Source organism: Clostridioides sp. ZZV14-6387 (assembly GCF_020657835.1).
In the GTDB taxonomy this organism is placed as follows: domain Bacteria; phylum Bacillota; class Clostridia; order Peptostreptococcales; family Peptostreptococcaceae; genus Clostridioides; species Clostridioides difficile_A.
The window spans coordinates 1-47,437 of record NZ_JAGWCW010000035.1 but is presented as its reverse complement, the minus strand read 5'-3'; the positions used below and the strand labels follow the sequence as shown (position 1 = coordinate 47,437).

The 47,437-nt window shown below is 27.6% G+C and carries 42 protein-coding genes and 1 other annotated feature; of the genes, 30 read left to right on the top strand and 12 right to left on the bottom strand.

Features of this window, described 5'->3' with window-relative positions:
- Nucleotides 1-330 precede the first annotated feature (330 nt).
- Nucleotides 331-2,433, top strand: coding sequence for a bifunctional diguanylate cyclase/phosphodiesterase (locus KGF38_RS17735; RefSeq protein ID WP_054270006.1), 2,103 nt, complete (start codon nucleotides 331-333; stop codon nucleotides 2,431-2,433).
- Between the two features lie 199 nt (nucleotides 2,434-2,632).
- Nucleotides 2,633-3,451, top strand: a complete 819-nt coding sequence (locus KGF38_RS17730) for a MerR family transcriptional regulator (RefSeq protein WP_074179003.1) — start codon at nucleotides 2,633-2,635, stop codon at nucleotides 3,449-3,451.
- Nucleotides 3,452-3,580: 129 nt separating this feature from the next.
- Here the strand turns inward: KGF38_RS17730 and feoB are convergent, their stop codons facing one another.
- The 3 genes from feoB to KGF38_RS17715 form a co-directional block, all read right to left on the bottom strand.
- Complete coding sequence (gene feoB, locus KGF38_RS17725; RefSeq protein WP_227832610.1) at nucleotides 3,581-5,701, bottom strand: ferrous iron transport protein B; 2,121 nt, start codon at nucleotides 5,699-5,701, stop codon at nucleotides 3,581-3,583.
- 25 nt (nucleotides 5,702-5,726) lie between these two features.
- On the bottom strand, nucleotides 5,727-5,954 hold the full coding sequence (locus KGF38_RS17720; RefSeq protein WP_003420037.1) for a FeoA family protein: 228 nt from the start codon (nucleotides 5,952-5,954) through the stop codon (nucleotides 5,727-5,729).
- Between the two features lie 320 nt (nucleotides 5,955-6,274).
- Nucleotides 6,275-6,721, bottom strand: a complete 447-nt coding sequence (locus KGF38_RS17715; protein WP_054270011.1) for a GNAT family N-acetyltransferase — start codon at nucleotides 6,719-6,721, stop codon at nucleotides 6,275-6,277.
- Between the two features lie 172 nt (nucleotides 6,722-6,893).
- On the opposite strand from KGF38_RS17715, the gene KGF38_RS17710 reads away from it, so the two are divergent.
- The gene (locus tag KGF38_RS17710) at nucleotides 6,894-7,868 is read left to right on the top strand and encodes a DUF2232 domain-containing protein (RefSeq protein ID WP_227832609.1); all 975 of its coding nucleotides are present in this window, start codon (nucleotides 6,894-6,896) and stop codon (nucleotides 7,866-7,868) included.
- Between the two features lie 144 nt (nucleotides 7,869-8,012).
- Nucleotides 8,013-8,265, top strand: a binding site (T-box leader).
- Between the two features lie 72 nt (nucleotides 8,266-8,337).
- Nucleotides 8,338-9,546 (top strand): tyrosine--tRNA ligase, encoded by a 1,209-nt coding sequence (gene tyrS / locus KGF38_RS17705; RefSeq protein ID WP_054276514.1) that lies wholly within the window; start codon nucleotides 8,338-8,340, stop codon nucleotides 9,544-9,546.
- Nucleotides 9,547-9,592: 46 nt separating this feature from the next.
- Here the strand turns inward: tyrS and KGF38_RS17700 are convergent, their stop codons facing one another.
- Nucleotides 9,593-10,474: a polysaccharide deacetylase family protein gene (locus KGF38_RS17700; protein ID WP_227832608.1), complete on the bottom strand. Its 882-nt coding sequence runs from the start codon at nucleotides 10,472-10,474 to the stop codon at nucleotides 9,593-9,595.
- Nucleotides 10,475-10,845: 371 nt separating this feature from the next.
- Here KGF38_RS17700 and KGF38_RS17695 point away from each other — a divergent pair, with 371 nt between their 5' ends.
- The 5 genes from KGF38_RS17695 to KGF38_RS17675 all read left to right on the top strand — a co-directional run bounded on the left by KGF38_RS17695 (nucleotide 10,846) and on the right by KGF38_RS17675 (nucleotide 16,144).
- Nucleotides 10,846-11,790 carry a DMT family transporter gene (locus KGF38_RS17695; protein ID WP_167640859.1) on the top strand — a complete coding sequence of 315 codons (945 nt, stop codon included), beginning with the start codon at nucleotides 10,846-10,848 and terminating at the stop codon, nucleotides 11,788-11,790.
- A 222-nt stretch (nucleotides 11,791-12,012) separates the two neighbouring features.
- Nucleotides 12,013-12,558, top strand: a complete 546-nt coding sequence (locus tag KGF38_RS17690; RefSeq protein ID WP_009889371.1) for an NADH peroxidase — start codon at nucleotides 12,013-12,015, stop codon at nucleotides 12,556-12,558.
- Nucleotides 12,559-12,649: 91 nt separating this feature from the next.
- Entirely contained in the window at nucleotides 12,650-13,798 is a 1,149-nt protein-coding gene (locus KGF38_RS17685; RefSeq protein ID WP_054270017.1) for a DUF362 domain-containing protein, read from the top strand.
- 52 nt (nucleotides 13,799-13,850) lie between these two features.
- Nucleotides 13,851-15,116, top strand: a complete 1,266-nt coding sequence (locus KGF38_RS17680) for a dihydroorotase (RefSeq protein ID WP_227832607.1) — start codon at nucleotides 13,851-13,853, stop codon at nucleotides 15,114-15,116.
- A gap of 32 nt (nucleotides 15,117-15,148) precedes the next feature.
- Nucleotides 15,149-16,144 carry a GNAT family N-acetyltransferase gene (locus KGF38_RS17675; protein WP_227832606.1) on the top strand — a complete coding sequence of 332 codons (996 nt, stop codon included), beginning with the start codon at nucleotides 15,149-15,151 and terminating at the stop codon, nucleotides 16,142-16,144.
- A gap of 125 nt (nucleotides 16,145-16,269) precedes the next feature.
- Here the strand turns inward: KGF38_RS17675 and KGF38_RS17670 are convergent, their stop codons facing one another.
- The 5 genes from KGF38_RS17670 to KGF38_RS17650 all read right to left on the bottom strand — a co-directional run bounded on the left by KGF38_RS17670 (nucleotide 16,270) and on the right by KGF38_RS17650 (nucleotide 21,235).
- Nucleotides 16,270-17,502, bottom strand: a complete 1,233-nt coding sequence (locus KGF38_RS17670; RefSeq protein ID WP_054270019.1) for an ABC transporter permease — start codon at nucleotides 17,500-17,502, stop codon at nucleotides 16,270-16,272.
- 2 nt (nucleotides 17,503-17,504) lie between these two features.
- A complete protein-coding gene (locus KGF38_RS17665; protein WP_054270020.1) occupies nucleotides 17,505-18,179 on the bottom strand; it encodes an ABC transporter ATP-binding protein in 675 nt (224 codons plus the stop codon).
- Between the two features lie 7 nt (nucleotides 18,180-18,186).
- Nucleotides 18,187-19,416 carry an efflux RND transporter periplasmic adaptor subunit gene (locus KGF38_RS17660; protein ID WP_054270021.1) on the bottom strand — a complete coding sequence of 410 codons (1,230 nt, stop codon included), beginning with the start codon at nucleotides 19,414-19,416 and terminating at the stop codon, nucleotides 18,187-18,189.
- A 116-nt stretch (nucleotides 19,417-19,532) separates the two neighbouring features.
- The gene (locus KGF38_RS17655) at nucleotides 19,533-20,537 is read right to left on the bottom strand and encodes a HAMP domain-containing histidine kinase (RefSeq protein WP_227832605.1); all 1,005 of its coding nucleotides are present in this window, start codon (nucleotides 20,535-20,537) and stop codon (nucleotides 19,533-19,535) included.
- Nucleotides 20,538-20,560: 23 nt separating this feature from the next.
- A complete protein-coding gene (locus KGF38_RS17650) occupies nucleotides 20,561-21,235 on the bottom strand; it encodes a response regulator transcription factor (RefSeq protein ID WP_054270023.1) in 675 nt (224 codons plus the stop codon).
- A gap of 288 nt (nucleotides 21,236-21,523) precedes the next feature.
- Between KGF38_RS17650 and KGF38_RS17645 the strand changes: the two genes are divergently transcribed.
- From KGF38_RS17645 to ggt, 3 genes are all read left to right on the top strand, one after another.
- Nucleotides 21,524-22,291 (top strand): ABC transporter ATP-binding protein, encoded by a 768-nt coding sequence (locus KGF38_RS17645; protein WP_054270024.1) that lies wholly within the window; start codon nucleotides 21,524-21,526, stop codon nucleotides 22,289-22,291.
- Nucleotides 22,278-24,215: an ABC transporter permease gene (locus tag KGF38_RS17640; RefSeq protein WP_054270025.1), complete on the top strand. Its 1,938-nt coding sequence runs from the start codon at nucleotides 22,278-22,280 to the stop codon at nucleotides 24,213-24,215. The genes KGF38_RS17645 and KGF38_RS17640 overlap by 14 nt, the downstream gene beginning before the upstream one ends.
- A gap of 162 nt (nucleotides 24,216-24,377) precedes the next feature.
- Complete coding sequence (gene ggt / locus KGF38_RS17635) at nucleotides 24,378-25,991, top strand: gamma-glutamyltransferase (protein WP_054270026.1); 1,614 nt, start codon at nucleotides 24,378-24,380, stop codon at nucleotides 25,989-25,991.
- A gap of 138 nt (nucleotides 25,992-26,129) precedes the next feature.
- Here the strand turns inward: ggt and KGF38_RS17630 are convergent, their stop codons facing one another.
- The gene (locus tag KGF38_RS17630) at nucleotides 26,130-26,981 is read right to left on the bottom strand and encodes a sulfurtransferase (RefSeq protein WP_054270027.1); all 852 of its coding nucleotides are present in this window, start codon (nucleotides 26,979-26,981) and stop codon (nucleotides 26,130-26,132) included.
- Between the two features lie 627 nt (nucleotides 26,982-27,608).
- Here KGF38_RS17630 and KGF38_RS17625 point away from each other — a divergent pair.
- The 9 genes from KGF38_RS17625 to KGF38_RS17585 all read left to right on the top strand — a co-directional run bounded on the left by KGF38_RS17625 (nucleotide 27,609) and on the right by KGF38_RS17585 (nucleotide 38,990).
- Nucleotides 27,609-28,502 (top strand): sulfide/dihydroorotate dehydrogenase-like FAD/NAD-binding protein, encoded by an 894-nt coding sequence (locus tag KGF38_RS17625; RefSeq protein ID WP_054270028.1) that lies wholly within the window; start codon nucleotides 27,609-27,611, stop codon nucleotides 28,500-28,502.
- Entirely contained in the window at nucleotides 28,502-29,896 is a 1,395-nt protein-coding gene (gene gltA / locus KGF38_RS17620) for an NADPH-dependent glutamate synthase (RefSeq protein ID WP_054270029.1), read from the top strand. Before KGF38_RS17625 ends, gltA begins: the two co-directional genes overlap by 1 nt.
- A gap of 246 nt (nucleotides 29,897-30,142) precedes the next feature.
- Complete coding sequence (locus KGF38_RS17615) at nucleotides 30,143-32,371, top strand: EAL domain-containing protein (RefSeq protein ID WP_054270030.1); 2,229 nt, start codon at nucleotides 30,143-30,145, stop codon at nucleotides 32,369-32,371.
- A gap of 140 nt (nucleotides 32,372-32,511) precedes the next feature.
- A complete protein-coding gene (locus KGF38_RS17610) occupies nucleotides 32,512-33,258 on the top strand; it encodes an ABC transporter ATP-binding protein (protein ID WP_054270031.1) in 747 nt (248 codons plus the stop codon).
- Nucleotides 33,258-35,132 carry an FtsX-like permease family protein gene (locus tag KGF38_RS17605; RefSeq protein WP_074179007.1) on the top strand — a complete coding sequence of 625 codons (1,875 nt, stop codon included), beginning with the start codon at nucleotides 33,258-33,260 and terminating at the stop codon, nucleotides 35,130-35,132. Before KGF38_RS17610 ends, KGF38_RS17605 begins: the two co-directional genes overlap by 1 nt.
- Before the next feature lie 119 nt (nucleotides 35,133-35,251).
- On the top strand, nucleotides 35,252-36,643 hold the full coding sequence (locus tag KGF38_RS17600) for an MATE family efflux transporter (protein ID WP_074179008.1): 1,392 nt from the start codon (nucleotides 35,252-35,254) through the stop codon (nucleotides 36,641-36,643).
- 107 nt (nucleotides 36,644-36,750) lie between these two features.
- The gene (locus KGF38_RS17595; protein ID WP_054270034.1) at nucleotides 36,751-37,791 is read left to right on the top strand and encodes a Fic family protein; all 1,041 of its coding nucleotides are present in this window, start codon (nucleotides 36,751-36,753) and stop codon (nucleotides 37,789-37,791) included.
- 260 nt (nucleotides 37,792-38,051) lie between these two features.
- Nucleotides 38,052-38,705, top strand: coding sequence for an FMN-dependent NADH-azoreductase (locus tag KGF38_RS17590; protein WP_054270035.1), 654 nt, complete (start codon nucleotides 38,052-38,054; stop codon nucleotides 38,703-38,705).
- 75 nt (nucleotides 38,706-38,780) lie between these two features.
- On the top strand, nucleotides 38,781-38,990 hold the full coding sequence (locus KGF38_RS17585) for a hypothetical protein (RefSeq protein ID WP_074179009.1): 210 nt from the start codon (nucleotides 38,781-38,783) through the stop codon (nucleotides 38,988-38,990).
- 140 nt (nucleotides 38,991-39,130) lie between these two features.
- Here the strand turns inward: KGF38_RS17585 and KGF38_RS17580 are convergent, their stop codons facing one another.
- Nucleotides 39,131-39,697, bottom strand: coding sequence for a DUF1836 domain-containing protein (locus KGF38_RS17580; protein WP_065388383.1), 567 nt, complete (start codon nucleotides 39,695-39,697; stop codon nucleotides 39,131-39,133).
- A gap of 160 nt (nucleotides 39,698-39,857) precedes the next feature.
- Between KGF38_RS17580 and trhA the strand changes: the two genes are divergently transcribed.
- Nucleotides 39,858-40,511, top strand: coding sequence for a PAQR family membrane homeostasis protein TrhA (trhA, locus tag KGF38_RS17575; RefSeq protein WP_054270036.1), 654 nt, complete (start codon nucleotides 39,858-39,860; stop codon nucleotides 40,509-40,511).
- A gap of 149 nt (nucleotides 40,512-40,660) precedes the next feature.
- Here the strand turns inward: trhA and KGF38_RS17570 are convergent, their stop codons facing one another.
- A complete protein-coding gene (locus KGF38_RS17570) occupies nucleotides 40,661-40,837 on the bottom strand; it encodes a hypothetical protein (RefSeq protein ID WP_003420092.1) in 177 nt (58 codons plus the stop codon).
- Between the two features lie 526 nt (nucleotides 40,838-41,363).
- On the opposite strand from KGF38_RS17570, the gene KGF38_RS17565 reads away from it, so the two are divergent.
- From KGF38_RS17565 to hisIE, 8 genes are read left to right on the top strand one after another with little or no spacing between them, the layout of a single operon-like run.
- Nucleotides 41,364-42,308 (top strand): ATP phosphoribosyltransferase regulatory subunit, encoded by a 945-nt coding sequence (locus tag KGF38_RS17565; protein WP_054270037.1) that lies wholly within the window; start codon nucleotides 41,364-41,366, stop codon nucleotides 42,306-42,308.
- A 21-nt stretch (nucleotides 42,309-42,329) separates the two neighbouring features.
- Entirely contained in the window at nucleotides 42,330-42,956 is a 627-nt protein-coding gene (gene hisG / locus KGF38_RS17560; RefSeq protein ID WP_021384322.1) for an ATP phosphoribosyltransferase, read from the top strand.
- A 27-nt stretch (nucleotides 42,957-42,983) separates the two neighbouring features.
- On the top strand, nucleotides 42,984-44,033 hold the full coding sequence (hisC, locus tag KGF38_RS17555) for a histidinol-phosphate transaminase (RefSeq protein WP_074179010.1): 1,050 nt from the start codon (nucleotides 42,984-42,986) through the stop codon (nucleotides 44,031-44,033).
- Entirely contained in the window at nucleotides 44,030-44,614 is a 585-nt protein-coding gene (hisB, locus tag KGF38_RS17550) for an imidazoleglycerol-phosphate dehydratase HisB (RefSeq protein ID WP_407815054.1), read from the top strand. The genes hisC and hisB overlap by 4 nt, the downstream gene beginning before the upstream one ends.
- A 1-nt stretch (nucleotide 44,615) precedes the next feature.
- A complete protein-coding gene (hisH, locus tag KGF38_RS17545) occupies nucleotides 44,616-45,218 on the top strand; it encodes an imidazole glycerol phosphate synthase subunit HisH (protein WP_054276528.1) in 603 nt (200 codons plus the stop codon).
- Nucleotides 45,215-45,937, top strand: coding sequence for a 1-(5-phosphoribosyl)-5-[(5-phosphoribosylamino)methylideneamino]imidazole-4-carboxamide isomerase (gene hisA / locus KGF38_RS17540; RefSeq protein ID WP_054276529.1), 723 nt, complete (start codon nucleotides 45,215-45,217; stop codon nucleotides 45,935-45,937). Before hisH ends, hisA begins: the two co-directional genes overlap by 4 nt.
- On the top strand, nucleotides 45,919-46,677 hold the full coding sequence (hisF, locus tag KGF38_RS17535) for an imidazole glycerol phosphate synthase subunit HisF (RefSeq protein WP_054270042.1): 759 nt from the start codon (nucleotides 45,919-45,921) through the stop codon (nucleotides 46,675-46,677). Before hisA ends, hisF begins: the two co-directional genes overlap by 19 nt.
- Before the next feature lie 28 nt (nucleotides 46,678-46,705).
- On the top strand, nucleotides 46,706-47,374 hold the full coding sequence (gene hisIE / locus KGF38_RS17530) for a bifunctional phosphoribosyl-AMP cyclohydrolase/phosphoribosyl-ATP diphosphatase HisIE (RefSeq protein ID WP_074179011.1): 669 nt from the start codon (nucleotides 46,706-46,708) through the stop codon (nucleotides 47,372-47,374).
- Nucleotides 47,375-47,437: the final 63 nt, after the last annotated feature.

Below are 47,437 nucleotides of genomic sequence, written 5' to 3'. Positions count from 1 at the left end.
TTATATTATTAATATTATTTTTTATTATCTTAAATTTTAAAGTAATAAAAAATATACAGTTTATTTCTTATATCTAATTTTATAAAGATAAATACAGCAGTAAAATTTAATATAAGGCTGATAAGCATTATATACAATAATCTTGTTCAAATTGATAATATGATATTGATGTATTTTTTTTTATCAACTATAATCTAAAATATGAAGTAATAAGTTTTTTTATTAAATTGTATATTTAATGTATATATAAATGACAAATAAATCCTCTGTAATAAAAATAATTCTAGGAATGTGGTTATAAATAATAGCAATGATGAAGGAGGTAAGTATATGAACAAACATAATCTTGAGGTTATATTAAATCAGCTACAGATTAATATATATATTACAGATATTCATACTGATAAAATTATTTTCATGAATGAAAATATGAAAAAAGAATATAATATTTCAGCTCCAGAAGGAAAAGTTTGTTGGGAGGTATTATATACTGAAAAAAATGCCCCATGTAGTTTTTGTAAAGTCTTAGAGCTGTTAAAGAATAATAAAAAAGGAACATTAATAAAGTGGTATGAAAAATGTAATAAGTTAAATCAAGTTTTTGAAAATTATGATAGTCTAATTTCATGGCAAGATGGTACAGTTGTTCATATACACCAATCTATAGATATTACAAATTCCAAAAGCTTAAATGAGCAAGGTAAAGTTGAAGAATTTTATCAAATATCAAATAATAAAGAAGAAAGAGATTATCTTGAAGATTTTAATGCCTTAAGAAGTAAATTTGATTATGATTCTACATTACTTTATGATGCTTTGATTAGAGGTACAGATGAATATATATATATTTGTAATATGAAAACAGGAGTATTTCGATATTCACCATCACAAGTTGAATTATTTGATTTGCCAGGAGAAATTGTAGAAAGTCCAATTATTTACTGGAAGAGCATTGTACATCCAGAAGACTGGGACCGTTTTTATAAGTCAAATATGGAAATAGGTAAAAATAATATGGATTATCATTCAGTGGAATTCCGGGCTAAAAATCGCAGTGGAGAATATATTTGGTTAAGATGTAGAGGACAATTAATGCGTGATGAGTTTGGAGAACCAAGTATTTTTGCAGGAATAATGACACAGTTAGGGAAACAAAATAAGATTGACCCATTAACACAACTGTTGAATTACTATGAATTTATGAGTGTGTTTGAAGATAAACTTTCAAATCCGATGATTGAAAAATTATGTATAGTATTATTGAATATCGATGATTTTAAAAATGTTAATGAGATGTATGATAGAGATTTTGGAGATAATATAATAAAAACTTTAGCACAATCTATACAATCTATTTTACCAGGTAATGCTGAACTTTATAAACTTGATGGTGATGAACTGGGAATTCTCGTTGATAATGTTGAGGAAAAAGAGATTCAACTTTTATATGAGCAAATACAAAATTTAATTATACATCTTCACCTATGGAGAAAATATGGATTAAATATAACAATTTCTGCTGGGTGTGTTATATATCCAAAACATGGGGATACAGTAAAAGAACTTAGTAAATATGCTAGCTATTCTTTACAGTATGCTAAAGATCATGGTAAGAATAGAATTGTTTTTTTCTCTGAAAAAATATTAAAAAATAAAATGTACTCTGTAGCAATGATGTGGGAGTTGAAAGCATCAATTAATGATAATTTTAGGGGATTTAGTCTTAGATTTCAGCCACAAGTAGATACACAAAGCCATAATATAATAGGTGTAGAAGTACTTTTAAGATGGACTAATAGTGAAGGTAAAGCAATTTCTCCTTTAGAATTTATTCCAATTTTAGAAGAAAATGATATGATAAATACTGTAGGAGCATGGGTACTTCGGATGGCATTACGTACTTGTGGAGAATGGATTGCTGGTTATCCATTTTTTACAGTGAGTGTAAATATTTCAGCTGTTCAAATATTAGAGGATACATTTATTGAAGATATAATAAAAATTATAGATGAAGAAAATTTTCCTTATAAAAATCTTGTTTTAGAATTAACTGAAAGCCATACAGTGCAGAATATGAGTATTTTACAATATAAGTTTAAAGTTTTACAAGAATTAGGTATTCGTATTGCTATGGATGATTTTGGTACAGGATATTCATCATTAGAAGTTTTAAAATTTGCACCAATAGATATAGTGAAGATTGATAGAGTCTTTGTTAAAGACATATTAAAAAGTAAGTTTGATGCCACATTTATACATTTTATTGTTGCAATTTGTCACGATGTAGAAATAAAAGTTTGTTTAGAGGGAGTGGAAACAAGAGAAGAGTATGATTTAGTTAAACAAATGCAACCAGATTACATACAAGGATATTTTTTTGGAAAGCCACAAACAGCAAGTGAGATTTTAGATATTTTAAAAATAGACAATTGATACTAATCAAAAAGGTAGAATCTATAAATAGTTGCTACCTTTTTTAGTGAGCAATAAAGTGTATAATTAAAAATTTAGTAAAGTGTTTGATAATTCATCATTTAAGATGATAAAAAATAAATAAGAATTGCTTGATTTAGCCAATAATAAAGAATATAGTAACTATATAGACAACAAAACGAAAAGGAGTGTATAACCCTTGGAAAAACAGTATTTTACCACAGGAGAATTTGCAAAGTTGTGTGGAATATCTAAACAGACATTAATTTTTTACGATAAAATGGGGATTTTTTCTCCAGAATATAAAGACAAAAATAATTATAGATATTATTCGATTTATCAATATGATACATTAGACATATTACAATCATTAAGGGAAATAGGAATGAGTCTAGAGGAAATAAAAGAATATATACAAAATAGAAGTCCTCAACTTTGCGTGAAAATGCTTAAAGAAGAAGAAAAAAATATAAGAGAAAAAATAAAAAAATTAAGAAAAATAAGTTCAAAGATACAAAACAGAATAAATACAACAGTTGAAGGAATTTCTAAAATGAATAGTGAAGAAATTTATATGTCTAAAAGATTTGAGGAATACTTAGTCTTATCAAGTGACTTGACTAGTATAAGTAATGGCGATTTCATGATGGAATTAATAGATTTCACTAATTACTGTAAATCAAAAAATTTGTATCAAGGATATGAGTTAGGAGCAATGGTAAGTAATGAGAATATAAAAAATGGAGACTACTTAAGCATAGCAAGTTTCTATTTGAAAATAGATAAAAAAATAAAAGAAAAAAAGTTATATATAAAACCAGAGGGAATATATGCATGTATAAAGCATATTGGAAAATATGAAGACTCATATAAATCTTATGAGAAGTTGAAAAAATATATATATGAGAATGAATATAAAATTGTTGGAAATTCATATGAGGAGAGTATACTCGATTTCTTTTGTGAAAGTAATGAAGATAATTATATGACTGAGATTTCAATCCAAGTATCTAGATAAGAATCAAAAAGAGATATATTCAAACATTAAGTAATTATACTTAGTATTGAGTATATCTCTATATTTTATAATAGTATATAAAGGTTTAAACAGTATCTATAAGGTACATTTAATGTCAGTAAATACTAATTATATGAATAAATTGTAAATTGTAGTTGTTAAAAAACAAACAACAAAAGCAAGTACAGTAGGCATTAAGAATCCTAAGGCAGTCCATTTTAGACTTCCAGTTTCTCTTTTTATTGTTAAAAGTGTTGTTGCACAAGGCCAGTGTAGTAAACTGAACAGCATAACATTTAAAGCTGTCAAATAAGTCCATCCATGCTCTCTAAGAACTTGACCTAAAGCACTAAAGCTATCTAATTCTATCATAGAACCAGTTGCTAGGTAAGCCATCAGAAGTATAGGTATAACTATCTCATTTGCTGGGAAACCAAGAATAAAAGCCATCAATATAAAACCATCAAGACCAATTACTTTAGCTAAAGGGTCCAAAAAATTTGCAACATGTGATAATATACTTAAATCTCCTATATAGATATTTGCAAATATCCAAGTTATTACACCAGCAGGTATGGCTACCATTACAGCTCTTCCTAAAACAAATATTGTTCTATCTATTATGGAAGTATATAAAGTTCTTCCTATTTGAGGAACTCTATAAGGGGGAAGTTCCAATGTAAAAGTTGAAGGAACTCCTTTTAATAATGTCTTAGAAAGAGTATAAGAAACTAACAATGTTATTAAAACACCTAAAATTATCAATAAAGTTATACAAAATGCAGTTGCTATACTTGATACAAAAGAGCTAGTTATAACTGAGCTAAAAAATATTGTAGATATAGCTATCAGAGTAGGAAAACGACCATTACAAGGTACAAAGTTATTCGTAAGTATAGCTATAAGTCTTTCCCTTGGAGAGTCAATTATTCTACAACCAATGACTCCAGCTGCATTACATCCAAATCCCATACACATAGTCAAACACTGTTTACCATGTGCACAAGCTTTTTTAAATAGGTGATCTAAGTTGAATGCAACTCTTGGCAAATATCCAAAATCCTCAAGCAAGGTAAATAATGGGAAGAATATTGCCATAGGAGGTAACATTACAGAAATTACCCATGCTAAGGTTCTGTACAATCCTAAAACCAACATATCATTTAACCATGATGGACAGTTAATACTATTTAACACGCTTGAAATACTTGGCTCAAATCCAAGTAGCAAATTAGACAGTAAAGTGGATGGATAGTTAGCACCTTCTATAGTAATCCACAATATAGTACCTAATAATAAAAGCATTATTGGAAGCCCAAATACTTTGGATGTTAATATTTTATCTACTTTTTCTTCTCTATCAGTTGATTTTTTAGGAATGTTAGAAGAACATTCTTCACTTAATTTTTTAGCATAATCATAGTTAATCTTAGTAAATTCATCTCTGATTTTCTGTTTATTTATATCATTTGGAATTTTTTTCCTTACTTCATTAATAGCATCTATTGAATCTTTATCTATATAGTTGCTCATAGATTCAAAAATACTTTCATCACCATCAATAAGTCTAAGACCTAACCATCTAGAATTTATATTTGGCATGATGTTATCCAATTCTGGCTGAATTGATTTTACCATATCTTCTATATTTTCACTATATTTTACAGGTTTATTATTGAACTTATATTTATCAAAAGATACATCATTTAAAGTATCTAATAGTTCATCCATACCAGAACCACTTCTTGCAGCAGTTAAAACAACTGGAATGCCAAGAGATTCCTCTAGGAGTTCTGTATTTATAGTAATTCCTTTTTTCCTAGCTTCATCTATTAAATTTATACATAAAATAACTTTATCTGTAAGTTCCATCACTTGAAACACCAAATTTAAATTTCTTTCAAGACATGTAGCATCACATACTACTATTACTGCATCTGGATTACCAAAACATATAAAATCGCGAGCCACAATTTCTTCTTGTGACAAGGCAAATAGAGAATATGTTCCTGGCAAATCGATTAATGCATACTCAGCATTTTTATATTTAAAATTACCTCGAGCTGTAGCTACAGTCTTTCCTGGCCAATTTCCAGTATGTTGTCTAAGCCCTGTAAGATGATTAAATACAGTACTTTTACCTGTATTTGGATTACCAGCCAATGCAATTACAAACTGGTCTTCTTTGTTATCTATATCAAACATGTCTTTTAAAGAACTCATTTTGGTTGAGTTGTGTGTCAAACCCATATTAATATCCTCCCGCTAGAAAATTTTAAATGTCAGAAACTAATATTAAGCTACTTTCTTCTTGTCGTAGAGCTATCTTACTACCTCTGATTTTGTAGACAGTTAAATTGTTTTTTGGACCTTTTCTAACTACATCTATAACAGCTCCTCTAGTAAGACCAAGCGCTAACATTCTTTCTCTTAAATTACCACTGGACAATATATCTTCAACTTTAACAGTTTTTTTCACTTGAATGTCGTTAAGGTTTTTCATAGTAGCACCTCCATGCATGAAATTTAGCCTGAGCTAATCTTCTTATTTTAAACTATGCATTATATTATTACCTTGTTACTTTCACAAAAAAAAGATAGGCAAGATGCCTATCACAAAGTTGGGTATAATTCTTACTTTTGGGGAAAGTAGAATATAGAATAAAAATTAACATTTTGAATCTATATAATTATTGAATCTTAGTAATAAAAAAAGCCAGAAAGCAAAAAGCCTTCTGACTCCATATAAGGTATTTTCAAATACCTAAATATCAATTCAATATATTATTTATACTTAAATTATATATTAACAATATTAGCTTGTCAACACTGTAATCTCATTTTAATGTGTTCAATGCCAGCTTCGTCATACACTTCTGATATTTCTTTAAAACCACAAGATAAATAAAGATTCTTTACATAAGCTTGTGCTGATAAAGTTATATTGTTTTCATGTAAATTAATCTTTATAAAGTCTATAGCACAATCCATCATTTGTTTTGCTAACCCATTTTTTCTATGACTAGAGAGAACCAAAACTCTACCAATAGAAACATCATCATAAGAGCTATATTCTCTAGGTATTATTCTAGCATAAGCGCAAATCAATCCATCTTCTTTTAAAAATATGTGATAAGAGTTTTTATCTATATCATCATAATCGTTTAATGAAAATATTTTTTGCTCACAAGCAAATACTTCATATCTTGATTTTGCTATTTCATAAAACTCATCTAAATTTAAATCATTAAAGTGTTTAATTTTAAACATAGTAACTACCTCCTAGTGTCTTAAAAAACTGAATATTAAGATATATTATATCATTTCTAATATAGATACTTTCATTAAAATTTATATTTATTAAAAATATTTTAAAAAAGTGATATACTATATTAGAAATAAAGTTTTAATTAGAAAATTTATGATTTATGGAGGACTTGTTTTGAATACTACTAAAAAATTAACTGAAGCTGCTTTATTGTCATCTTTATTTATAGTAGTGACAATTATAGCTGTGGGTACTGGATTTGGATATGCTATTTATCTAGATTTTATAGTACCAATATTTTTTTGTATAATATGCTTAAAATGTGATTTAAAGTACACTGTTTTATCTGGAGTTACATCACTTTTAATAATTTCTCTAGTACTTGGAAATCTCGGAACTGCTATTTGGGCAAGTCAGAGTGTATTACTTGGTATAATGTGTGGTTATTTTATAAATAAACCTACAATGGTGATGGATGATTTAGTATATGGTTCAATATTTGGAATAATTGTAATGGTTTTTATTGATATATATGCTTCAGCATTAATAGGTTATAGTTTTATGAAAGAATTTCAGGGATATAGTAAATTAATTTATTTTAATGGATATGCAAATATTATTTATTATTTGATGATAGCATTGTTTCCATTTGGGATGGTCTTTTGTATATATTTTTTAAGTTTGATTTTAGGATATAAATTGCATATATTAGGTTCAAATTCTTTAAAAAAATATTTGATATTTAAAAACTTTAGAAGTCTAAATCAATTTTTATGTTCTTCTAAGAAAGTTTTTTACATATGTGTTTCTTATTTAGTGATTTTTAAAATTTTAAAGTTATTAAATATTAAAGTTGATTTTGTTTATTTAAAAACAATCTTAATATCAATTGCTTACTTATGTGTTTATTTTATAGTTAGAGATTCATGTATGTCGTTGCAAAATTTTATAATATCTAAATTTAGAAAATTATTATATGCTAGAATTTCTTTTTTAATAATAATTTTATTATTATTTTTTATGTTTAATGTGACTATGGTTGGTTTAATAATAGTAAATGCGTTTTTAAATAAGAAAATAAATATAAGATTGAATCAGACTAATATTGTCAATAAACAAATTAATATCTTGATTGAAAATAAATTTTAGATATTGGTAAAAAATATAAAAAGATAGTATAATGTAAAAAAACATGTATATAATAATAAAAAAGGTTGACAAAATGTAAAAATAATAATATATTATGAGTAAGTTAAGAAAAAATTCTTGTAATTGATGAAATAATCTGAATATATAAATGCTATGAAGAGAAGAAGTAGAGCTAAGTTTTATTTAACAGAGAGTTCCAGTTTGGTGAAATGGAATAAATTGATTTAGTTTGAATACATCTCAGAGCACTATCTCTGAAAGATAACAACCATTAAGAGATATCGGAGTAGTACACGTTATAGTACTTGGGTATATATAATTATACTCTAAGAGATTAATATCGTGAGATATTGATGAACTAAGGTGGTAACACGTAAGCAATGCTTTCGTCCTTTTAATAGGATGAAAGCTTTTTTTATTATAAAAATAAAAATTAAAGATTATATAAATATTTTAGGAGGAATGAAAAATGAAATCGATAGACGAGCAAATACGAATAATTATGAAAGGTGTAGACGATTTAATAGATGAAAAAGAGTTAAGAGAAAAGCTTATTAAATCAGAAAAAGAAGGAAAACCTATGATAGTAAAATTGGGTCTAGACCCAAGTGCTCCAGATATACATTTAGGGCATACAGTAGTTCTTAGAAAGATGAAGCAACTACAAGATTTAGGTCACCAAATAGTAATAATAATTGGAGACTTTACAGGTAAAATTGGAGACCCAACTGGAAAATCTAAGGCTAGAAAGGCTTTAACAACAGAACAAGTTCTTGCAAATGCGAAAACTTATGAAGAACAGATTTTCAAAGTTTTAGATAAAGAAAAAACTATTGTAAGATTTAATAGTGAGTGGTTAGCTAAATTAAATTTTGAAGATGTAATAAAATTAGCAGCAACTATTACTGTTGCAAGAATGTTAGAAAGAGAAGATTTCAAGAAGAGATATGAAGGGCAAATGCCAATATCAGTACATGAATTCTTCTATCCATTAATGCAAGCATATGATTCTATAGCGTTAGAAGCTGATATAGAGCTTGGTGGAACTGACCAAAGATTTAACTTATTGATGGGAAGATCATTACAAAGAGAGTTTGGTATGGAGTCTCAAATAGTAATAATGATGCCTTTAATAGAAGGATTAGATGGAAAAGAAAAAATGAGTAAGAGTTTAGGTAACTATATTGGGATAGATGAAGAAGCAGGAATAATGTACCAGAAATCTATGGAAATTCCTGATGAACTTATAATTAAATACTATAATTTAGTAACTGATGTTCATCCTGATGAAGTTAATAAAATAGAATCTCAGTTAAAAGACGGTTCAGTAAATCCAAGAGATATAAAAATGAACTTAGCGAGAGAAATAGTTACATTATATCATGGAGAAGAATCTGCTAAAGAAGCTGAAGAAAGATTTAAGTCTGTATTCCAAAAAGGTCAAATACCTGAAGATATACAAACAATTCAAGTTAAGGAAGAAGGATTTGATTTAATTGAAGTATTAGTTGCTAATGAGATTGTTAAGAGTAAGAGTGAAGTTAGAAGATTAGCTTCTCAAGGTGGAGTAAAGGTAAATAGTGAAAAAGTAGAGGACTTAAGTGATATTGTTAAAGAAAGTGAATTAGTTGTTCAAATAGGAAAGAAAAAATTTGTAAAAATTGAACTAGTAAAATAGATTAAAATAAAAGGGATGTCTCTATTTTGAGACAACCCCTTTTTTATTATATTAAAATCTTAAATTGATAACCATTGTCTTTAAAATATGTTATAATTTGGTCTAACGCATTTACTGTTTCTTGTTTTCCATAAGTATCATGCATTAAAAGAACAACCATTTCTTTACCTTCAGAAGATTTTTTTGCATGTTCAAATAACTCTTGAGCATTTTTCTTTTTACCTTCTGCATCAGCATTTAAAGCATTCCAATCAATTGATGCCATATTTTTCTCTTTTAAGTAGTTACCTAGAGGCTCCATATTCTTCCAAGACATATATCCACCTGGGCATCTAACTACATTTGATGAGAAATTCTTTCCTAAAACTTTTTTCATAGCTTCATCAGTTTTGTTAAGTTCATTTACGAATGTATCAAGATTTAGGATTCTGCCAGGATATAGTTTTTTATAGTCGTGAGTGTAAGAGTGATGAGCTATTGCATTTCCTTCATCAAATGTTCTTTTTAAAATTTCATTAGCACCATTTCTTTCAAGTGAATCACCTTTAATAAAGAAAGTTCCCCTAACACTATGTTTTTTTAAGATATCTAGGACTTGTGGAGTATTCGTAGTAGATGGTCCATCATCAAATGTAAGAAAGACTATCTTTTCTCCATTGTTTGAATAGTCGTATTTGCTAAGTTTATCCCAAACTAATTTTGCATCATATCCATATTCTTTTGTAGCTTCTTTTTTTGCACCAATAATAGGTTCGTTTTTTTCTTTTTCGATTCTTTCTTTTTCCAGCCTTTCAGCTTTAAGTCTTTCTTGAGTTTCTTTAATTTCTTTTTTTCTAGACATATCCGCCCATGCCATAGAAAAAATACCAATAACTATTACAACAATTATAGTAAGTGTAATAGTTTTCTTTTTTCTTCTTTTTACCATAAGTACAGCATTCCCCCTTTTGTCGAATTGTATCAAAAATATATTATAATTATATCGAAGAAAGTAGAAAAAGTAAACCGACAAAGTTGTAACTAAGATAACCAAAGTGTAACTTATTTGACATTATTTGCATAATATGAATATATAATATACTGAAGTTATCTATAAAAAAATTTAGTATAAGTAAAAAAAATAAAAATTTATTAAAAAGGTGTTTACAAAAAATGATTAATATATTACTGTTAAATAGTGGATATAAATCTGAGCTCATGATAGATATAAATCTGGATTTAAAATACTGAAAAAATTTACTATATTTTTATAGTAATGCTTATAGAAAAACTCTCTTGCTGTTTAGGGGGTTTATAATTTTGCAAAAAAATAAAAAGGAGGGAGCTTTATTGAAAAAATACTTTGGAGAAATAGGACTAATATTTATAGCAATTATATGGGGAAGTGGCTTTGTAGCAACCCAATTTGCATTAGACGGTGGGCTTACACCTCTACAAATCATAACTTTAAGATTCTTCTTAGCAGCCGTAATTATGAACTTACTGTTTTTTAAACAGATTCGTGCTAGTATGGGAAAAAAATTGTTAAAGGCAGGAGGACTTTTAGGAATATTTTTATTCTTGGCTTTCACAGTACAAACCATTGGACTTATGTACACTACACCATCTAAGAATGCTTTTATAACAGCAGCAAATGTTGTAATAGTTCCATTCATAGGATTTATAATTTATAAAAGAAAACTTGATAAGATAGGGATAATAAGTAGTTTAGTAGCTCTTGTAGGGATTGGAATACTTTCTTTAGAAGCAGATTTTTCTATTAATTTTGGAGATTTACTAACACTTATATGTTCATTTGGATTTGCATTTCACATATTCTTTACAAGTGAGTTTGCAAAAGATAATAACCCAATGGCATTAACAGCTGTTCAATTTACTGTAGCATTTTTAATGTCTTTAGTAGTTCAGACATTTGCAGGGCAATTGAAAATGGAAGCTGAATTATCTGGATATATGGGAACTATATATCTAGCTATATTTAGTACTACAATAGGATTTTTGTTCCAAACTATATGTCAAAAAAGAGTTGATGGAACTAGAACAGCTATAATATTATCTACAGAAGCTGTATTTGGTACTATATTTTCTATAATAATTCTAAAGGAACTTATTACAGCAAAATTGGTTATTGGTAGTATATTAATATTTGTTGCAATCATAACAGCAGAAACTAAATTATCTTTTTTAAAGAGCAAAAAAGTGAAACTTAAAGATTCAAAAGAGTCTTCATTAGAAAGTATTTAATAAGACAGTTATTTCCTAATTAATCAAATAAACTATGTATTATGTAGAAATTTGACATCAAAACTTGGTTGATACTGGTGTTTCAAAGTGATAAAATTAATTAGGAAATAAATTTTATTTTTAGTGTTTAAACTACAAAGCCGGGGGTATATATATTCTTGTAGCAAGTTATTAAACTTAAAAATAAAAATTTAATTATATAAAATTGGGAGGAAATTAATTATGAAAAAATTTGTTTGTACAGTATGTGGATATATACATGAAGGAGATGCTGCACCAGCACAATGTCCAGTATGTAAAGTTGGAGCTGATAAATTCGAAGAAATGAAAGGCGAAATGGTTTGGGCTGACGAACATAGAATAGGTGTAGCTCAAGGTGTAGATGCAGAAATAATCGAAGGATTAAGAGCTAACTTTACTGGTGAATGCACAGAGGTAGGAATGTACTTAGCAATGAGTAGACAAGCTGATAGAGAAGGTTATCCAGAAGTAGCAGAAGCTTATAAGAGAATAGCTTTTGAAGAAGCTGAGCATGCTGCTAAATTTGCAGAACTTCTTGGAGAAGTTGTAGTTGCAGATACAAAAGAAAACTTAAGAGTTAGAGTTGACGCTGAGTATGGTGCAACTGATGGAAAATTAAAATTAGCTAAGAGAGCTAAAGAATTAGGATTAGATGCTATACATGATACAGTACATGAAATGTGTAAAGATGAAGCTAGACATGGTAAAGCATTCTTAGGGTTATTAAACAGACATTTTGGAAAATAATAATTAAAAATATAGATTAAAAGGAGAAACTTTGGTTTCTCCTTTTTTAAATTATAAAAATAAACTGTTGTGATAAAAAGGTGGAAATAATATGAAATCAGTATCTGTTAGGAGTTGCAAAACTTACAATTATGAAGATGTGAGGTGTTCTATTGAAAAAAATTTAGATGATATTGGAGGAATTGATAAATTTGTTAAAAAAAGAAGTAAAGTACTCGTAAAACCAAATTTATTGATGAAGAAAAGACCTGAAGAAGCTACAACTACACATCCTATGGTTGTGAGAGTTGTATGTGAAAAGCTTTTAGAGTTAGATTGTGATATTACAATAGCAGATAGCCCAGGTGGTCCATATAATCAAAGTTCTCTTAAAAGTATATATAAGGCATCTGGAATTGAAGAGGTAGCAAATGATTTGGGTATTAAGTTAAATTATGATGTTTCAGATGTTAAGATACATAGTGAAAAAGCACATGTTTTAAAATATATGGATATTATTAAACCAATAGTAGATGCAGACTATGTAATAAATCTTTGCAAATTAAAGACACATATGATGGCAACTTTTACTGGTGGTACAAAAAATATGTATGGATGTATAGCTGGATTGAAAAAAGCAGAAATACATTATAGATTTCCTACAGAAGAATTATTTTGCGAAAATGTGCTTTTGGATATTTGTGATTATGTGAAACCGACATTGACAATTATGGATGGAATAGTAGGTATGGAAGGTGATGGTCCCTCAGCTGGAACCACTCGAGAAATAGGTGTATTATTAGCATCACAAAATCCATATGCTATAGATGTAGTTGCATGTAAGATTATAAGCTTACTTCCAAATAGAGTTGCTACAATTAGAGGTGCTATAAAAAGAGGTTATATAGAAGCAGATTTTTCAGATATTGAGATTGTAGGAGAAGATATAGATGATTTAATTATAAAAGACTATAAGGTTCCAAATGTAAGTAAAGACTTAAGATTATTTTCTGTAAAACTACCAAAATTTTTAAATGAGCCTATTTCAAAACTTATAACACCAAAACCTGTGGTTAGATTCCAAGATTGTATAAAATGTGGAAAATGTAAAGAAGCTTGCCCTGCAAGTACTATAGAAATGGGAACTAAGGGAGCCATTATAGACTTAAGTAAATGTATACGATGTTACTGTTGCCATGAACTTTGTCCTAAAAAGGCTATTGATGTCAAACGTAATTTTGTATTTAAGTATGTAAAATAATGTATAATATTATATGAGTCTATATAAATGAAAAGTATAAAGGAGAAATAAGATGATTTTAATTAAAAATGGTAGAGTGATAGACCCTAAGAGTCAAAAAGATGAGAAAATTGATTTAATTATAAAAGAAAATAAAATTTATAAAATAGGTAAATTTGATGAAAGTGATGAGTATGAAAAGGTAATAGATGCTAGTGGTAATATAATTGCGCCAGGTCTAGTAGATGTACATGTTCACTTTAGAGACCCAGGATTTACATATAAAGAAGATATAGAAAGTGGAGCTAAAGCTGCTGCTAGAGGAGGATTTACAACTGTTATATGCATGGCAAATACTAATCCTATTGTAGATAATGAAGATACTTTTAATTATATTAAGGAAAAGTCAAAAAGTGCATGTATAAATGTTTTACAAGCAGCTGCTATAACTAAAGGTTTTGAAGGTAAAGAATTGGTTGATATGGAAAATCTTAAAAAAGCTGGTGTACCTGGGTTTACTGATGATGGTTTACCTCTAATGGATAGCAATCTAATTATGGAAGCTATGATTAAAGCAAAAGAATTGGATGTACCACTTAGTTTTCATGAAGAAGACCCTTCTTTAGTTGGAAATCCAGGTGTGAATGCAGGAAAAATAGCTTCAGAGATAGGATTAAAGGGCGCATCAAGTGTGGCAGAAGATGTTATGGTAGCTAGGGATTGTATGCTGGCACTAAAAACTGGTGCGAAGATTGATATACAACATATAAGTTCTGGAGTATCTGTTGATATGGTTAGATTTGCAAAATACCTTGGTGCAAATGTAGTTGCAGAAGCTTCACCACACCACTTTACATTGACTGAAGAAGATGTATTAGAGTTTGGAACAAATGCAAAAATGAATCCACCTTTAAGAAGTAAGTGGGATAGAGATAAGATTATAGAGGGATTAAATGATGGTACTATTGAGATAATAGCAACAGACCATGCACCTCATAGTAAAGAAGAAAAAGACAGAGAATTCATAAAAGCTCCAAGTGGAATTATTGGGTTAGAGACTTCTTTATCTCTTGGAATAACAAACTTAGTTCATAAAAACCATCTTAGTATGATGCAATTAATCGAAAAAATGTCTACAAACCCTGCAAAATTATACAATTTAAATGCTGGTTTTATAGAAGAAGGTGCAATAGCAGATATTGTTATATTTAATCCTGAAGAAGAATGGACAGTTGAAAACTTTGTGTCTAAAGCTGATAACTCACCATTTAAAGGTAAGACTTTATATGGCAAGGTTAATTATACAATATGTAATGGAGAGATTGTATATAACGCTTAACTTAGCAGTATCTTTTAAAGGCGGTGAATACAATGATTGAAAGTAAAAGATTATATATTAGGAAGATGAATCATAATGACCTTGAGGAAATAAGTAAGATTTTACAAGATATAGAGGTAATGTATGCTTGGGAACATGCTTTCTCTGATGAAGAAGTTTTAGAATGGATTGATAGAAATATACAAAGATACGATAATGATGGATATGGATACTTTATTGCTATAGATAAGGAAAGAGAAGATGTAGTTGGACAGATAGGTCTTATAAATCAGGACATAGGATTAGGAATAGGATATATAATAAAAAAAGAATATTGGAACCAGGGATATGCTACTGAAGGTGCAATTGCTTGTATAGATTATGCTATTAAAAATCTAAGTGCAGATACTTTAGTAGCAGATATAAGACCTGAAAATACAGCATCTATAAATGTAGCAAAAAGACTAGGTATGAAAAAAACATCAGAGTATGATAAGATTTACAAAGGAAAAGTAATGAAACATGATATCTATCAACTAGAAGTAACTGGATTAACTACAAAGATTGTTGAAGTAGTAGAATATAATCCAAATTGGAAGTATGAGTTTGAAAAGTTAAAATCTACATTAGAAAAGGTATTAGGAGATTCAATTTTAAAAATAGAGCATGTTGGTAGTACTTCTGTTGAGGGGCTTTCTGCAAAGCCAAGATTGGATGTTGATATAGTAATTGAAAACTACAATTACTTAAATGATGTTATAAGTAAATTAAAGAAATTAGGGTATAGACATCTTGGGAATTTAGATATAGAAGGAAGAGAAGCTTTTTTATATGAGACAACTGATTTTATGGAACATAATTTATATGTATGTCCTAAAAATGGAAAAGGATATTTAGAACATATTAAATTTAGAGATTATTTAAGGTTAAATCCAGATAAGGTTAAAGAGTATTCTAACTTAAAGAAAAAACTAGCAAAACTTTATAGATATGATGTTAATGCTTACTGTGACAATAAAACAGATTTTATAATAAAAATAATAGACTAGAAACTAAAGAACGCACTACTATATTTGAAGAAGATTAAATTCTTAATCTATCATATATAATAGTGCGTTATATATTAAATCTGTTTTATATAAGTAAATCTAAAAATTATAAATTTAGACAGTGTCTACTTATAAATTGCCTTTATAGGGTCTAGTTTAGAGGCTTTAAAGGCTGGGATTAAACCAAACACAACCCCAGTTAATATAGTAGCTACAATAGCGTAAAATAAGCTATTTAAACTAGGAATTGCTTCAAATCCAATGTATTTAGAAACATAATTAGTAGCAATAAATCCAACTATAGTTCCTAAAATTCCACCACATACTGTTATAAATACAGCCTCAACTAAAAACTGAAATAATATAGACCTAGGTTTTGCACCAATAGCACGTCTTATACCAATTTCTCTTTGTCTTTCCATAACAGAAACATACATTATATTCATTACACCAATACCACCAACAAACATTGCAACTACAGTTATTATAGATACATATTTGTTTACATTAGAATTAATGCTTTCAAGATAAGCTGTCTGTTCAGTTGGGTCTGGTGTAGTATAAGAACCATTGATACCAGGATGCATCTCATATAGTTTAGCTATAACATTGTTTGCAACTTCATTCACATTATACCCATTAGAAGACACTAAGTCTAACTGATAGATTTCATTTGAATAAGAATTTTGACTCATTAAACTGTCAAAAGCCTTTTTAGGTATAAGAGAAGTAGTAAACTGCATATCTTGATAACCACCAAAGAGTCCCATATTTTGATTTTGCTGAGAATCATCTAGTACTCCAATTATTTCAAATATAGTTCCATTTATATTGATACCATTACCTAAAGCATCTTCTGGGTTTTCAAAAATTTCACTTGTACTTTGTAATGTAAGTAAAATTACTTTTCTTTTTTCATCATCTAAAGAAAAATCTCTACCACAAACTAAATTTATTTTAGAATCCTTTTTTACTGGTCCTACATCAACATAAGTACTCTTTTTATCAAAAAATGCTTGTGAAGAATAAGTTGAATCAAGATTAAACCCATCTCTTGATGGAGCTATTCTTTCTACACCCTCAACAAATGATAATTCTTCTAAGTCTTTTGCATTAAATGGTTTTAAAAATATACTCATATCATCAGTAAGGCCTGTGTTATCAGCAGATTCAAACGAAATAGTAGTTTTATTAGGGTTTACATTGTTTACAGATTTTTTAATTTCTTTCTGAAACCCATTACCTATAGAACTAACAAGTATTACTGAAGTTATTCCTATTATAATCCAAAGTAAAGCTACAAAGACACGAAGTTTGTGTCCTTTTAAGTTAGCCAAAGAATTTTTTAATAAGCTCATGATTACACCTCCGAAGTAAACACACCATCTTTAAGTCGTATGACCTTAGTTGCATACTTAGTTAAATCTTGATCATGTGTAACCATTATTATAGTCTTACCTTGTTCATTAAGTTTTGTCAAAAGTTCCATAATTTCTTTGCTGGTTTCGCTATCTAACGCTCCTGTTGGTTCATCAGCAAAGATTATTTGAGGGTCATTTGCTAGACAGCGTGCAATAGCTACACGCTGTTGCTGACCACCAGATAACTGAAGAGGCTTTTGTTTAAGTTTATCCAAAAGTCCAACAGATTTTAATTTATCTTCAACAATTTCTTCTCTTTCAGATTTTTTTAGCGCCTTATTGTAGATTAGAGGTAACTCTACATTTTGATATACATTTAAAGTTTCTATTAAATTAAATTGTTGAAAAACAAATCCAATATTAATATTTCTAAAAACAGAACGTTCATTTTCACTCAAATTAGTTACATCTGTTCCATCAAATATATATCTTCCTTCATCAAATACATCAAGAAAACCTAAGATATTAAGTAAAGTAGTTTTACCACTACCAGATTTACCCATTATCATTACAAATTCTCCAGAATCAATTTCTAAGTTTAAGGATTTTAAAACATGTAATTCATCTTTCCCTACTTTATAATACTTTTGAATATTTTCTAATTTTATTAACATATGTAAATTAATTCACATCCATAGTAACTTCTTTTACTTTTTTATTTGGAGTAGCATCTCCATTATTAGAACCTGCAGTTACGCCATCGCCTTGAACTGGGTTTCCTTCTTTCATTTCTTTAGTAGGGTGTTTTATTACTATATCGCCTTGCTCAAGACCGCCTCTAACTACAGCAAAATCATCATTTTGACTTGCTACATCTACAATTTGTTTTTTCAATATACCATCTAAATCCTTAAATACATATGAGTGTTTTTTGTCTTTAAGCACACAAGATGCTGGTATTTTAAAGCTTGAACTAGCTACTTCAAGTGATGCTTGAAGATGGAATCCGTTTACTAATCCTTCTTGATTATCAAATGCTATGTTTATATCATAATAAGATAGAGTATTCTGTTGAGCTCCCATCTCAGTATTTGGAGTAGATGGCTTATCAGATATAAAACTTATTCTACCAGTAAGTTTTTGGTCAGTTGAGAAAACTAATATATTAACCATCTGGTCAATTTTCATTTTAGGTAAATCTTGCTCACTTGCTTGTCCTTTCATATAAAACTCTAGACCTTGAATAGTCATAAATGAAGCTGGTTGTTCTGGATTTCCAGTTTGGTCATTTAAGTATACAGTGCCATCAAAAGGAGCAGTGACACTATCATATGCTTTCTTATCTAAAGAAGCTATTTGAGAGTTTAAAGCAGTTATCTGAGCATTTATAGAAGCTATAGCATCTCTATTTTCAGTAATATCAGAAAGTGATATTTTCTGTTTTTTGTATTGGCTAAGTTGTGATTTTAAACTATCTATTTCTGCTATTATAGTTGGATTTTTAGCAGTAAAAAGAAGGTCTCCTTGATTTACTTTTTGACCATTTGTAACATTAACAGCACTTAGTTCATAATCTCCAGAAATATTAAAGTCTTTAGTCTGTTTAGGAACAACCATACCATTTATAAATATTTTCTCATTTTCAGGAACAGTATATGTTTCTATAAAGTTTTCATTAGCTTGTAATTTAGTGTTTTTTGCATCATTGTAAGCAAGTACCCCTAAAATTAGAAGTATGATTATTACTATTCCTGCATAAATTTTGAATCTTTTATTTTTAAAGGGATTGTTTTTAAAACCTTTATTTTTAGCTTTGAAGCCACTACTTCCAAAACTACTACTTCTAAAGTTGTTACTTTTGAAGCTGCTATTTCTAAATTTTTTCTTTTTAAATTTTTTTAGAAAAGACATGTCTTCCTCCTTTTTATAAAAACTATTTATTATATACTGGGATGTACATATAGAATCATTATTAAGAAGCCTGTTGAATATAAGTTAAATAGAAATAAACTATCAATATTAAGATACTATAAATCGCATTTGAATGTAATAGTAAATTTTGTATATTGATTGTACTCTGAATCTACATCAATTTTATGGCCAAGTTTATCACAAAGTTCCTTTGCTAAATAAAGCCCAAGTCCTGTAGATTTAGCGTTATTCCTTCCATTATTACCTGTAAATCCCTTATTGAATATTCGATTTAAATCTTCCTTTTTTATACCACAACCAGTATCTTCCACTCTTAATTGTAAATAATTTTTGGTTGTTTTGCAATAGATAGATATATTATCTCCTAATGAGGAATATTTTAGGGAATTACTCAATAATTGCTCGAATATGAAGTAGAGCCATTTCTCGTCTGATAAAACTTTAAAATTCAAATTATTTAAGCCTAAAATTATTTTTTTTGAAATAAAATATTTTGAATATTTTCTTATAATATCTCTAATAATTTTTTCAATGTTCACTTCTTGAATCAAAAAATCTTTATGAAAATCTTCAAGTTTGGATAAATATAAAATTTTCTCAACAGAATTTTCAATTCTAAATATTTCATTATCTATATCATTAGAAATTTTTTCATCAATTAAATCCTCATTCTGCTCAAGCGTAAGTTTTATTATTGCGATAGGCATCTTTATATCGTGTACCCACATACTCATAATCTCTTTATTTTCTTCAAACTTCTTAACATTATTGTTTATTATTTTATTACACTTATATTGATAATTTTTAATGGTGTTCAAATATATTTTTTCTTCATTTTTACATTTAATTAATTCTATATCATGGCTATTAATCTGAGCTATATCATTTTTTATGTTATTTAAAAATTTATTCTTTTTTATGTAGCTAATTAGTAGATATAACAATAAAAATACGACATTTATAATTAATATATATAAAATAGTGTCAGATAAAAAAATCTCTACAGGGGAAAAAAGAATAACTGCTATTGTAAAAATTAAGAAAGTAAAATTGTATATCAAAAATCCAAGTTTGTCTTTGAGAAAATCTTTAAAGCTCATAAATTCACCTACTTAGAGTTGTTTTAATTGATTATATAACCTAATCCTCGTTTTGTATCTATAAAATCTTCCAACCCAATTTCATTTAATTTTACTCGTATTCGGTTTACATTTACAGTTAATGTATTATCATCTACAAACCAATCATTATCCCATAATTTTTTCATAAGTTTATTTCTGCTAACTATTTGCCCCTTATATTTCATAAGCTCATGAAGAATCTTAATTTCGTTTTTGGTTAATTCAACAATATTGTCTTCATATTTTATGGTCGCAGTTGATAAATCTAAGATAACACCATTATGAACAATTTGATTTGAATTATTCTCAACAAAATTATAAGTTCTTCTTAAGAGTGCATTAACTTTAGCTACTAAAACATCTATAGAAAATGGTTTTTGTATATAATCATCTGCTCCCAGATTTACACCCATTATTACATCCATGTTGGAGTTTCTTGAAGAAATAAAGATTATAGGAACTTTTGAAATTTTTCTTATTTCATTGCACCAATGAAAACCATCATAAAATGGAAGATTTATATCCAATAAAACTAATTGTGGTTCATAGTTTTTAAATTCTTCTATGATGTTTTCAAGATTTTCTATTTGATACACATCATGTCCCCATTTAGAAAGACATTCTGCTATGATATTCTTTAATGAAACATCATCTTCAATTACCATTATTTTAAACATTCTTACCTCCTAATTCAAAATAGTTATATTAACATAACCTTATTTTACTTGATAAATTAAAATATTTCTACCTTATAATCTAAAATAATTATATTAATATAACTATATTTTACTTGATAAATTATATTTTAAACATAATTACAATAAAAATGAAGAAATAGAATAAATACTTACATAAATGTAACTTTAAATTAATGTAATTAAATGTTTAAAAGCTATTTTAATATATATAATATATTTGTGAGAATTAATAAATAACTAATTATGAGGAGAGGTGATTATTTAACTATGGAAGAAGTATTATCTGTTGAAAATGTAAAAAAAGAATATGGGAGAAGAGGTTCAAAATTTGAAGCTCTAAGAGGAATAAGTTTTAAGGTTTATAAAGGAGAATTTGTTGGTATTATGGGTTCATCTGGTGCGGGTAAATCAACTCTTTTAAATATCATTTCTACGATAGATTTACCTTCATCAGGAGAGGTTTATATAAATAGAAAGAATATTGTTAAAATGAATCAAAATGAATTAGCAGATTTTAGACGTGATAATCTCGGATTTGTGTTTCAAGATTCTAATCTTCTAGAGACTCTTACAATAAAAGAAAACATAATTCTGCCCCTTTCTTTAAAAAATGAAAGCGTATCAAATATAGAAAATAGAATACAAGAAATATCAAAAGAATTAGATATAGAATCAATATTAGATAAATATCCTAGTGAAGTTTCAGGAGGGCAGAAACAAAGAGGAGCTGTCTGTAGGGCAATAGCAACAAAACCATCATTAATACTTGCAGATGAACCCACAGGAGCATTAGATTCCAAATCTGCTAGGGATTTATTGAATTGTCTACTGAACTTAAATAAAAATAACAATAGAACGATATTAATGGTAACTCACGATGCTACATGTGCAAGTTTTTGTGATAGGATACTCTTTATAAAGGATGGAATAATATTTACAGAAATTGTTAAAGGGGAAAGTACTAGAGAATTCTATAATAAAATAGTAAATACAGTTTCCTTAATTGGAGGAGTTAATAAAAATGAGTTTATTTAGAATTGCAATGCAAAATGTAAAAAATAGTTTTTTTAACTATTTAATGTATTTTATTTCAATTGTATTTAGCGTGTTTGTATTTTTTAGTTTTAAATCTATAGAGTATAATGAAGCTTTAAACTCACTTGGAAATAAAACCAGGATAAGTATTAACACAAGTTCGATTGTAATAATTATATTTGTTTTCTTATTTATATATTATTCGAACTCATTTTTTTTTAATAGACGTAGACGAGAGGTGGGGACTTATAGTTTACTTGGAATGAGGAAAAGTCAGATAGGAAGAGTATTTTTATATGAGACTTTTTTGATGGGGATACTTGCAATATTAATAGGAATATTTTTAGGTTTGTTATTTTCAAAGCTTATGACTATGGTACTTGTAAAGTTAATGAATGAAATGATAGTAGTAAAGATGAATTTAAGTGCAAAGGCTTTAGTTCAAACACTAGTTGTATTTTTAATAATATTCATAGTTATTGGAATAAGAAATACTATGATAATCAGAAATAAAAGGGTTGTAGAATTATTTAATAAATTGCCAGAAAAGCATACAACTAAAAAATGTATAAGGTTAAAAGGAATACTTGGTATTTTACTAATAACAATTTCTTATCTTATGTCAATTAGTTATTTTATTGCTGAGAATATTATGCTTTCAATTTTTATATTAATTACAATAATACCAGGAACTTTTTTATTCTTCTCATCAGTTATGTCTATAATCATTGACGCTGTTAGGAAGAAAAAAAAATTTTATTATAAAGGAAGAAATCTAATTGCTTTTTCTGAACTTGGATTTAAATTGAAGAGCAATAGTAGGATACTGGCTATAATATCAATATTAATAGCTACAAGTGTAACCATGCTAGGATTTACCATATCACTTTATTATGATATAGATAGAAATATAAGTGAAAATTACAAATACAGTTATACTGTAAATGCAGAAAATAATCATGTAAATAAAGAAATTGACGATTTGTTATATAAATATAAAAAAAATAATAAGGTAATCTTTGATAAAACAATAGAGCTCATAGACAAAAATATAATCTTTGAAATGTATTATAAAAATGCAACTAATCAAAGAAAAGATAGAATATCTGTGGACTTAATTAAAGAAAGTGATTTTAAAAAATTAAGACAGTATCAGAATGTAGGTTATAAAGATTTATCCTCGAATGAATATGCGTATTATGTTTCTGATTCATATAAGAAAATATTTTTAGAAAATTTTAATACTAAAGAAATAAAGCTATACATTAAAGGAGAAAAAGAATATGGTACAAATCTTCTTAAAGTACAAGAAAATATTTTAGAACCAGAAATAAATTCACAATCTACATTCGATTTAGTTGTAGTAAAAGATAAAATTTTTAATCAGTTAAAGTCAGACAGAAGCTCTAGACTAATAAGATTAATTGACATAGATAACGAAAAGAAAGGACTTGATTTAACTTTAAAATTGAAAAATATAGTGAATAAAAATATGAAATTTACTTATCCTTTTAATTTTACATCAAGGAATGAGAACTATAATAATTTGATAAAATTAAGTGGTCTTATGTTATTTATAGGTATATTTTTATCTGTAGTATTTCTTTTATGTACAGGTAGCATAATTTTGTTTAAGCAACTATCAAGTATATATGATGATAAAGAAAGATATATTATATTAATAAAACTTGGAGCAAACAACAAAGATATTGAGAAAATAATATCAAAACAATTAAAAGTTGTATTTTTACTTCCATTAGTCGTAGGTACAGTTCATAATCTATTTGCAATGTCAATTGCACAAAAGTTTATACCTAGGTCATTAATTACTCCAATTATCATAACTCTAGTCATTTATTATATAGGATACTTTATATATTATTTTTTAATCTTAAAATATGCTCAAAATATGATAATAGAATAAATTAAGTTGTTTTAAGCTAAGGTATAAAATCTTAGGGGATATATTAAGATGAAAAAATTAAGATTTGGAAAAAGTATATATTTTATATCAGTTGTGTTACCTGATGTTATATAATAAATTTAGGAAAAACATCAAATAAAAAATGACAAGGAGTTGAAGTTTATGAAGTTTAACGCTTATCAACATAAATATTCATCAATAAGAAATGTCGTATATGCTAAAAATGGAGCAGTTGCAACATCAACACCACTGGCATCTCAAGCTGGGCTTGAAATATTAAAAAAAGGTGGAAATGCTGTAGATGCAGCAGTTGCAACAGCTGCTACATTAGCAGTGGTAGAACCAACAAGCAATGGGATTGGTGGAGATGCATATGCTCTTGTTTGGATAGAAGAAGAAAAACGATTGCATGCTCTAAACTCTAGTGGTTTTGCTCCAGAAAAGATGGAATTAAATAATTATGGTAATCTTGAGGAAATGCCTAAGTATGGATTTGGAGCAGTAACTGTACCTGGAATACCTGCAGCTTGGGCAGAATTAAATAAAAAGTATGGCAAGCTTAGTTTAGGGGAATGTTTATCTCCAGCAATAAACTATGCGAGAGAAGGTTATGTAGTATCTCCTAATGTGGCTAAAGTGTGGAAAAAATCATATGAATTATATGAAAAAGAACTTGTTGGGGAAGAATTCAAACCATGGTTTGATACATTTTCTAAAAAAGGCAAAGCTCCAGAAGCTGGAGACATATTTATATGTGAAGAACATGCAAATACATTAGAAGAAATAGCAGATACTCAATCTGAAAGCTTTTATAGAGGAAGACTTGCTGATAAAATAGATGAATATTCTAGAAAATTTGATGGAGCTATAAGAAAAAGTGATTTAGAGCGTTTTTATCCAACATGGGTAGAGCCTATAAGCACAGAATATAAAGGATATAAAATATTTGAAATTCCACCAAATGGACATGGGATAACAGTTTTAATGGCACTTAATATATTAAAAGAATTAGATATAGAAGGAAACATAGAAAATGTGGAAGATATACATAAGATTATAGAAAGTTTAAAATTAGCTTTTGCAGATTCTAAAACTTATGTAACTGATATAGAACACATGAAGGTGAAGGTTCAAGATTTATTAAATCAAGAGTATGCAAAAAAAAGAAGTTCATTAATCGATAACAAAAAGGCTCTATATCCAAGTGAAGGAGAGCCATACTGTGGTGGTACAGTGTATCTTTGTACTGCTGATAAAGATGGAAATATGGTTTCATATATACAAAGTAACTATATAAACTTTGGTTCTGGAATTGTGATACCAAACACTGGGATTGCATTACATAGTAGAGGGAATAATTTTAACTTAGACCCCAAACATCATAACGTAGTAAAACCATTTAAAAAACCTTACCATACTATAATACCTGGATTTTTAGGCAAAGAAGATAAAGCAATAGGACCATTTGGTGTAATGGGTGCATTTATGCAACCACAAGGACATGTTCAAGTACTAACAAACATGATAGATTTTGGTCTAAATCCTCAAGAGGCACTAGATGCTCCAAGATGGCAATGGATAGAAGGCAAGAAAATAGAAGTTGAATCAGATATGCCAAAACACATAATAGATTCATTAATTGAAAAAGGGCATGAAATAAAAGTAATTAATGATAGTGTTGATATGGGAAGAGGTCAAATAATATTCAAAACAGAACAAGAAAGTTATATCTGTGCAACAGAATCAAGATGTGATGGTCATGTTGCAGTTTATTAATATTATTAAAATGTATATATGATGAATTTAAAAATGTATATGAAATATCAATTAAAGGCGAAAGTCTAAATGACTAACGCCTTTATGATATTTTATAATATTTAAGATATTATAGACTGATTTTATATGTTATTAGTTTTATTCTTGACCAGTCTTAATTTCATTGTCATCATAGCTAATCCAGTCGCTAAAGCTACCAACATAAATCTTATGAGGGATGTCAAGCTCTCTAAGAGCAAGACTATTGACACAAGCAGATATTCCTGAACCACAAGATAAAATTACTTCATCATAAGTATTTAAATCTTTGAAGAAATCTTTTAAAAATTCCATGTCTTTAAGTGAACCATTTTCAAAATTACTTTTTATTAAATCCTTACAAAAATAATTCTTAGCACTAGGTATATGACCAGCTTTTGAATAAGCAGGCTCAACTAGACCTTGATATCTTTCGTTGGCACGACAATCTATGATTACAGTATCTTTTTTATATAATTTAGATTTAACATATTCCATTGGCACAACTAAATCATCATTTATATTTGGTTTAATTTCTTTACCTGTGCAATTTGGAATATTTATTTTTTCTTCTAGTTCTCCGCCTTCGTTTACGAAAGAAGTTATTCCTCCATCCAGTACATAGACCTTTTTAAGACCTAAATGTTTTAATTGGAAAAATAATCTACAAGCTCCATTTAAATCTCCATCATCATAAGTTACAATTGTAGTATCGTTATCAACGCCCATTTTTTCTAACTTTTCTTTTAATATGAAAGGGTCTTGTAAAGGATTTTTACCACCATGTTCTTTTGTAGGAGACGATAAATCCTTGTCTATATCTAAGATGAAACTGCCTTTTATGTGTCCTTTTTTATAAGAATCAATACCATAAGTTCTATTAATAAGGTCAAACCTACAATCTATAATGACTAGATTATCATTTTGTTCTAGCTTTGATATAAGTTCTTTTGCAGAAATAATGTTTTTCAAAGAATGTACCTCCTATGTTTATATTATTTTTATTTTAATCTATATTAATTATTAACTTTATAAATTAATATTATTATAATTTATTACATAAGTAAATAAATCTTTAGAAATTGTAAAAATTTTATATAAAAATTCAAATAATTAATGAATATTGAAAATTTTAGATATATAATAAAATAAGGGTGTATTTTAAATAATATGAAAGCTGGTATTGCAATAGATTAAAGCCTTACACACGTTTAGTTTTTAAAGAAATTAGTGTTATTATGAAAACCTAAGTTAATTTATTAAATAAATAATTGAATAAAAAAATTTTATTATGTATTTATAAAATTTTTGTTACAAATTTGGCATAATATAGTATACTTTAAGTGTGTATTAGGTTAAATCTATAACAAATTAGACATATGATATAGACTTAGTGTTTATTGGCAATTAAAAGAAATTTGTTAATATCAACTATTTGTAGTTTGGGCAGTTATAATTATTTTATAGGGGGGATGTCCAATACAAAACAATTAATCAAGAACTAATATTATATTATAATAAGTTATAGTTTTGTGTGTTTATGTTTTTAATTAAATTTAGAGTGGGAAAAATATATTTGTTAGAATGGAGAATAGCGAGATGAGTAATAGAATAGTTAGTAAGAGACAATTAACAGATAGTATTTATTTGATGGAAATAGAGGCGCCTAGAGTTGCAAAATCTTCTCAACCTGGTCAATTTATAATAATTAAGAATGACGAAAAGGGAGAAAGAATTCCTCTAACAATAGCTGACTATGATAGAGAAAAAGGAACAGTAACTATTGTATTCCAGACAGTTGGTGCTTCAACTAAAAAATTAGCAATGTTTGAAGAAAACGATTTTGTAATGGACTTTGTAGGACCATTAGGACAAGCAAGTGAATTTATACATGAAGATATAGAAGAATTAAAAAATAAAAAAATATTATTTGTAGCTGGTGGAGTTGGTTCTGCTCCAGTGTATCCACAAGTTAAATGGTTTAAAGAGAATGGATTAGATGTAGATGTAATAATTGGTGCAAGAACTAAAGAATTAATAATATTAGAAGATGATATGAGAGAAGTAGCTAAAAACGTATACGTATCAACAGATGATGGTACATATGGATTTAATGGAAGAGTTACAGACTTATTAAAAGATTTAGTTGATAATCAAGGCAAAAAATATGACCAAGCAATCGTAATTGGACCAATGATAATGATGAAATTTATGTGCCAATTAACTAAAGAGTTAAATATACCTACTATAGTAAGTTTAAATACAATAATGATTGATGGAACAGGTATGTGTGGTGGTTGTAGAGTTAGTGTTGGAGATGAAACTAAGTTTGCATGTGTAGATGGTCCAGAATTTGACGGACATTTAGTTGACTTTGACCAAGCAATGAGAAGACAATCTATGTACAAGACTCAAGAAGGAAGAGCTATGCTAAAACTTGAAGAAGGCGATAGTCATCATCATAGTAATTGTGGATGTGGAGGTAACAAATAATGGATGCTAAAAAAGTAAAAGTACCAGTTAGAGAACAAGAACCTGCTGTAAGAGCAAAAAATTTTGATGAAGTGTGTTTAGGATACAATAAAGAAGAAGCTATGGCAGAAGCTAATAGATGTTTGGCTTGTAAAAAACCAAAATGTGTAGGTGGATGTCCAGTAGGAATAGATATTCCAGGATTTATAACAAAAGTTAAAGAAGATGATATAGAAGGTGCTGCTAAAGTAATAGCTAAGAGTAGTTCATTACCAGCTGTTTGTGGTAGAGTATGCCCACAAGAAAGTCAATGTGAAGGTGTATGTATACTTGGAATAAAATCAGATGCAGTATCAATAGGTAAACTAGAAAGATTTGTAGCAGATTGGTCAAAAGAAAATGATATAAATTTATCTGATACAGAGCCTAAGAAAAATCAAAAAGTAGCAGTAATAGGAAGTGGTCCAGCAGGACTAGCTTGTGCTGGTGATTTAGCTAAAAAAGGTTATGATGTAACAATCTTTGAAGCAATGCATGAGCCAGGTGGAGTTTTAACTTATGGTATACCTGAATTTAGACTTCCAAAACAAGCTGTTGTTCAACCTGAAATAGATAATATAAGAAAATTAGGTGTAAAAATAGAAACTAATGTAATTGTTGGTAAGACAATAACAGTAGATGAGCTTATAGAAGATGAAGGATTTGAAGCTATATTCATAGGTTCAGGAGCAGGTCTTCCAATGTTTATGAATATACCAGGAGAGAATGCAAATGGGGTATTTTCTGCAAATGAATTCTTAACTAGAGTAAACTTAATGAAAGCTTACAGAGATGATTATGACACACCTATTAGTTCTGGTAAAAAAGTTGCTGTAGTTGGTGGTGGAAATGTTGCTATGGACGCTGCTAGAACTGCATTAAGATTAGGTTCAGAATCATATATAGTTTATAGAAGAAGTGAAAAAGAGCTTCCAGCAAGAGCTGAAGAAGTACACCATGCAAAAGAAGAAGGTATTATATTTAATACATTGACAAATCCTAAAGAAATTTTAGTAGATGAAAATGGATATGTTAAAGGTATGGTTTGTATAAGAATGGAATTAGGAGAACCAGATGATTCTGGAAGAAGAAGACCTATAGAAATAGAAGGTTCTGAATTTGTACTTGATGTAGATACAGTTATAATGTCACTTGGAACAAGTCCAAATCCATTAATATCTTCTACGACAAAGAGTCTTGATATAAATAAGAGAAGATGTCTAATAACAGATGAAAATGGACAAACTTCTAAAGAAGGAGTATTTGCAGGTGGAGATGCTGTTACTGGAGCAGCAACAGTAATATCTGCAATGGGAGCTGGTAAAACAGCAGCAGCCTCAATAGATGAATACTTAAAAGCAAAAGTTAATGCTTAATTTGTAAATTAAAAATACCAAGCTAGAATATAATTTCTGGCTTGGTATTTTTTTATTTTTTAATTGTACAATTGTTATTGTCGTAATATTTGACACTATTCTACCATAATTAGACATAATTGTGATAAAATGGTATACAATAAAGGTTTTATAAGGAGGTAATAATGTGTTGATAACAAAATCAAATTTGCTAAATCTAACATTAGATAACAAAAAAATAAATTATATAATTAATGGTGTTTTAATATGAGAAGAAAAGAAAAAGTATTTGATGGACTAATTTTTAAACACATATTAATTTTATTAATGTTATTAGTCTTGATTGATTTCACAAGCACAATTATATGTGCAAGTAATTCTATGAAGGTTACTTCTGAAAATATGCTTGAGGCATCTAAAAGAGAGCTTGAGGACTATTTAAAAACAAACACTTCCTTATTAAAAGCTCTTAGTCAAGATGATAGATTTTCTAATAGTGAGATATCTCTAATTGAAAAAGGAAAATTATTAAGACCATATCAAAAAGAATATAATCTTTTTATGATTGGTATAACAGATACAGAAGGAAATGTTTCAAGTACATATAGGGAAAAAGTTGGTTCAATAAAAAATAAGGTTGGTTTTAAGAAAGCAATTAAAACTAAGCAAGTAGTAGTTTCAGACATTGAGACTAGTAATGTTACAGGTGATAAAGTGTTTATTATATATATGCCTATTGTAAAAAACAATGAGGTAACAGGAACCATTTTTGCGTCTTTTTATTTTCAAAATGTAAATAAGATAGTGAGTAGAAGTAACTTTGAGGATTCTATTAAATTTCTAATGATAGACAAAGATTGTACTCTTATTTCTGAATCGGATAAAAACTCTATCAATAATAAAAGTAATACTTTGAGTTTAGAAGGGAATATCATAGGAAGTACTAAAGATGAAATTTTAAAAAATATAAATGAAAAACAAAAAAGTAGTTTTTTATATTGGAATAACTGGAGATTATATAATGTAAAATATACAAATATTAAGGATACTAATTGGACTTTAATATCAAAATGTGATATATTTGAAAATTTTAAAAGCCTAATAATTAATTTTATAATAAAATTATATTTCTATATATTAATATTTATGATATTGTGGAAATTAAGTAATGCTAAGTTAATAGACCAACTTAAAAAGTTGGCTTATTATGATTCTTTAAGTGGAATAAAAAACAAGGAAAAATTTAGAAAAGATTCTATATATATTTTAAAAAATTACTATCGAGATGATTTCTACTTGGTGCAGTTAGATGTAAATAAATTTAAATATATAAATGAGATGTTTGGTTATTCTGAGGGAAATAAGATATTAATTCATATTGCACATGTTTTAAATAATAATATGAATAAATTTGAGCTTTGTGCTAGGATGGATAATGACCATTTTATACTATTGGTTTTTTGCAGTACTGAAGATGAACTTTTAAGTAGATTGTCTAAAATAAATAATGAAATTTGTAACTTAAGTACTAATAATTCATCTAAATATAAAATTGTTATATCAAGTGGAATATATAAAATCACTGAAAAAGATGATGCTCAAAAGATTGACCTGTTAATTGACAGAGCAAATATTGCAGCAAAAACTAAAAAAGAAAAATACGAACACTCATATTCATTTTTTAATGAAGAGACAAGAAATCGACTGTATAATGAAAAACGATTGGAAGATAATATGAATAAAGCTTTAGAAAAAGATGAATTTATAGTGTATTATCAGCCTAAATATAGTCTAAATGATGGAAATGAAATTGAGGGAGCAGAAGCTCTGATAAGATGGGATAGCCCAGAAATGGGATTTATTTCACCTATAGACTTTATACCTTTATTTGAAAAGAATGGTTTCATTGTAAATGTTGACATGTTTGTATTTGAAGAGGTTTGTAAGACGATTAACAAATGGATAAATGAAGGATATACTCCTGTACCAATCTCAGTGAATATGTCTAGAGTTCATTTATACAGAGATAATTTTATAGAAAATATCACTGATTTGATAAATAAGTACAACATCTCTCCTAAGTTTATTGAACTTGAACTAACTGAAAGTGTTGTATTTGACAATTTAGATATATTGATTAACATAATGAAAAAGCTTAAAGAAATAGGTTTTATTATATCAATGGATGACTTTGGTTCAGGGTATTCATCTTTAAATTTATTAAAAGACCTTCCTTTTGATGTTTTAAAATTGGATAGAGGATTTTTAATTGAGACAACAGATACAAAACGTGGTAAAATTATTATTTCCAAGATAGTAGAAATGGCAAAAGCTATTAATATTAAAGTAATCTGTGAAGGTGTAGAAACTTATGAACAAGTGGAATTCTTAAAAGAAATAGGTTGTGATAAAGTTCAAGGATACTTATTTGCTAAACCTATGGTGTTAGATGAATTTGAAAAACGTTTAAATTTTAAATTTAATAGTAATCAATAATTAGTTAGATTATTTAATGCCCTAATTTAATTGGCTTACAAATATGTAAGTTAATTGTTAGGGTATTTTTATGGTTAAAGTAGTATGTTCACGATAATATAGTATTGTAGTAAAAATAAAAAAGTTATGGAGAATATAAAATGAACATATTAAGTATTAAAAATATATCAAAAACATATTGTGGGAAAGTTCCATTTAAAGCCTTGGATAAAGTTAGTATAAATATAGAAAAAGGAGAGTTCGTAGCTATTATGGGACCATCTGGAAGTGGTAAATCTACTCTTTTAAATATAATATCTACAGTTGACAAACAGAATGAAGGGAAAGTTATATTAGATGGATGTGACATAAGTGAATTAGAAGGAGAAAAGCTTGCTGAATTTAGAAGAAAACAACTTGGTTTTGTATTTCAAGATTTTAACTTAATTGATACTCTAACTGTTGAAGAAAATATCATGTTACCACTTACATTAGATGGTGCGAATGTTAAAGATATGAATAGACAAACCATAAACGTAGCTAAATTTTTAGGTATTGATAATCTTTTAGATAGGAGAATCTATGAAATTTCAGGAGGTCAGGCTCAAAGATGTGCTATTGCCAGGGCAATTATAAATAGACCATCACTACTACTTGCAGACGAACCAACTGGAAATCTTGATTCAAAATCTACTGATGATGTTCTAAGATTATTTACTAAGATAAATAAAGAACAAAATGTAACTACACTTATGGTAACTCATGAAGCATATAGTGCAAGTTACTCAGATAGAGTGATTTTTATAAAGGATGGGTGTGTATATACAGAAATAAAAAAATCTGGAAGCAGTAATTCTTTTTATGATGAAATACTATCTGTATTGTCTCAGATAGGAGGTGCAAGATAGTGAGCTTTAGAAGGTTTGCTTATAATAATATAGTTAGGAATTTTAGTGCATATTTAGCATATTTTTTAAGTTCAGTTTTTTCTATAATGATATTTTTTGTCTTTGCTGTATCTATGTTTCATCCAATCATAGCAGATTCAGGAATCCAAAATGGCTCTACTGCGTTTATGGCTCTTATGGTTTCCGAATTAATAATACTAGGGTTTAGCTTGCTTTTTATATTGTATTCTTTAGGAAATTTCTTAAAATATAGATTAAAAGATTTTGGAATATTGATAATAATTGGAATGAGCAATAGACAATTAAAAAGATTGATATTAATTGAGAACTTGATAATAGGTTCCTTAGCAATAATACTGGGAATATTACTTGGTCTATCAGTCTCTAAATTGTTTTTATTGTATTTAAGTAAGTTATTTTATATAAACTTAACAGCAATTTATTTTCCATTAAAAGCAATACTGATGACAGTCATATGTTTTACAATTTTGTTTTTAATAACAGGACCATTAAGCTTAAAGTTATTGAATAAGAATAATGTTTTAGAGCTTTTAGTAGGAACAAGAAAGCCTAAAAAAGATATAAAGACTTCAAAGTTGCTTGGAGTAATTTGTATAGTATGTCTTATAATAGGATATGCTATGATACTATTTGGTAACAAGTTAAAAATAAATGGAGGTATGTATACAATAACGTTATTAATCATTTTGGGTACATTTTTATTTTTTTCTCAATTTATAATTTTAATATTAAAGTATTTAAAAAATAAAGAAAAGTTTTATAAAAGAAAAGTGAATATGTTACTTATAAGTAATCTAATGTATAAATTAAAAGATAATACAAGGTTGCTGTTTTTAATGACAATACTTTTATCAGCTACTTTAGTAGCATTTACAACAACTTCATCACTTGTAAATTCTCAAGGAGAATCTTCTAAAAACAACTTCCCAATGGTTTACTCATATTTCTCAGAAGATAATAATGAGAAAGAATATGAAGAATTGCAACAAATTAGAAAGACAATTAAAAGATATGATTATAAAGAGCTGAGTTTCCCTATACTTAAACATAATAGAGATGCGATATTAAGTGTAAAAAATTATAATGCATTGTCGAAACAATTAAAATTAGATGAGGTGAATCTCAAAAAAGATGAAGGTATATTAATTCCTGGTAGTAATTCACAAGAACACATAAAGTCTCTAAAACAAGTAAAAAATTATAATATAAAAAGAATAAATATAAAAATAAAAGCATCATCAAATAATATAATTTTTCCTACTGGAATGTTCAATAAAATTATAATTATAAATGATAGTTTATATAATGATATAGAAAATGAATTTTCAAAACTGAGTTTTTATGGATTTGATTATAATAACTGGCAAACTAGTGCTAATATAACTGAAAATCTAAAAGAAAAGCACTTTAATTTGTATAGAGAATATAATAGGTCATACTTTTTAACTTTACCAGACATGTATTTAGTGGAATTACAACAAAGTAAAATTCTACAATTTATGGGTATTTTTATAGGTGTGATACTTTTTATGGGTGTTTTAAGTTTTTTATATTTTAGATTATATACAGATGAGCCATATGATAAAGTTAAATACAAAAACTTATCAAAAATAGGTCTATCTTTTAAAACTATGAATAAGATTGTTAGTATAGAGATAGGTACATTATTTTTCATACCATATTTTATAGCAATTGCAAACACTATACTTTCTCTATTCTTTTTAAATAATATATTAAATAGTAGTTTTAACTTAGAAAATCTGGGTATATTACTAGTGCTCTCATCTATATATACACTTTATTTTTATCTGTTAAAAAAATTTTATATTAGAAAAGTTTGGTTTTTTGATTAAAGTGGTATATAATAGATATATAAAATTAATATTTAAAAAGTAGTTAATATTAAGGGAGGGCATTTGCACCTCCCTTGTAATATGTGGAAAATTGAATATTAGAAGAAGGAGGAGACTTGATGGAAAATCAACAATTATTAGGAACAGAACGAATTAGCAAATTACTACTTAAATATTCTATACCAGCGATAATAGGTATGTTGGTAAATAGTTTATATAATGTAGTAGATAGAATCTTTATTGGAAATATACCAGGAGTTGGGCCACTTGCAATAACAGGTCTTGGTGTCACAATGCCGATAATGACAATAATACTTGCATTTGGTATGTTGATAGGTATAGGAACAACTACTACTATATCAATAAAACTTGGGCAAGGTAAAGTAGAAGAGGCAAGAAAACTTATAGGAAATGCAATGACATTATCTGTAATAACAGGAATTATTATAATGATACTTGGAATCTTATTTGCAAATAAGATACTTACATTATTTGGAGCAAGTGAAAATACCCTTATATATGCAAAATCATATATAAATATTATATTATTAGGTACAGTAGTAAATCTTCTTTCCTTTTCTTTAAACCACTCAATAAGAGCTGATGGTAGCCCTAAAATTTCAGCAGGAATAATGATAATAGGATGTTTAACTAATATAGTTTTAGACTGGATATTAATATTTGGATTCAATTTGGGAATACAAGGGGCTGCAATTGCTACAGTAACTTCTCAAGCTCTTACAGCTGTTTTAACTATAGGATATTATATAAGTGGAAAATCAAACTTAAGATTTAGTAAATCTAATCTAAAATTAGATAAGAAACTAATAAAAGCAGTATTTGCAATAGGTATGTCTCCATTTGCAATGCAACTTGCAGCAAGTTTGGTTCAAGTCATATCAAATATTGCACTTAAAACTCATGGTGGAGATTTAGCTATAGGTGCTATGGCTACAATTTCTTCTATCGCAATGGTATTTTTAATGCCTATCTTTGGAATAAATCAAGGAGCGCAACCTATTATAGGTTTCAATTATGGAGCTGAAAAATACGATAGGGTTAAAAAAGCATATTTAGGTTCATTAGTAGTAGCTACTATAATTTTATGTATGGGTATGGTAGTAGTCATGGTTTTCCCAGAGGCGATTATAGGAATATTTAATAAAGACCCTGAGCTTATGAGTATATCTGTTGATGGTTTAAGAATATATCTACTTATGTTGCCAATTGTGGGCTTATCAGTTACAGGAACAAACTTTATACAATCTATAGGAAAAGCCAAAATGGCAATGTTATTAAGTCTTTTAAGACAAGTAATTTTATTGATACCAGCAGTACTAATTCTTCCTACATTTCTAGGTTTACAGGGTGTATGGACAGCTCAACCATTGTCTGACTTTATAGCTACAGTAATTACAGGTGTAGTCGTATTTAGAGAGTTAAAAAGATATACTCCTAAGAGTGAAAGATTAAATGAAAGTGAAAAACTAAATGAGATAACAACTGAATAAGAAATATAAATTCAGATAATTGAGCAAGAAATTGCAAAAAGTACAATTATATGATAAAATAAAACCGCTGTCAAGGATAAGAGAAATTCTAATTATGGAGTGATTTTATGGAATTTACAAAGAAAAGCAAATTAAAAAATATGTATGTAAACATGAATGTAGCAAGAATGTTGTCTAAGATAAATGAGTATAAGGGTAGACAACTGCTTTACAAAAAACAACCAAAAGAAATTTTAGAAAGATTAGAAAAAAAATCTTTAGTAGATTGTTCTGAATCTACATACATTGGAAATCAAAGAGATAGTAGTAATTTTAATTTAGAGAAATTAATAAGTAATGAAGTTACACCTAGAAGTAGAGAAGAATTGAGCATTGTTGAATACAGAGATGTAGTAAAAACTATTAATAGTGCTTATGAAAGTATTCCAATAAGTTCACAAACAATTCTTGAGCTTCATGGATACTTATATAAATTTTCATCTACTAGAGGAGGAAGCTACAAATCAGATAATGATTTTATTGAACACAATTTAAAATGTGGTGAATTCATAAGTATTGATTCAGGTGTAAATAAGGTGGAAAAAGCTGTAGAAGAAATATGTGAAGCTTATAATACATTGATGGAGGAAGATGAAATTGATATATTAATATTAATTTCTGCATTTGTGTTAGATTTCATATTGATACATCCATTCAAAGAAGGTAATATAAAAATGGCGAGAGTACTTATCCTATTGTTGCTAAATAAAAATGGATATGAAGTTGGAAGATATATAAGTTTAGGAAAAATATTTGATGATAGTTCATATGAGTATTACAGTAATTTAAATTATTTGAAATCGTCTATAGGTAGTGAGAAAGCAGATATGAATGCATGGATTGAGTACTTTTTAGAAACAATATTGACTGCATATGAGAAGTTGGATGATAGTTTAAATATATCTGATAAGAAAAGACAAACCAAAACTAGTAGAATAGAAAAAATAATAAATTCTACTCTTGGATATTTTACAAAAGAAGATATAAGAGATTTATGTCCTGATATTCCAGAACCTACAATAAATAGAGTTTTTAACAATCTAAGAAAACAAGATAAGATAGAGGTTGTTGCAAGAGGTAGAAGCGCAAAATGGAAGAAAAAATATTAAAAAATATTTAAATAATTGTAATGGTATAGTGTATTAACACTATACCATTTTTATTAAAATTATAAGCATTATTTAGGCTAGAATATCTATTTTTTATTATATCTTTAATATTTTCTGTAATTAATACACATAATATTTTATTGTTTTTACTTTTAAGATTATTTAAAATTTGTATCTTTATTTATTTTATGATTTGGCAACAGAATAGAATGGTTATATTTGTGAAATAATAATATAAAAATAATCTTAGGAGTGAGCTTATGAAGAAAAAATTATTATATATAAATGTAAATTCAAAACCTGAAGACTTATCTTCAAGCAAAACTGTAGCAAGAAAATTTATAAATAAATTTATGGAAGAAAACAAGGATTTTGAGGTTGAAGAAATAGACCTTTATAAAGAGCATATACCAAGACTTGAATATCAGTACTTTGAAAAGAGAAATTGCATAGTTAATGAAGAAGATGCTAAGAAGTTGGATGATAAGGATAGAAAAGAGATTACAAAGATTAGAAGCCTTTGTGACCAATTTGTGAGTGCAAGTGTATACGTAATAGCGGCACCTATGTGGAGCTTATCTTTTCCAGCACCACTTAAAGAATATATAGACTGTATAATTCAAGATGGAAAAACTATATCATTTGAAGGTAATGATAAGCCACAAGGAATTTTAAACGATATTGATAGAAGTATGGTATATATACAATCTTCAGGTGGACACATACCATGGGTATTGAAACCAGTTATGAATAAAGGATTAAATTATGTGGAAAGTATAATGAAATTTATAGGAATTAAGAAATTTGATGAATTATTAGTAGATGGAACTGGAACTAGTGAAGAAGAAAGACAAAGTGCAATAGAGAAAGCATCTGAAAAGATAGAAGGTATAATAGATTCTATGAAGTTCTAATTATAATATTTTATTAAAAATATAAAGGAAAAACCTCTTTTAATGTAGAAACTTATATTGAAGGAGGCGAAAATCATGCGAGAAGAAAAAAGTAATGAAAAGTATGATTGTTATTGGTGTAATCAAGAAAATAATTTCTGTGTAGAGATAAAAGACAATGTAGTTATGATAGATGATGGCACTAGTATATTAAAACAAGCCGTTTTCATAGGGTATAAACAAATCCAAGTTAATTTAAATTGTTCACATTGTCAAAACTTAAATAGGATAAAATTAAATTTGTAGAACCTTAACATGGAGATTATTAGAAAGAATTAAAAATAGAAAGTATTAATATTTAGACTGAAAATTATATTGTATACAATTAAGAGCGATTTAAGTAATATTGTATTTTAATATTTATTTTCAGTCTTACTTTATTGAAATTATTTTTTAGAAATATCTGGGAAATAGGTATCTACTAATTTTTCGGAAATATTTTTTAATTGGTCAGCCATTGAAGTCAAACTCAATAAGGCTATCAGTAAATCATCTTTATTTTCTGGAGTTATTGTTACATCTTCAAAATTAGAATCTATAAAGTTTGGTATATTCTTTCTTTGATTTTCTTTTATAGACATAAATTTTTCATAACAACTAACTAAGTCATCTTCATTGAAATCATCTTTTTCATACACACCATGTAAGATTCTTTTAATTTCTTGTATTGTAAGTGTATTTTTCATAGAATAAATAATTATCATTTGTAAAATTTGTTCTTTAGTATACTTTTTCCCCTTAATAGGTTTGATTAATCCCTCTTTACTGTAATTGTTTATCATAGTTTTAGTAAGAATTTTGTCACTCTCAAATCTCTTATTAGCAGAAAGCTTATTGTCAATTAAAGAAATAATTTGGTCCATGTATAAATCAATAGAGGGAATATCATTTGAAGTTATATCAGCATTATCTAGCGTTTCTAGTATTATAGTATTAAGTTCATTATTCATCATATGCTACCTCCATAATATATATAATACAATAAATTAGAAAATAAAACAATATTGAGTCTTGTAAAAAGAATATAAAGTGGTATAATTAAATATATAATATAGTAATGAAAACTATATCGCTGAATTTGATTTTTAAAATACATAATTGTAGGAGGACAAAATGTATCAATTTTTTTTGAAGGGTAGAGACCCGATAAGTAGCTTAACTCACTTTATAGGAGCTTGTTTATCTCTTTTAGCAACTATAATTTTAGTTTTTCAATCTGTATCATTGCAAGAGACCTCTCTTTTGATGATAGTATCTGTATCGATATTTGGGTTGTCACTAATTGCTCTATATAGTGCAAGCTCATATTATCATTTTTTAAAAGGAACACCAGAGCAAGAATTGTTTTTTAGAAAAGTTGACCATGCAATGATTTATGTATTAATTGCTGGTTCCTATACACCAATATGTCTAAGTTTTATGGAAAAAAAGGAAGGCATAATATTTGTTACAGCAATATGGATAGTAGCCTTTATTGGTATAATAATAAAAATCTTTTGGATGGATGCTCCTAGATGGTTGTCTACAAGTATATACTTACTTATGGGTTGGGCAATTGTCTTTGATATAAATGCATTCAATTCAATACCTAAAGATTGCCTCAAGTTATTGATTATGGAGGGAATATCTTATTCTATAGGTGCGATTATTTATATTATTAAAAAGCCTAATATAAGTCCTGAATTTGGTTTTCATGAAATCTTTCATATTTTTATTATGATAGGTTCTTTATTTCATTTTTTAGCTGTTTTGTTGTATGTTTTATAATTTAAAAGGTTTGATTGATACTAAAATTCTACAATAAATAAAATGGAACTGTCTTATATATTGTATTTTCTACAATAAGACAGTTCCTTATTATAAATATTAAATTTTATTTATAATAAATTTTGATAAAAATAGTACATTCAAAATGCCTATTCCATAATTCCTTTAATGTACTTCTCATTTACGACATATAGTTTGAATTTATGTACTATAATTATGTCCTCTAAATTCTCTGAAACACTAACAATTCTAACACATTTATTTCTAATTTCTACAGGTAAATCTAAATCATTTGTTAAATTCACATAGTCATCATATTTATACATAAAATCATCCCTTTACATTAAGATATACTTATTATACTATATTTTAATAAGTTTTTTTAAATTATTACAATTTTTCCCGAAATTTCATTTTTTATACATAAAATTTCCAAATTAGGTAAAGGTTAAATTTATAATTGTACAAATAAAAAGTCTATATAAAATATTTTATTCAATTTTACAAATAACTATTGCCAATTTTTGAAAAGTATATTATTATTAATAGTAACAAAAAACTGTAAATTTAGAATATTAATAAAAATTACTTGGGAGGAAATTATCATGGTGAGATTAGATATAGTAAAATTAAATACAAAATTAAATCATCACCATCATCATAGATTAAAGGGATTGTAATATGAAATTAATTCATAGACACAAGCCCTGTTTTTAGTGCAATTGGTCTTGTATCTATGATGGGAAGTAATTTTAAGAGAAAATTATAGCCATATAGGTATAAAGCCTATATGGCTTTTTATTATTTTAAATTTACAAAGGGAAGAGCAATTTTAATGAAAAGGGTGATAATATGAAGTTTTTAAGGATTGAAGATGAAGTTATTTATTCTAAAAAAAGATATAAATTAAAAAGAGAAATAGATAAACTTTTTTTAGATGAAGAATATTTTCAAATAGAGCCACAACTATTTGAAGAATACGATGAGTTTACGAGTATTAATAATAAAATTCCAGAAGAATCGATGGTAAAGGTTGTAAATGGAAAAGTAATGGTACTTAGAGCTGATATAACTACAAGTATAATAAAAAGTCTTGTTCCAAGATGGGAAGATGGTTTAAAGCTTAAACTTTTTTATAATTCATCAATATATAAAAATAAAAATACAGTTGGAATAAAAGAGATAAGACAGATAGGTTGCGAATGTCTAGGAGAATCTTCTGTAGAAGCAGATAGAGAAGTAGTAAAACTAGCTCTTAAGATACTTGAGAAATATAACAATAAGTTTATATTAGAAGTTGGAAGTAGCAAGTATATTAATGGTCTACTAGAAGAATTAAATTTAAATAAGAATTGTGAAAATCAAATTAAAAATTTATTGTATACGAAAAATACTCATGAATTAAAACTATATATTGAAGAGTTAAAAATTAAAAATGAAGTAAAGGAATTATTATCAAATATTTTAAGTTTACAAGGAAATTTATGTGATGTTATTGAAAAGTCAAAAAATTTCTATTGTAATGATAAGATGAAACAAGCACTTGAAGAATTAAAGCAAATAAATAACTTAATTGAAGAGTGTAATTTCTTAGATAAGGCTAGATTTGATTTATCAATGATTACAATGCTTGATTATTATGAAGGTGTTATGTTTAGAGGTTATTATCCAAACTCGTATAAAGAGATTTTGAGTGGTGGAAGATATGATTCTCTAACTAAAGAATATGGAAAAGAAATACCCGCTATTGGGTTTACATTAAGTGTTGATGAGTTAATGAAATATGTATATAAATAGGATTTAAAAGGAGGGGTTATTTTGGATTATTTGACTATAGCACTAGCAAAAGGAAGAATAGAAGGAGAATCGTTTAAAAAATTTAAAAAAATGGGTCTAGGGGACAGTATAGACACAGATACAAGAAAGTTAATCTTTAAAGATGAAGAAAATAAAATAATATATATACATGTCAAACCATCAGATGTAGTTACATATGTTGAAAAGGGAGTAGCAGACCTTGGTATAGCAGGAAAAGATACTATTTTAGAGAATGAAACAGATGTATATGAAATATATGATTTAGGTTTTGGGAAGTGTAAATTTGCTGTAGCAGGATTAAAGGGCGACAGTATATATAGAGAAGATGAATATTTAAAAGTAGCTACAAAGTATCCAAATATAGCTAAAAAATATTTTAAGGAGAAAGGTCAAAAAATTGAAATAATAAAATTAAATGGTTCTGTAGAATTAGCTCCAATAGTAGGATTATCAGATGTAATTGTAGACATAGTTGAGACAGGTAATACACTTAAAGCAAATGGTCTTGAAATATTGGAAGATATATGTGATATAAGTGCTAGAATTATATCAAATAGAGCTAGTTATAGATTTAAATATGAACAAATTCAAAATATAATTCGTTTATTTGAAGAACTAGATAACTAAAATACAATTAAGAAGGGGGAGTTTAAATTGAGAGAAAAAGAAAGTATAAGAGAATTAAAGGGATATGAACCAAACCATGTGAATTGCAAAGTAAAACTTGATGCAAATGAAGGAAGTAAGAAGTTGTTTAAGCATCTTATTAAAGAGATTTCTGATAGTGATATAGACTTAAATTTATATCCTGAAGATTCTTATAGTGAATTGAAAGAGTCTATAATAGATTATATAAATATTTCTGGAGTAAGTAAGAAAAATCTTTTAGTAGGAAATGGTTCAAGTGAAATAATTGATTTGATAATACATACTTTTGTAGATAAAGATGAAGTGATATTAAGTTTCTCTCCAAGTTTCAGCATGTATTCTATATATAGTCAAATAAATGGCTCTAAGTTTATAGGTGTTGAAAGTGACGAAAATTTAGTTATAAACATAGATAATGTAATTGAAAAAGTAAAAGAAAACAATCCTAAAATAGTAATTGTATGTAATCCAAATAATCCAACTGGAACAATACTAAAGAGGGAAGATGTAATAAAACTCTTAGATTCAACAGACAGTTTAGTAGTTTTTGATGAAGCATACATGGATTTTGGAGAAGAAAGTATGTTGAGTGATGTTTTTAAGTATGAAAATCTAATAGTTCTTAGAACTTTATCAAAGGCATTTGGATTGGCTGGAATAAGAACAGGATATATGTTATCTAATAGTAGTTTAATAGACTCTGTTGAAAAGGTAAGACCTCCATATAATTTAAATTCATTATCAGATTTTATTGCTACAAGAGCTCTTAGAAATAAAGATATAGTGAAAGCTTATATAAATGAAGTAAAAGAAGAAAGAGAAGTTTTATATAAAGAAATGATTGATATAGGAATTAAGGCATATAAATCACAAGCAAATTTTATATTGTTCTATTCTGAAATTGAAAATCTATCACAAAAACTTATTGATAGAGGGGTGCTAATAAGGGAATTTAGTGGTAAGTTAAAAAATTATTATAGAGTTACGATTGGTGATAAAGAAGAGAATACCATATTTATGGATGCTATAAGAGATATTTTGAAAAAGGAGAAATAGGTATGAGAATTTGGAGTATAGAAAGAAATACTTTTGAAACACAAATTTCAGTAGAACTAAATATTGATGGTTCTGGTAAAGCTGAAATAGATACTGGAATAGGATTTTTAGACCATATGCTTACATTGATGGCATTTCATGGCAAGTTTGATTTAAAGGTGATTTGTAAAGGTGATATATATGTAGATGACCATCATAGTGTTGAAGATATTGGTATAGCTATAGGTGAAGCATTTAAAAATGCTTTAGGTGATAAAAAAGGAATAAGAAGATATTCTACTATCTATATACCTATGGACGAATCTCTATCAATGGTAGCAATAGATATAAGTAATAGACCATATCTTGTATTTAATGCTAAATTTGATACTCAAATGCTTGGTAATATGAGTACGCAGTGTTTTAAAGAATTTTTCAGAGCTTTTGTAAATGAATCTAGAGTAACATTACATATTAATCTTTTATATGGAGAAAATGACCATCATAAAATAGAAAGCATATTTAAAGCTTTTGCAAGAGCTTTAAAAGAAGGAAGTGAAATAATTTCCAATGAGATAGCATCTTCAAAGGGGGTTTTGTAGAATGAATATAATAGTAGACTATGGTCTTGGAAATATAGATTCTGTATCTAGAGGTTTTAAAAAAGCTGGAATAGAAACTAAAATTTCTAGTGATATAAATGAAATTAAGAAAGCAAATTCGCTTATACTTCCAGGTGTTGGGGCTTTTAGAGATTCTATAAATGCTTTAGATGAACTAGGATTGATACCAATATTAAGAGAACATGCTTCAAAAGGAAAATTTCTGATAGGTATATGTTTAGGTATGCAATTACTTTATGAGAAAAGTTATGAGTATGGAGAATATGAAGGATTAGGACTTATAAAAGGCAGTATTGATAAATTAGATATAAGTTTAAAAGTGCCACATATGGGATGGAATAATCTAAAATTTAATAAAGAAGATGATATACTTAAATATATTAAGGAAGATGACTATGTATACTTTGTTCACTCATATTATGCAAATTCATCAAATGAAGAACTTATTGCATTTTCAGAGTATGAAAAGAAAATTCCTGCTATCGTTAGAAAAAATAATGTATATGGTATACAATTTCATCCGGAAAAAAGTGGAGAAGTAGGTTTAAATATATTAAAAGCATATGGGGAGATGATAAAATGATAATATTTCCAGCAATAGATGTAAAGGATAACAAGTGTGTCAGACTTACTCAAGGAGATTTTGATAAAGTAAATGTATATTATGATAATCCATTAGAAGTAGCAAACAAATGGAAAGATGAAGGCGCAGAATATATACATATAGTAGATTTAAACGGAGCTAGAAGTGAATTTGGTGTAAATACAGAAACAATTGAAAAGATAGCAAACAATATAGATATACCTATTCAAGTAGGTGGAGGAGTTAGAGATAAGGAAAAAGTCCAAAGTTTAATAAAAGCTGGTGTTACTAGAGTAATCCTAGGTAGTATAGCTATTGAAAATTTAAATTTGGTTGAAGAATTAGTCAACGAATATAAAGATAAAATAGTAGTCTCTATAGATGCTAAAGATGGAAAGGTAGCAGTTAGAGGTTGGGAAGTTGTAAGTAATGTGGATTCTCTAACATTGTGTAAACAACTTGAAAAAATAGGTGTGCAAACCATTGTTTATACAGATATATCAAAAGATGGAATGTTACAAGGTCCAAATTTTGATATATATGAAAAAATATCAAATGAAACATCACTAAATGTCATTGCTTCAGGAGGAGTAACCTCTATAGATGATGTTAGAAGATTGAAAGATATGAATCTATATGGTGCTATAATAGGTAAGGCACTATATGACAAAAAGATAGACTTTAAGGAGGCACAACAAATATGCTTACTAGAAGAATAATACCATGTCTAGATGTAAGGAATGGAAGAGTTGTAAAAGGTAAGAAATTCAAAGACATAGTGGATGTTGACAGTCCAGAGGTACTTGGGAAGTTTTATAGTGATTGTGGTGCAGATGAACTTGTATTTTATGACATAACTGCATCAAACGAAGACAGAAAGACATCTTTAGAATTTGTAACAAAGGTTGCAGAAAATATAAATATACCATTCTGTGTTGGTGGAGGCGTAAATAAGTTAGAAGATTTTACTGATATTTTAAGAAAAGGTGCTGATAAAGTTTCTATAAATTCATCAGCAGTCAAAAATCCTGAATTAATAAGGGAAGCATCATTAAAATTTGGAGCACAATGTGTTGTTTTATCAATAGATGCAAAGAAAAATGAAGAAGGTTCATGGAGTGTATATGTAAAAGGTGGTAGAGAAAAGACTAGTCTTGATGCAATTGAGTGGGCTGTTAAGGGTGTAGAGCTTGGAGCAGGGGAAATCGTTGTAAATAGTATGGATGAAGATGGAATGAAAAATGGATATGACATAGAATTGTTATCAAAAATAACTTCTTTAGTGAATGTGCCTGTTATAGCATCAGGAGGTGCTGGTAAAATGGAAGATTTCTATGAGGCTGTAAAAGAATCTAATGTGGATGGAATTTTAGCAGCATCTGTATTTCATTTTGGAGAAATAAAAATAAATGATTTGAAGAAATATTTAAAAAACATGGGTGTAGAAGTAAGATTATAAGCAAGATATCTAATAGGGGGTTGAAAAGATGGAAAATAAATGTAGCAATGTATACAGTGAGGAAACAGAAGACTTTATAAAAGGTGTAAAATTTGATGATAAGGGTCTAGTTCCTGTTGTTGCTCAAGATGTAGTGAGTAAAGATGTGCTAATGTTGGCATATATGAATGAGGAGGCTATAAAGAAAACATTAAAAGATAAAGTAGCTTGTTATTTTAGCAGAAGTAGACAAGAACTTTGGATTAAAGGTGAGACGTCTGGAAATATTCAGAAAGTTGTTAAGATGTCTTATGATTGTGATGTAGATACTATATTACTTTTAGTTGAGCAAACTGGTGTAGCTTGTCATACAGGAAACTATTCTTGTTTTTATAGAGATTTGTTTGATGATACTGATAAAATGGGATTTGAAGTAGAAAAAAGTATATTGAAAGAACTATATGATTTAATAAATGAAAGAAAAAATAATCCTATTGAAGGCTCATATACTAATTATCTTTTTGATAAAGGTATAGATAAAATTCTTAAAAAAGTTGGTGAAGAAAGTAGTGAGGTAATTATAGCGTCAAAGAATACAGATAAGAGTGAACTTATTTATGAAATTAGCGATTTAGTATATCATACATTAGTCTTAATGATAGAAAAGGACGTTAAAATTGATGAAATAAAGAAAGAGTTACTTAACAGAAGAAAATAAAATAAGATAGATTGATAAAGAATAAGAAAATATACCGCTTTTTATAAAAAGCGGTATATTTTC

Coding starts and splice junctions, on each gene's coding strand:
- KGF38_RS17610 (WP_054270031.1), top strand. CDS start 32,512: ATGAACATATTAAGTATTAAAAATATATCAAAAACATATTGTGGGAAA.
- KGF38_RS17735 (WP_054270006.1), top strand. CDS start 331: ATGAACAAACATAATCTTGAGGTTATATTAAATCAGCTACAGATTAAT.
- hisF (WP_054270042.1), top strand. CDS start 45,919: ATGCTTACTAGAAGAATAATACCATGTCTAGATGTAAGGAATGGAAGA.
- tyrS (WP_054276514.1), top strand. CDS start 8,338: ATGAAATCGATAGACGAGCAAATACGAATAATTATGAAAGGTGTAGAC.
- trhA (WP_054270036.1), top strand. CDS start 39,858: ATGTATCAATTTTTTTTGAAGGGTAGAGACCCGATAAGTAGCTTAACT.
- KGF38_RS17700 (WP_227832608.1), bottom strand. CDS start 10,474: ATGGTAAAAAGAAGAAAAAAGAAAACTATTACACTTACTATAATTGTT.
- ggt (WP_054270026.1), top strand. CDS start 24,378: ATGAAGTTTAACGCTTATCAACATAAATATTCATCAATAAGAAATGTC.
- hisA (WP_054276529.1), top strand. CDS start 45,215: ATGATAATATTTCCAGCAATAGATGTAAAGGATAACAAGTGTGTCAGA.
- KGF38_RS17600 (WP_074179008.1), top strand. CDS start 35,252: ATGGAAAATCAACAATTATTAGGAACAGAACGAATTAGCAAATTACTA.
- KGF38_RS17655 (WP_227832605.1), bottom strand. CDS start 20,537: ATGAGCTTTAAAGATTTTCTCAAAGACAAACTTGGATTTTTGATATAC.
- KGF38_RS17665 (WP_054270020.1), bottom strand. CDS start 18,179: ATGTTAATAAAATTAGAAAATATTCAAAAGTATTATAAAGTAGGGAAA.
- KGF38_RS17715 (WP_054270011.1), bottom strand. CDS start 6,721: ATGTTTAAAATTAAACACTTTAATGATTTAAATTTAGATGAGTTTTAT.
- KGF38_RS17570 (WP_003420092.1), bottom strand. CDS start 40,837: ATGTATAAATATGATGACTATGTGAATTTAACAAATGATTTAGATTTA.
- KGF38_RS17720 (WP_003420037.1), bottom strand. CDS start 5,954: ATGAAAAACCTTAACGACATTCAAGTGAAAAAAACTGTTAAAGTTGAA.
- KGF38_RS17615 (WP_054270030.1), top strand. CDS start 30,143: ATGAGAAGAAAAGAAAAAGTATTTGATGGACTAATTTTTAAACACATA.
- KGF38_RS17590 (WP_054270035.1), top strand. CDS start 38,052: ATGAAGAAAAAATTATTATATATAAATGTAAATTCAAAACCTGAAGAC.
- KGF38_RS17595 (WP_054270034.1), top strand. CDS start 36,751: ATGGAATTTACAAAGAAAAGCAAATTAAAAAATATGTATGTAAACATG.
- KGF38_RS17650 (WP_054270023.1), bottom strand. CDS start 21,235: ATGTTTAAAATAATGGTAATTGAAGATGATGTTTCATTAAAGAATATC.
- KGF38_RS17685 (WP_054270017.1), top strand. CDS start 12,650: ATGAAATCAGTATCTGTTAGGAGTTGCAAAACTTACAATTATGAAGAT.
- KGF38_RS17565 (WP_054270037.1), top strand. CDS start 41,364: ATGAAGTTTTTAAGGATTGAAGATGAAGTTATTTATTCTAAAAAAAGA.
- hisIE (WP_074179011.1), top strand. CDS start 46,706: ATGGAAAATAAATGTAGCAATGTATACAGTGAGGAAACAGAAGACTTT.
- KGF38_RS17680 (WP_227832607.1), top strand. CDS start 13,851: ATGATTTTAATTAAAAATGGTAGAGTGATAGACCCTAAGAGTCAAAAA.
- KGF38_RS17580 (WP_065388383.1), bottom strand. CDS start 39,697: ATGATGAATAATGAACTTAATACTATAATACTAGAAACGCTAGATAAT.
- KGF38_RS17675 (WP_227832606.1), top strand. CDS start 15,149: ATGATTGAAAGTAAAAGATTATATATTAGGAAGATGAATCATAATGAC.
- KGF38_RS17640 (WP_054270025.1), top strand. CDS start 22,278: ATGAGTTTATTTAGAATTGCAATGCAAAATGTAAAAAATAGTTTTTTT.
- gltA (WP_054270029.1), top strand. CDS start 28,502: ATGGATGCTAAAAAAGTAAAAGTACCAGTTAGAGAACAAGAACCTGCT.
- hisH (WP_054276528.1), top strand. CDS start 44,616: ATGAATATAATAGTAGACTATGGTCTTGGAAATATAGATTCTGTATCT.
- KGF38_RS17660 (WP_054270021.1), bottom strand. CDS start 19,416: ATGTCTTTTCTAAAAAAATTTAAAAAGAAAAAATTTAGAAATAGCAGC.
- KGF38_RS17690 (WP_009889371.1), top strand. CDS start 12,013: ATGAAAAAATTTGTTTGTACAGTATGTGGATATATACATGAAGGAGAT.
- KGF38_RS17585 (WP_074179009.1), top strand. CDS start 38,781: ATGCGAGAAGAAAAAAGTAATGAAAAGTATGATTGTTATTGGTGTAAT.
- KGF38_RS17625 (WP_054270028.1), top strand. CDS start 27,609: ATGAGTAATAGAATAGTTAGTAAGAGACAATTAACAGATAGTATTTAT.
- KGF38_RS17670 (WP_054270019.1), bottom strand. CDS start 17,502: ATGAGCTTATTAAAAAATTCTTTGGCTAACTTAAAAGGACACAAACTT.
- KGF38_RS17645 (WP_054270024.1), top strand. CDS start 21,524: ATGGAAGAAGTATTATCTGTTGAAAATGTAAAAAAAGAATATGGGAGA.
- feoB (WP_227832610.1), bottom strand. CDS start 5,701: ATGGGTTTGACACACAACTCAACCAAAATGAGTTCTTTAAAAGACATG.